Annotated in this window: 37 protein-coding genes and 1 pseudogene; 27 read left to right on the top strand and 11 right to left on the bottom strand. The window is 33.7% G+C overall.

From position 1 onward, the window contains the following. Positions 1 to 475 precede the first annotated feature (475 nt). The 19 genes and pseudogenes from BXU01_RS20055 to BXU01_RS19965 all read left to right on the top strand — a co-directional run bounded on the left by BXU01_RS20055 (position 476) and on the right by BXU01_RS19965 (position 12,777). Positions 476 to 799 carry a hypothetical protein gene (locus BXU01_RS20055; protein ID WP_123774126.1) on the top strand — a complete coding sequence of 108 codons (324 nt, stop codon included), beginning with the start codon at positions 476 to 478 and terminating at the stop codon, positions 797 to 799. A gap of 296 nt (positions 800 to 1,095) precedes the next feature. Next, positions 1,096 to 1,495 (top strand): annotated as a pseudogene (locus BXU01_RS20050) (helix-turn-helix transcriptional regulator). 79 nt (positions 1,496 to 1,574) lie between these two features. Continuing rightward, positions 1,575 to 2,132, top strand: a complete 558-nt coding sequence (locus tag BXU01_RS20045; protein WP_165689813.1) for a tetratricopeptide repeat protein — start codon at positions 1,575 to 1,577, stop codon at positions 2,130 to 2,132. Between the two features lie 90 nt (positions 2,133 to 2,222). Next, entirely contained in the window at positions 2,223 to 2,672 is a 450-nt protein-coding gene (locus BXU01_RS20040) for a hypothetical protein (RefSeq protein ID WP_083694945.1), read from the top strand. Between the two features lie 53 nt (positions 2,673 to 2,725). Then, positions 2,726 to 3,211, top strand: a complete 486-nt coding sequence (locus BXU01_RS20035; protein WP_083694944.1) for a hypothetical protein — start codon at positions 2,726 to 2,728, stop codon at positions 3,209 to 3,211. 169 nt (positions 3,212 to 3,380) lie between these two features. Continuing rightward, positions 3,381 to 3,746 (top strand): hypothetical protein, encoded by a 366-nt coding sequence (locus BXU01_RS20030; RefSeq protein ID WP_083694943.1) that lies wholly within the window; start codon positions 3,381 to 3,383, stop codon positions 3,744 to 3,746. Positions 3,747 to 3,926: 180 nt separating this feature from the next. Then, entirely contained in the window at positions 3,927 to 4,322 is a 396-nt protein-coding gene (locus BXU01_RS20025; RefSeq protein ID WP_083694942.1) for a VOC family protein, read from the top strand. 173 nt (positions 4,323 to 4,495) lie between these two features. Beyond that, on the top strand, positions 4,496 to 5,116 hold the full coding sequence (locus BXU01_RS20020) for a hypothetical protein (protein ID WP_083694941.1): 621 nt from the start codon (positions 4,496 to 4,498) through the stop codon (positions 5,114 to 5,116). A 54-nt stretch (positions 5,117 to 5,170) separates the two neighbouring features. Beyond that, complete coding sequence (locus BXU01_RS20015; RefSeq protein WP_083694940.1) at positions 5,171 to 5,881, top strand: hypothetical protein; 711 nt, start codon at positions 5,171 to 5,173, stop codon at positions 5,879 to 5,881. A 73-nt stretch (positions 5,882 to 5,954) separates the two neighbouring features. Next, positions 5,955 to 6,443, top strand: a complete 489-nt coding sequence (locus BXU01_RS20010; protein WP_083694939.1) for a DinB family protein — start codon at positions 5,955 to 5,957, stop codon at positions 6,441 to 6,443. A 247-nt stretch (positions 6,444 to 6,690) separates the two neighbouring features. After that, positions 6,691 to 7,878, top strand: coding sequence for a hypothetical protein (locus BXU01_RS20005; protein ID WP_083694938.1), 1,188 nt, complete (start codon positions 6,691 to 6,693; stop codon positions 7,876 to 7,878). A gap of 105 nt (positions 7,879 to 7,983) precedes the next feature. After that, positions 7,984 to 8,712: a M949_RS01915 family surface polysaccharide biosynthesis protein gene (locus BXU01_RS20000; RefSeq protein ID WP_083694937.1), complete on the top strand. Its 729-nt coding sequence runs from the start codon at positions 7,984 to 7,986 to the stop codon at positions 8,710 to 8,712. A 181-nt stretch (positions 8,713 to 8,893) separates the two neighbouring features. Further along, positions 8,894 to 9,220, top strand: a complete 327-nt coding sequence (locus tag BXU01_RS19995; RefSeq protein WP_083694936.1) for a helix-turn-helix transcriptional regulator — start codon at positions 8,894 to 8,896, stop codon at positions 9,218 to 9,220. Further along, complete coding sequence (locus BXU01_RS19990) at positions 9,210 to 9,722, top strand: SRPBCC domain-containing protein (RefSeq protein ID WP_083694935.1); 513 nt, start codon at positions 9,210 to 9,212, stop codon at positions 9,720 to 9,722. The genes BXU01_RS19995 and BXU01_RS19990 overlap by 11 nt, the downstream gene beginning before the upstream one ends. Before the next feature lie 32 nt (positions 9,723 to 9,754). Continuing rightward, positions 9,755 to 10,255 carry an SRPBCC domain-containing protein gene (locus BXU01_RS19985; protein ID WP_083694934.1) on the top strand — a complete coding sequence of 167 codons (501 nt, stop codon included), beginning with the start codon at positions 9,755 to 9,757 and terminating at the stop codon, positions 10,253 to 10,255. A gap of 135 nt (positions 10,256 to 10,390) precedes the next feature. Further along, positions 10,391 to 11,263, top strand: a complete 873-nt coding sequence (locus BXU01_RS19980) for an alpha/beta hydrolase (protein ID WP_083694933.1) — start codon at positions 10,391 to 10,393, stop codon at positions 11,261 to 11,263. Positions 11,264 to 11,295: 32 nt separating this feature from the next. Continuing rightward, on the top strand, positions 11,296 to 11,982 hold the full coding sequence (locus BXU01_RS19975) for a GNAT family N-acetyltransferase (protein WP_083694932.1): 687 nt from the start codon (positions 11,296 to 11,298) through the stop codon (positions 11,980 to 11,982). A gap of 32 nt (positions 11,983 to 12,014) precedes the next feature. After that, positions 12,015 to 12,380 (top strand): hypothetical protein, encoded by a 366-nt coding sequence (locus BXU01_RS19970; protein ID WP_083694931.1) that lies wholly within the window; start codon positions 12,015 to 12,017, stop codon positions 12,378 to 12,380. A 28-nt stretch (positions 12,381 to 12,408) separates the two neighbouring features. Next, positions 12,409 to 12,777 (top strand): nuclear transport factor 2 family protein, encoded by a 369-nt coding sequence (locus tag BXU01_RS19965; protein WP_083694930.1) that lies wholly within the window; start codon positions 12,409 to 12,411, stop codon positions 12,775 to 12,777. A 36-nt stretch (positions 12,778 to 12,813) separates the two neighbouring features. Here BXU01_RS19965 and BXU01_RS19960 read toward each other — a convergent pair whose 3' ends face one another. Together BXU01_RS19960 and BXU01_RS19955 are read right to left on the bottom strand one after the other, a co-directional pair. Beyond that, positions 12,814 to 14,349: a YifB family Mg chelatase-like AAA ATPase gene (locus BXU01_RS19960; RefSeq protein WP_083694929.1), complete on the bottom strand. Its 1,536-nt coding sequence runs from the start codon at positions 14,347 to 14,349 to the stop codon at positions 12,814 to 12,816. Between the two features lie 78 nt (positions 14,350 to 14,427). Further along, positions 14,428 to 15,402 carry a Gfo/Idh/MocA family protein gene (locus BXU01_RS19955; RefSeq protein ID WP_083694928.1) on the bottom strand — a complete coding sequence of 325 codons (975 nt, stop codon included), beginning with the start codon at positions 15,400 to 15,402 and terminating at the stop codon, positions 14,428 to 14,430. Between the two features lie 129 nt (positions 15,403 to 15,531). Between BXU01_RS19955 and BXU01_RS19950 the strand changes: the two genes are divergently transcribed. The 3 genes from BXU01_RS19950 (at position 15,532) to BXU01_RS19940 (ending at position 21,531) form a co-directional block, all read left to right on the top strand. Then, entirely contained in the window at positions 15,532 to 18,531 is a 3,000-nt protein-coding gene (locus BXU01_RS19950; RefSeq protein WP_083694927.1) for an amidohydrolase family protein, read from the top strand. Positions 18,532 to 18,568: 37 nt separating this feature from the next. Continuing rightward, positions 18,569 to 19,876 (top strand): amidohydrolase family protein, encoded by a 1,308-nt coding sequence (locus tag BXU01_RS19945; protein ID WP_083694926.1) that lies wholly within the window; start codon positions 18,569 to 18,571, stop codon positions 19,874 to 19,876. A 338-nt stretch (positions 19,877 to 20,214) separates the two neighbouring features. Further along, on the top strand, positions 20,215 to 21,531 hold the full coding sequence (locus BXU01_RS19940) for an ammonium transporter (protein WP_083694925.1): 1,317 nt from the start codon (positions 20,215 to 20,217) through the stop codon (positions 21,529 to 21,531). Between the two features lie 397 nt (positions 21,532 to 21,928). On the opposite strand, the gene BXU01_RS19930 is transcribed toward BXU01_RS19940, so the two are convergent. From BXU01_RS19930 to BXU01_RS19920, 3 genes are all read right to left on the bottom strand, one after another. Continuing rightward, the gene (locus tag BXU01_RS19930) at positions 21,929 to 24,028 is read right to left on the bottom strand and encodes a thioredoxin family protein (RefSeq protein WP_083694924.1); all 2,100 of its coding nucleotides are present in this window, start codon (positions 24,026 to 24,028) and stop codon (positions 21,929 to 21,931) included. Further along, the gene (gene tilS, locus BXU01_RS19925; protein ID WP_083694923.1) at positions 24,028 to 25,338 is read right to left on the bottom strand and encodes a tRNA lysidine(34) synthetase TilS; all 1,311 of its coding nucleotides are present in this window, start codon (positions 25,336 to 25,338) and stop codon (positions 24,028 to 24,030) included. The genes BXU01_RS19930 and tilS overlap by 1 nt, the downstream gene beginning before the upstream one ends. A 269-nt stretch (positions 25,339 to 25,607) precedes the next feature. Beyond that, complete coding sequence (locus BXU01_RS19920; RefSeq protein WP_083694922.1) at positions 25,608 to 26,894, bottom strand: anthranilate synthase component I family protein; 1,287 nt, start codon at positions 26,892 to 26,894, stop codon at positions 25,608 to 25,610. Positions 26,895 to 27,077: 183 nt separating this feature from the next. On the opposite strand from BXU01_RS19920, the gene BXU01_RS19915 reads away from it, so the two are divergent. Both BXU01_RS19915 and BXU01_RS19910 read left to right on the top strand, forming a co-directional pair. Beyond that, positions 27,078 to 28,286 carry a VWA domain-containing protein gene (locus tag BXU01_RS19915; protein ID WP_083694921.1) on the top strand — a complete coding sequence of 403 codons (1,209 nt, stop codon included), beginning with the start codon at positions 27,078 to 27,080 and terminating at the stop codon, positions 28,284 to 28,286. 247 nt (positions 28,287 to 28,533) lie between these two features. Beyond that, the gene (locus BXU01_RS19910; RefSeq protein ID WP_083694920.1) at positions 28,534 to 28,908 is read left to right on the top strand and encodes a DoxX family membrane protein; all 375 of its coding nucleotides are present in this window, start codon (positions 28,534 to 28,536) and stop codon (positions 28,906 to 28,908) included. Positions 28,909 to 28,999: 91 nt separating this feature from the next. Here BXU01_RS19910 and BXU01_RS19905 read toward each other — a convergent pair whose 3' ends face one another. From BXU01_RS19905 to BXU01_RS19890, 3 genes are all read right to left on the bottom strand, one after another. Further along, positions 29,000 to 29,542, bottom strand: a complete 543-nt coding sequence (locus tag BXU01_RS19905; protein ID WP_083694919.1) for a lipocalin family protein — start codon at positions 29,540 to 29,542, stop codon at positions 29,000 to 29,002. A 785-nt stretch (positions 29,543 to 30,327) separates the two neighbouring features. Beyond that, entirely contained in the window at positions 30,328 to 31,731 is a 1,404-nt protein-coding gene (gene lpdA / locus BXU01_RS19900; protein WP_083694918.1) for a dihydrolipoyl dehydrogenase, read from the bottom strand. A 533-nt stretch (positions 31,732 to 32,264) separates the two neighbouring features. Continuing rightward, positions 32,265 to 32,720 carry an Lrp/AsnC family transcriptional regulator gene (locus tag BXU01_RS19890; protein ID WP_083694916.1) on the bottom strand — a complete coding sequence of 152 codons (456 nt, stop codon included), beginning with the start codon at positions 32,718 to 32,720 and terminating at the stop codon, positions 32,265 to 32,267. Positions 32,721 to 33,142: 422 nt separating this feature from the next. On the opposite strand from BXU01_RS19890, the gene BXU01_RS19885 reads away from it, so the two are divergent. Next, complete coding sequence (locus BXU01_RS19885; protein ID WP_083694915.1) at positions 33,143 to 34,366, top strand: aminotransferase class I/II-fold pyridoxal phosphate-dependent enzyme; 1,224 nt, start codon at positions 33,143 to 33,145, stop codon at positions 34,364 to 34,366. Between the two features lie 225 nt (positions 34,367 to 34,591). On the opposite strand, the gene BXU01_RS19880 is transcribed toward BXU01_RS19885, so the two are convergent. After that, positions 34,592 to 36,526, bottom strand: coding sequence for an amino acid permease (locus BXU01_RS19880; protein WP_083694914.1), 1,935 nt, complete (start codon positions 36,524 to 36,526; stop codon positions 34,592 to 34,594). Between the two features lie 388 nt (positions 36,527 to 36,914). After that, entirely contained in the window at positions 36,915 to 39,821 is a 2,907-nt protein-coding gene (locus BXU01_RS19875) for an FAD-binding and (Fe-S)-binding domain-containing protein (RefSeq protein WP_083694913.1), read from the bottom strand. Between the two features lie 199 nt (positions 39,822 to 40,020). Here BXU01_RS19875 and BXU01_RS19870 point away from each other — a divergent pair, with 199 nt between their 5' ends. Next, positions 40,021 to 40,830 (top strand): mechanosensitive ion channel family protein, encoded by an 810-nt coding sequence (locus tag BXU01_RS19870; protein WP_083694912.1) that lies wholly within the window; start codon positions 40,021 to 40,023, stop codon positions 40,828 to 40,830. Between the two features lie 341 nt (positions 40,831 to 41,171). Here the strand turns inward: BXU01_RS19870 and BXU01_RS19865 are convergent, their stop codons facing one another. Further along, positions 41,172 to 41,393 (bottom strand): hypothetical protein, encoded by a 222-nt coding sequence (locus BXU01_RS19865; RefSeq protein ID WP_083694911.1) that lies wholly within the window; start codon positions 41,391 to 41,393, stop codon positions 41,172 to 41,174. Positions 41,394 to 41,997: 604 nt separating this feature from the next. Here BXU01_RS19865 and BXU01_RS19860 point away from each other — a divergent pair. After that, positions 41,998 to 42,231, top strand: a complete 234-nt coding sequence (locus tag BXU01_RS19860; protein WP_083694910.1) for a hypothetical protein — start codon at positions 41,998 to 42,000, stop codon at positions 42,229 to 42,231. Positions 42,232 to 42,465: the final 234 nt, after the last annotated feature.

Genomic DNA, 42,465 nt, shown 5'->3' with positions numbered 1-42,465 from the left:
ATATATTTACAAAAATAAAAATAAAAATATAAAAATTGTAATTATTTTCTTATTTTATTTTTTTATTGTTAATTAAACATGATTCTATCTTTTCGTTATCATAAATCCTATCATTTTGTTAGGTAATTTTTTAATTAATAAAAATCCTATATTAAATACTAAATATTAACTAATTTTCTTACTTAATATTTTAAATCTAGATAATTATGAAAGTAGCAGTTATTTATCCTGAAGTAATGGAGGTCGCAAGATATAAATCCAAAAGAAAAGAATTTCCACCATTTTGAGCTTTATATATTGCCGCTGCATTGGAAGAAAAGCAATATCAGGTAGACATTATAAAACTTACCTCAGATAATCTAATTATGACTTCTCTGATTATGATGCACTAGCTTTTAGTATATCGTCTTCTGCTACATTCAATATGTTTATTGAATGTAGGTTTAAAAGTAAAATAAATAAAAAAACGCTAATAATGGTTGGGGGAATACACACAAATTTATTTCCTGAACAAACTTTGCTAGATTTAAAACCTCATGTTATAGGAATTGGAGAAGGTGAGATTACTATTACTGAAATACTTAAAGAAATTCACACCAAAAACTTTGATAAAATAGAAGGTGTATGTTTTATAAAAGACGGAAAACCGTTTAGAACCTCACCAAGGAAACTAAATAAAAACATTGATGGGTTTCCTTTGCCTGCCAGGCACTTGATACCAAAGGAAGATTTTATCATGAATAATAGAATGTTTAACACAGATATATTGATGACACACATAATGCCAGGTAGAGGATGACCTTTTCCTTGCAGGTTCTGTGCTTCCTCTCAAACTCAAGTTCAATATAGAAGTGGTCAAAATATAAGACATGAATTAATTCATTTAATAGAAAATTACAATATCGAAGGCTTTTCTGTAGTTGGAAATGATTTTATTTTGAATAAAGGAAATGTTCAAGACATATGCGACTCGATAAATGATTTAGAATAGATCTTTTTGTTCATTCAAAAAAAACAATAAACAAGTACCTCACCAAAAAACTATGTTTTTTACCAACATCAATTTTGTAAAAGAATTTTAAATACCTTTGAAGTATGAGTACAGCAACAAAACCAAAACACATTGGCAGAAATATTAGCCGAATCAGAGAGCTTAAAGGTATGAAGCAGGACGCCCTTGCTTATGCAATGGGATTAAGCCAGCAAACAATTTCAAGTATTGAAACAAGCGAATTCATAGACAAAGAAAAGCTTGAGAAAATTGCTGAAATACTTGGAGTTACTGTAGAAGCGATTGAAAATTTTTCAGAAGAAGCCGTTTTTAATTTCTTTAATAACTTTTACGACAATAGTTCTAGCGCTCAAGGAAGTGGTAATAACAATGTTAATTGGTACATTCAATCCATTAGATAAAGTTGTGGAACTTTACGAACGTTTGGTTCAGGCTGAAAAAGAAAAAAACGAATATTTAGAAAAATTATTAAAAGATAAATAATTCCTTCGAAATATAAATTTACAAAAGCACAAATTTTCGATTTTGTGCTTTTTTTATGAACGAAAACACTAAACAAAAAATGAAACAAACTTTATTCTTAATTATCTCAATAATTGGATTAAACAGTTGTGCTCAGAAACAAGAAAGTTCAGGTGAAAACCAAAAATTGCAAAATGAAATTGCAAAAATGAATGATAGCGAATTACTAGCTTTTTCAAATAAACTTTATGATTCTGGCTCTGAAAGCACAAAAGCTATAATTACGTTGCAAGAATGTGTAAAAAGAAATATTGACAAAGGAAACAGTTTATACAGACTTGGAGTAAGTTATATTGAAAATGGAGAAACTGAAATCGGAATAAAAAAACTTGAAGAATCTATCAAAATAAATCCAAAATATTTTAAAGCATATTTTAATATTGGAGCAGTATGTTACGACACACAACAATTTGAAAAGTCAGTTGCATTTTATAAAAAATCTTTAGAAATCGAGCCGCAAAATGATGCAAGCTATTACGGAATCGCTTTATCAGAATATGCTTTGAATGAAAGGAAAAGTAGTAAAGAAAATTGCGAAATGGCTTTAAAATTAAATCCCAATAACGAAAATGCTAAGTTACTTCTGCAAAAGTATTAAAGTAGAGGTTATTTTTGTCTCACTAAATCAAACTCAACAAACTCAAATAAAAAAACTATTTTAGCTCAGCAAACCTAACCCCAGAAAACCATGAAAATTACGATTTCCCTATCGCTATTATTTCTGTTACTTACTACCAATATATTCAGCCAAACACTTGCTGATTTAAAACTAAAACCTAAAGAAATTCCAAAAGGCTACACACCTATCGACGGTCAGATTTGTGTAACTCCTCAGGCTTGCAATTTTTATACTGATATTGAGACTTACAGCAACATTGTGGGAATCGTAAAAAGTAAAGCAATCCAGAGTTTTAAAAATAAAACAGATCGTGGATCTATCATGTATTTTGAATTTGAACACACCTTTAAAGGCGATCGGTTTCTGCAAGGATTACTTTGGGGAAAAGACGGTCAGCCCACAGATGAACATCCGGAAGAATATCTGGCAAAAGGAAAATTCCTGATCATCTGGAGTTTTCGTCCGGACAGCGTAATAAAAGAAAAATCAGAAGCTAAAATAGAAGCAATTTTAAAATAAGTAAATACTACACAGCAAATGGAACAAATTGCTACCAAACCAAATCTTAGAAAATGAATTTTGAATTGATTGATATACGAAAAGTAGACTCTACAGGAAATTTCAAACTAAATGAAGATTATATTCTTTCTTATGATCATTCTGATGGTTGGAGCGAACGATTGTTAAGTTTAGGAATCTATATTGATTTAATTTTTGAATGCAAAATTGTGATAAGTTTTCGCAGAAAAAATTTTGAAAATTTTGAAAAACAATTTGAATGCGAAATACCTTCTGAGATTAAAAATATAATTTCGGAAATAATAAATCTAGATCCTTTAACTTTAAAAAAACATTATGCCGATACCTTTATGGAAGATATGAATAGGCAACATTATGCTATCAATCATTCCGGAAAATCACATAATATTGGAATTGGAACTTTGCTAAAAAGACCTCAACCTGAAAATCCGTCCGAAGAATTGTTTATCACATTAATTGACCTTTTTGAAAAATGGAGGGAAGTAATTTATCAGGATTGTTTAAAAAATATTATATAAAATTAATCAATTTTAAATTTTTTAATACATATTTCTTAACAGTTATAATGAAACTGAATTTGTCTACGAATTCTACTCACTTCTTACCAACAAAAACCGTTTTTCAAATCTACCTTAATTACAGCTTCATTTTTAATTCGTAATTTCGCCAAAGCAAAAAAACATCAAAATGAAAATACAAATAAGAATTCTAATTTACTCCATTCTATTTTTTCTATACCTTTCTACGACTTCACTTTTATTGTCGTTAGGAGAATTATTAAAAACAGATCCGTACGTTACTTTAGGCTGTGGTTTTGCAGTTTTAAACCTAATCTATACTTTCTTTGCCCTAAAATGGACTTCTATATTAAATATAATTTTTTCTATTGCAATTGCAGCATTATCGTTATTCTTAGCAGTGCAATTTGCTAATCTACATTTGCTGGCAAAATATGATCCTTATTTGGTTAAAACAGCAATATTTACAAATGCTATTTTATCAATAATATTTTGGGAAATTGTGTATCAGGTAAAAATCAGAAAGGCAAAATAAAACATTCCTGGTGTTAGATGAATGTTGTGCATCTATTAAATAAAACATTGTCATATATGTCTATGAATCTGTAAAGAAGAACAGCAGCGTTTCTTTTCTATATTTTATTTTTAAAAAATTCCTAAATTTAGTATCCGATTATATAATCCGGATTGAATTCTAATTTTTAAAATAAATCTAATGGAAACGAAAAAAATATGGGCAAATCTGGGTGTCGAAAACTTAGAACGCACAACGAAATTCTATACCGAATTAGGCTTTAAACAAAACGGTCACAATACGTCTAACGAACTAACGAGTTTTCTTTTTGGCGATGACAATTTTATAATTCATTTTTTTATAAAAGAAAGATTTAAATGGGCTGTCAACGATGAAATGGCAGATTTAAAACTTGGAAATGAAATTATATTTTCACTTTCGGCAGATAGTAAAGATCAGGTAGATCAATGGCAGAAAATCGTTAAAAAAGCCGGCGGAACTATTTTTGCAGAACCACAAGAGTATGGAAAAGGATATTTCTTTGGATTTTGTGATCCTGATGGTCATAAATTTAATTTTTTATACTGGCCAAAATAAAAAACTTTCCCTTTTAAATCCTAAAAAACTGATTCTGAGAACATAAGTTTTGGTTCATCAAAAAAATAAAAAACTCCTTAATATTTATAAGTATTTATTTATATTTTTAGCATAAGATTTTACAATAATCACAATCTTTAACGCTAAAAACCACTAAAAATAAATTGATAAAAATGGAGAATTTTAAAGAAATTAGTTTAGACGATGCAATTCAATTAATCAACGAAAACAACTCTGTACTTAAGGATGATCTTATTGATGAATTAAACGGATTTTACGAAGTAGCAGGTAAAATTGTTTTGTATCCAAGAGAAACTAATTTAGAAAACTTAACCGTAGGAAACGATATTGTCCTTGTAAACGGCGATCTTAATGTTACGAATATAATTGAAGATTGCTACCAAGTAGATTCGTCTATGCTTATTGTTTTAGGAAATGTAAATTGCAAGAGCTTAATTACGCTGTCGAGCATGTATCTTATGGGCGACTTAAACGCTGCAAATGTAATCTTAGGAGATTCTCTTTGTGACCATGTTTTAAATGTAGGCGGAAATATCGTAACGAAAACAATATTAGATTATGGTCATTGCATTATAGCATACAAAAAAATTACGGTTACAGACGTTTTCTCTTTTAACTCAATTGAAGATGAAAATGGAGCAATCGAACAAAATATGGAATCTGAAGAATTAGTAGATGAAATTACAGAAATAGATGATGATGAGAAAATGAAAGATTTAGGCAAAACAATTGATTATATAAAAAGCGGCGGCGAGATATTTAAAGTAGCCTAAACAAATCAACAACCGCTTTTTGAAAAATCATAAAGTTTAAAAAATAAAAATCTGATGAAAAAATGTTTCCTGGTTGCTTTATTATTTTGTTTTCAGTTTTCGTTTTCACAAAATACCAATCATTTAAAGTCGGTTTTAAAACAGCTTAAGATAAAGGAAAGCGAAATAAATCAGGAACTTTTTACTCAGAAAGTATTACCATATGATAAAGGCAAAAGCGTTTTTGTGATTGCCAAATACGCATCAGAAGTATCTGTAGATTATTTTGTGGCAGATGCTTATATACTCGTAGTTGATAATTTGACCGGAAAAATAATCAACAAATTTATTGAGCCAAATGCCTGGACATCTGATGCTGTAATGTTAAGCAGTATAACGATCGATACAGGATTATATATTTTAAATAAAACAACAAGAGCTTTTGGAGTTCGGGTAGATTATACCGGCAGTAGCCGACCTAATCCGTACAGCGAAAGTGACTTATCGTTGTATATTACAGATAAAAATTCGCTAAAGCCAGTGCTTAAAAATTATCAAATTTCGCAATCTAATGGCGAATGGGATACGAATTGCGCCGGAGAATTTGAAGACAACAATTCGACTATTGATATCGATAAGGTGATGACTAACAATTTTTATAATATTATTGTTAAAACTAAAACGGTCAATACTAAAAATATCCCCACAAACGATGATTGTATCGCTAAGGAAACTATTAAAAGAAAAACTTCAAAATTAATTTTTAATGGAAAAGAGTATAAATAAATATGATGCTCTTGAAAAGTTCTATTATTTTGAAGATGACTATTGTGTTTTAAATCAATAATTGCCACAAAACATGACTAAAATTTACAGACAAGGTGCCATTGGATCTTTACTTGACGAATACGAAAAAGCTATTTTAGATTTAAGTCAAATAATTTCAGACATTAACGACAAAGAACTCACCACAATCGTTGATACTGTTACTCAGGATTCCGGTTGTGAATCGGTTCAGTCAATATTGGCACATATTGTATGTTCCGGATATGCTTATGCGTTATATATTAAGCAATTATCTGGGGATCAAAGCGATTTTCTTGATGATGTTTTTAGAACTACAATCTCTGATTATCAAAAGGATCTGGCTGATTTTTTTATTTTTACAGAGGACACTTTTAAAAATATCACAGACAATCAACTCGAAGAATCTGACAATACTAAAAAAATAGTGACTTCGTGGGGACAAGTTTATGATATTGAACAAATAATAGAACATGCTATTGTACATGTTTTACGCCACAGAAGACAAATTGAAAAATTTAAAATAATATTACGCGAAAAATAATATTTAAGCAAAAACTAACTCACTGCTTGGGCAAAGTTTCTTGTAAAAACTAAATTTCTAATCTAGCCCCGATAGAGCCGTTATCCTCGTAATCCCGATAGTTATCGGGGTGAAGAGATATAGGCGAAAGCGGGAAAAGTGGTCTTTATAAAAACGAAAAATTCTGCTTCTAAAATTTCAAAACTTACTTTACCTGAATTCATCTAAAACAGATATATTTACAGCTTGAAAATCAACTGGTCTTAGAATGAAAAAAATTACTTTACTATTTTCTATATTATTTTTGACACTTGGGTCATGTGGTGTAAAAACAACTCAGTCGCTATTAAGTGACGGAAATTATGATGGCGCAATCGATCGTGCTGTTGAAGCATTGAGAACAAAAAAAGACTCTAAAGGAAAACAAGATTATGTGTATTTACTCGAAGAAGCTTTTGCAAAAGCAAAAGACAGGGATTTACGCAATCTTGATTTGATGATAAAAGAGGCAAATCCTGCCAATTCAGAACGTATATACAACACGTATTTGCAACTAAATAACCGTCAGGAAAAAATCAGGCCTTTATTGCCTTTGCCATTATTGAAACAAGGAAAAAATGCGTCTTTTGCGTTTGATAATTATTCTGATCAGATTGTAAGCAGCAAAAATGTACTCTCGAAATATTTATATGAAAATGCTTCGTCTCTTTTAAAATCGAATAATAAATTGGATTTTAGAAAAGCATATGATGATTTTTTCTATCTGGAAAGCATTAATCCAAATTATAAAAACACAAAAAAACTGATGGATGATGCGCAGTTTAAAGGAACTGATTTTGTAGACGTTTACGCCAAAAACCGAACTAATATGGTGATTCCAAAACAGCTTCAGGATGATTTACTCGATTTTAAAACTTATGGATTAAATGATAAATGGACGGTTTATCATAGTGTAAGACAAAAAAGCGTAACGTACGATTACAGCTTAATCATCAATTTTAGACAAATTAATATTTCGCCTGAACAAATTAAAGAGAAAGAATTCATTAAAGAAAGACAGGTTAAAGATGGCGTAAAAACACTTTTAGACAATCGCGGAAGACCTGTGAAAGATAGTTTGGGCAAGGAAATAAAAGTAGATAATTACAGAACACTTCGTGCCAATATTTACGAATTCAGACAATATAAATCATGTCAGGTTACGGCACAAGTAGATTATGTAGACGTAAAAACGAATCAATTGCTACAATCGTTTCCGGTAACGAGCGAATTTATTTTCGAGAATATTTATTCGACTTACAAAGGCGACAGAAATGCCTGCGAAGATAATTATATGACCTATTTTAATAAACGTGCGGTGCCTTTCCCTAACAATGAACAAATGGTTTTTGATACTGGCGAAGACCTGAAAGCACGGCTTAAAGATATTATTGTCAGGAATAAATTCAGGGGATAAACTCACACTTATTCATATCATAAATGTTTTCCAAAAGCGATATTAGTAAACTGTTATTTAAAAAAAATTAGTTTTATAGATTTTACAAAACCATTAAAAAAAACGATGCTAAATAAAAAACATTTCAAAAATATTGCAATACTTTCTTTACTTGCTATGCTGTTTACAGGTTGCAAACCAGATGCAAAAGAGTCAGTAAAAACAAAAGAAAACTCAGCATTAAGCAATACTGAACATATGATTTTAGAAGTAAATAAAATTGATTCTACACAACTTCCTGCTTCTGTAAAATATGAAGGTTTTATTAAAAATGCAGTTCGATGGAAAGATAAATCAGGAGATAATATTGTAATTACAACTGAAACCGGCATTTATACCAGTAAAAAATTCAAACATGAAGCTGAGGACAGCAGCGATGCTGAATTATTTGCTTATCATTATATAATCTCAGATAATGAAGCAAAACAAACCTGGAAAGTGTATGATTTCATTTCTGATTGTCCTGTTGATATTGTGGCATCATTTGTTAAAAATACTTTTAAAGTTACCGACTTAGATAATAACGGAATTGCTGAAGTCTGGTTGATGTATAAAACCGTTTGTCATGGCGATGTAAGCCCTTCTAATATGAAAATTATTATGTATGAGGGAAGTAATAAATATGCCATTCGCGGAGAAAACAAAGTTCAGGTTGGAAGTGATGAAAACGATAAAAAATCATTTTTGGGCGGAGAATTTAAAATGGATGAAAACTTTACAAAAGCTCCAAAAGTGTTTAAAGATTATGCCCAAAAATTATGGAATGATAATATAATTGAAAACTGGGAGAACTAAAAATTATCTATTAATACAGAATGGTCTAACCATTAAAATTTTTATATCTATACACAAAGACGTACAATAAAATGTACGTCTTTTTTTTTGTCAAGCTAAAAAAAATCAAAAAAAACATTAAGAAACCAAAAGGTTGCGTATATTTGCAACTGATTGATTGCTAATTAAGATTTAAATCAAAATGAAACGAGATATATTTCAAGCTATTGCTGACCCAACCCGTAGAGCAATTTTAGTGTTAGTTGCTACAAATGCATTGACACCAAATACTATTGCAGAACAATTTAATACCACAAGACAAGCAGTTTCTAAACATATCAAAATTCTAAACGAATGTGAATTGTTAGAGGAAAAAAAAATAGGACGAGAAATTTATTACCAACTGAAAATTGACAAAATGAAAGAAATTGACAAATGGTTAACCCAATTTAAAGAAATTTGGGAGGACCGTTTCAGTCAGCTCGATCAAGTATTAATGAATCTAAAATCTAAAGAAAATGAAATCTAATCTTTTAATGAATTTTACTGTAGACAAAGAAAACAGCACGGTACACATAAAACGGGAGTTCAACGCATCGCTTGCTAATGTTTGGTCAGCCTGGACAGAACCTGAAATATTAGACCAATGGTGGGCTCCGGCTCCATTTAAGTCTAAAACAAAAAGCATGGAATTTAAGGAAGGCGGACGAAGATTGTATGCAATGGTTGGGCCTGAAAATCAGGAAAAATGGAGCTTTTTTGAGTATAGTTCAATTTCTCCAAAAACAAATTTTAAATATTCCTCAACTTTTTGCGATGCCGAAGCAAATCCGGACCCAAATTTTGGAAGTTCGTACTGGGATGTAACTTTCTCTGAAAAGGGAGATTTAACCATTGTTGATATTGCAATTAAAAGAAATAGTCTGGCTGAGTTAGAAAAAATAATAGAAATGGGATTCAAAGAAGGATTCACAATTGCCATGGATGGTTTGGATAAAATCTTTGAAACACAAAATCAAAACCGCTTTTAGTCAAATATTTATGAATTTTAAATCTTAAAAAAATGAAATCTGATTTATTAATGAATTTTACTGTAGACAAAGAAACTAGCACTGTAAATGTAAAACGTGAGTTTAATGGATCGCTTTCGAATGTGTGGTCAGCATGGACAGAAGCCGAAATACTTGACCAATGGTGGGCTCCTGCCCCATGGAAAGCCAAAACAAAGAGAATGGAATTTAAAGAAGGCGGTCAGAGACTCTACGCCATGCTTGGTCCGGAAGGCGAAGAACATTGGGCTTTGGCAGATTTTACGTCTATAACCCCAAAAACTAATTTTAAATATTTAGATGCATTTTGCGATAGCGAAGGTAATCTAAACAAAGATTTTCCTCGCTCTGACTGGGATGTAAGTTTTTCAGAACAAGGAGAAACTACTATTGTAGATATTGCCATCAAACATGAAAATCTTTCTGACCTGGAAAAAATAATCGAAATGGGCTTCAAGGAAGGATTCACAATTGCGATGCAAGGTCTGGATAAAATTTTTGCTTCGAGAACATAATATTTTCTATGTTTTATTTATACAATCCCGTTCGTCTTGTGGCAAATGGGATTTTTTTTCAACTTTTAATTCGTATTTTCGTTATTCAAAAAACTACTTTTTTAAAAACTCAAAGTATTTAATTAATACCCAATAATGAATAAATTTAAGACTCTTACAATCCTGTTTTTTACTTCAGCTTTAATTTTTAGCCAAACCAATAAATCGAAAACAACAGAAACAAGCAAACCTTTTGTTTTAGGTGTTATAGACGAAATACAATCGAAGGAACTGGGAGAAAAAAGAATTCTGAATATTTATCTTCCAGAAGGTTATAAGCCAGAAGATGCGACAAAATATCCCGTGATTTATGTATTGGATGGTTCAGCAGACGAAGACTTTATTCACATTGCAGGATTAGTACAATTTAATAGTTTTGAATGGATCAATCAGGTTCCTAAATCTATTGTTGTAGGAATCGCTACGGTTGACAGAAGAAGAGATTTTACGTTTCCTACAACTATAGAAAAAGATCAAAAACGTTTTGCTACTGCAGGACATTCGGATAAATTTATTGCTTTTATCGAAAAAGAAGTACAGCCTTTTATTAATAAAAAGTACAAAACAAATGATTCAAAAACTATTATTGGGCAATCATTAGGCGGATTACTTGAAACCGAAATTTTATTAAAAAAACCAACTCTTTTTAATAAATACGTTATTGTAAGCCCTAGCATTTGGTGGAATAATGGTTCTATACTAAATCAGGAAAGTATTATTTTTCAGGAGAATTTTAATCAGCAAACTGATATTTATATTGCGGTGGGCAAAGAAGGTCTTACCCCAACAGAGATCCCGAGAGTCATGGAAGTCGATGCTAATTTACTTGCCGAAAAAATTAAAGCAACAAAAAGCAAAAACATAAAAGTATACTTTGACTATTTTCCTAAAGAAAATCATGCTACGATTTTACATCCGGCAGCTTCAAATTCTTTTAAATTCTTTTATCCGATACAAGAAAAAGAATAAAAGGTTTATGATAATTGATAAAAATTACACGAATGAAAAATACAGAAGAATACAAATTAGATAATCCGGTATGGAATTCCTTATCAGAAACTCATGCTGCATTTGCCATCGATTATAACGGAACTCAGTTTTATAATCCTGATTATTGTCCGTTTGGTGGTTTTGTTAAAGCTGAAAGCACTTTAGACGCCATAAATCAATATTCGGTATTAGCAGAAAGCTTTTTTATTGTGGGAGAAAAACCTGAAATAGCTGATTATCTAAAGATTGCAAAAGAATTAGTCTGTCTTCAAATGATTATTTACAATAAAATACAGCAACCAATAACTGCAGAAATCATTAAACTTACTGAGAAAAATAATGATGAATTAGTTCATTTGGTCAATTTGGTACAGCCGGGATATTTTAAAAACAAAACTCCGTCGCTTGGTAATTACTTTGGGATTTTTAAGGAAAATAAATTAGTTGCAATTACGGGCGAACGCATGAAAATGAATGACTTTACAGAGGTCAGTGCTATCATAACGCATCCGGATCATACAGGAAAAGGATATGCCAAACAATTGATTACGCATGCAGTTAATAAAATTTTTGATGAGAACAAAATTCCCTATTTGCATGTAGTCGAAAGTAATATTGGCGCAATTGCTCTTTATGAAAAACTAGGTTTTGTGACGAGAAGAAAAATTAGTTTTTGGAATATTTCTAAAAATCATTAATTTTACCCTACAACTCTAATAACCAAATTATTATGAAAAAAGTTTTTTTAATCCTTATCTGTTTAATTGGATGCTTGGTAAATGCACAAACTTCTAAAGAACTTATTGGAAAATGGCAATTAGTAAAATGGGAAAAAAAGGGTAAGGAAAAAGACATTAAAGATTATTTTAAAACAGATCAGGTTTTTCAGGTTTTTAGAGAGAATGGAGATTTTGAAAGTCTTGTTGGAGATGAATCACACAAAGCCAAATGGAAATTATCTCAAGATAATTCTGAACTTACTATTATCGCCGTGTTATTGCCAATAAAATTTACAATAGATTATTTTGATACCACAAAACGTATTATTACAACGCCCCAAATGGGAACTCTTGAATATAAAAAAGTGAGTGAATAAAGTCTTCAAATCTTAATTTTTTATGAATATGACTGCAAATAAACAAACTGTAAACGAATACATGGAAGCTTTTAGAGTAAGTGATCATGAAAGAATCCTTGCTTGCCTTACTGATGATATTATTTGGGAAATGCCGGGAATCTATCAACATGTTGGCAAAGAAGAATTTGATAAGGAAATTGAGAATGACAATTTTGTTGGAAGCCCAACAATTCAAATTATAAAACTTGTTGAAGAAAACGATGTTGTCATTGCTGAAGGTGCAGTTCAGGGAAATATGAAAAACGGAAATATATTAAATGCTGTTTTTTGTGATGTTTTTGAAATGGAAAATGGAAAAATAAAAAAGCTAACTTCTTATTTAATGTCGAAAAATGCAAGCTTAAAATTCGAATAATTTCTAGCCACAAACTTCGCAATCCCAGTCTCGGGATTAGCCAAGCCAGCCATCCCGGTCGAGACTTCTGTATTGAATTGCTTCGGCAATATGTTGTGAGATCACCAATGGTGCATCATCTAAATCAGCTATTGTGCGGGCTACTTTCAGGATTCTGTCATAGGCACGGGCAGAAAGATTTAATCGTTCCATAGCCGTTTTTAATAATTCTTTTGATTGATCGTCAAGTGCACAATACTCCCTGATTAATTTACTGCTCATTTGGGCATTATAATGTATGTTTTCCATTTCTTCAAATCGCTTGGTCTGAATTTCCCGCGCGGCTGTAACTCTCTTCCTAATTTCAACACTGCTTTCGGCTTTTCGATCATCAGATAATTTTTCGAAAGGAACCGGTGTAACTTCAATATGAATGTCGATCCTGTCTAATAAAGGTCCCGATATTTTACTTAAATAACGCTGCATTTCATGTGGTGAAGAAGTATTTGGCATACTTGGATCGTTAAAAAAACCACTTGGACTTGGGTTCATACTCGCCACCAACATAAACGATGATGGATAAGTTACCGTAAATTTAGCACGCGAAATAGTTACTTCACGATCTTCAAGTGGCTGACGCATAACTTCCAGAACATCACGTTTAAATTCCGGTAATTCGTCCAGAAACAAAACCCCATTGTGAGCCATCGAAATTTCTCCGGGTTGCGGGTAACTTCCTCCTCCAACAAGTGCAACATTAGAAATAGTATGATGCGGACTACGAAATGGCCGCTGATTCATTAAACCAACTTCTTTTAATTTTCCGGCAACACTGTGAATTTTAGTCGTTTCTAATGCTTCTCGTAAAGTCATTGGCGGTAAAATACTGGGTACACGTTTGGCAAGCATCGTTTTTCCTGCTCCGGGCGGGCCAATTAATATAATATTATGCCCTCCGGCAGCAGCAATTTCCATGCATCGTTTTATACTTTCCTGTCCGCGAACATCAGAAAAATCGAATTCAGGAAAATCTAAAGTTTTATAAAATTCGGCTCTTGTATCAATAACAGTGGGTTCAAGAGTTCCTTTACCGGCAAAAAAATTAATTACATCTTGCACATTTTCTACTCCATATACATGTAACCCGTCAACAATAGCCGCTTCTTTTACGTTTTGAATGGGGAGAAAAAACCCTTTATATCCTTCTTCCTTCGCTTTTATGGCGATAGGTAATGCGCCGCGAATAGGTTGTAAACTTCCGTCAAGAGAAAGCTCTCCCATAATGACATAATTTTCAATTTCAGGAGCTTTTATCTGATCTGAAGCTACTAAAATTCCCATTGCTAAAGGTAAATCATACGCAGAACCTTCCTTTCTTAAGTCGGCTGGTGCCATATTGATCGTTATTTTTTTGCCGGGTAAACTGTAACCATTATTTTTAAGCGCAGCAGCAATTCGGTAACTGCTTTCTTTTATTGCATTATCAGGCAATCCAACTAAGTGATAACCAATTCCTTTATCCATATGAACTTCAACAGTAATTGTAGTAGCCTCAACTCCAAAAACTGCGCTTCCGTAAACTTTTACTAACATAAAATCTCTTCATTAAATATTTTTAAATCTAATGAAAATAATCTTAAATTATAATATTTTTACTACAAAATATATTTTTTAAAATTCTAACCCAATTTGGGTTTTAATTTGGTTTGTTATTTTACTCAAGTCCAAACTGTTTTGGTGCGACCAAAGCTGACTTTCGATTTGGTTATTTCTGATACAATTATGACATTCAATTGCTTCATGAATATATCCTGTTCCCAGGTTTGGCAAAATAAAATTTTCTTCTTTATGATTTTTAGAAACAGAATATCCATCAGCAATATACCACGGAGAATTAAGCTGAATATGTCCTTGTGTTCCGCTTATTGTTGCTTTCATATCAGATTCTGAAATTATTGAAGCGTGCAAAACTGCCTGAGCATTTTCATATTGCAAGATTATCGAAGTTTGAAGATCAATTCCGTTTTTATGATCAATAGATTTTGCTATAATTTCTTTTGGAATCCCAAGCATTATATAGGAGAGAAATAAGGGATAAACGCCAATATCAAACAAAGCGCCTCCGCCTAGATTTTTATCAAAAAGTCTTCCGCCTTGTTTTTCATCAGCATAAAAAGCAAAATCGGCTTTTATATATTTTACGTCGCCAATAATTCCCTGATTTATTTTAGCTAAAACTTCCTGAACAGACGGAATAAAACGTGTCCAGAATGCTTCCATAAAAAATTTATTATTCTTTTTTGAAGCTTCAACCATTAGAACAGCATCTTTATAAGATAAAGCCAATGGTTTTTCGCATAAAACATGTTTACCGTTTTCTAAAGCCTTTATAGATAATTCGGCATGCGAATCATGTGGCGTTGCAATATAAATAATATCAACCTGATCGTCCTTAAAAAGCGCATCATAAGAATCGTAGGCTTTGGTACAATTGTACTTTTTTGCAAACGCAATTGCTTTATCATGGTCTCTGGATGCAACTGCAAATAAATGGGCATCGTCTAACAGCAGTAAATCTGCAGCAAATTGATTTGCAATGTTTCCCAAGCCAATAATTCCCCATTTTATACTCTTGTTATTTTTCATACTATTCGATAAGTGCTACTTATCAACGATTTAATTAAAATATTATCTAAATAAAGAAAAAACATTCTACTAAATAAATTTTAGATAACATATATTTCATATTTTTAGCAACAAAATTGCAAATTAACTATGAAAAAAGCCCTACTCCTACTCTTTTTGAGTGTTTTTTTAACAAAAACCTACGCTCAGGAATACTTCCCTATTAATGAAAGTGTGCAGAACAAAAACAAGAATTACACTGTTTTTACCAATGCCACGATTTATGTTACACCAACTCAAAAAATCGAAAAAGGAACTTTACTCATTCAGGATGGTAAAGTTGTTGCAGTTGGAAATAATATTACAATTCCTAAAAACAGTATCGCTATTGATCTTGAGGGAAAAACAATTTATCCTTCATTTATTGATATTTATACCAGTTTTGGAGTCGAAAAACCAAAAGCTAATGTAACCAGAGGACGCGATCGTAACCCATTATACGATACGAAAAGAGTTGGTTATTACTGGAACGAAAGTGTTCGTCCGGAAGTAAATACGTATGAAACGTTTAAATATGACCAGCCAAAAGCCGAAGAATTATTAAAAGCCGGTTTTGGTGTTGTTGGAACTCATATTCCTGACGGAATTGCTCAGGGAACCGGAGTTTTAGTTGCATTGAATAATGCAGAAGGCAGCAAACAAATTATTTCGAATAAAATCACCAACCACTTTGCTTTTTCAAGAAGTGCCTTGACAAATCAGGCTTATCCAAGCTCATTAATGGGTATGATGGCTTTATTGCGTCAGATGTATTTAGACCTGGATTGGTATAAAAAAGGAAATTCTGATACTAAAGATTTATCGTTAGAAGCATTGGCAAGCAACGAAAAGCTAGTTCAGATTTTTGCTTCAGAAGATAAATTAAATAGTTTGAGAGCGGCTAAAATCGCTAAAGAATTTGGTTTAAGTTATGTTCTAAAAGGAAGTGGAAATGAGTTTGAAAGAATAGACGAAATCAAAAATACAAACGCAAAATATATTATTCCGATAAGTTTTCCGGAGGCTTATGATGTTTCAAACCCCTATTTATCAAATCAAATAGAATTGACAGATATGCGTTTCTGGAATCAGGCACCTTCAAACTTAAAAGTTTTATCTGATAATGGTGTTGTTTTTGCGCTGACAACTGACAAATTAAAAAAGACCGAAGATTTTAAACCTAATTTATTAAAAGCCATTAAATATGGTTTTGATAAAACAAAAGCTTTAGAAGCATTAACAACAATTCCGGCTGCTATTTTAGGAAAAAGCAATGAAGTTGGAAGTTTAAAAACCGGAAGTTATGCGAATTTTGTCATTACTTCAGGCGAAATTTTTGACGAGAAAACGGTTTTATATGAAAACTGGGTTCAGGGAACGAAATATGTAGTAAATGATATTAACGGAAAAGATATTCGCGGAAATTACGACTTAACAGTTGGAAAAGATACGTATAAATGGAAAATCGACGGAACTGCTGATGCGCCAAAATCTGAAATAACTACAGCTGATGCAAAAAAATTAAAAACAACTTTTGCTGTTTCTAAAAATTGGATTTCCCTTTTAATCAAACCTGCAGATACGATTAAATCAAACTATACCCGTTTAACAGGTTTTATAGAAAAACCGGAAAGTTTATCAGGAAAAGCAGTGTTATCAAATGGTGATGAATTAACCTGGACTGCTTTAAGAACAAGTGCATTTGTTGCTGTAAAAGATACTGCCAAAGTAGAAAAACCAAATCCTATAATTCCAACAACTTATCCTAACGTTGCTTTTGGTGATTCAAAAAAACTAACGGCTCAAACTTTATTGTTTAAAAATGCTACGGTTTGGACAAACGAAAAAGAAGGCGTTTTAACAGAAACGGATGTTTTAATTAAAAACGGAAAAATTGCTGCCGTTGGTAAAAATCTTTCAGATGCATCTGCTACAGTAATTGATGCAAAAGGAAAACATATTACAAGCGGAATCATTGATGAACACTCGCATATTGCTATTTCTAAAGGCGTAAACGAAATGGGTCATAACTCGACTGCCGAAGTTACGATTCAGGATGTAGTAAACTCTGAAGATATTAATATTTACAGGGATCTTGCCGGAGGTGTAACAATTTCTCAGTTATTGCACGGATCTGCAAACCCTATTGGTGGGCGTTCTGCAATTGTAAAATGGAAATGGGGATCTTCTCCGGATGAAATGTTATACAAAAACCAACCTAAGTTCATCAAATTTGCTTTAGGAGAAAATGTAAAACAAGCGAATTGGGGAATTGATAATCCAACTCGTTTTCCTCAAACCAGAATGGGTGTTGAACAGGTTTTTACGGATTATTTTCAACGTGCAAAAGAATATGACGAAAACTGGAAAAAATTCAACGCAGGTTCTAAAAAAGGAAAAGCGCCAAGAGTTGATTTAGAATTGCAGACTATTGCAGAAATCATAAATAAAGAACGTTTTATTACGTGTCACTCTTATGTAGAATCTGAGATTTTAATGTTAATGAATGTTACCGAGAAATTCAATTTTAGAGTAAATACTTTCACTCACATTCTTGAAGGTTACAAAGTAGCCGATAAAATGAAAGAACACGGAGTTGGAGCTTCTACTTTCTCTGATTGGTGGGCTTATAAATTTGAAGTAAATGATGCAATTCCGTTCAACGGACCAATTATGCATAACGAAGGATTGGTTGTAGCTTATAACTCTGATGATGCAGAGATGTCCAGAAGATTGAATCAGGAAGCTGCAAAAGCAGTAAAATACGGAAATATTTCTGAAGAAGATGCCTGGAAATTTGTAACCCTGAATCCTGCCAAATTATTACACATAGATGATAAAGTAGGAAGTCTTAAAGTAGGTAAAGATGCTGATGTTGTGTTATGGAGCGATAATCCATTATCTATTTATGCTAAAGCCGAGAAAACAATTATTGAAGGTGTTGTTTATTTTGATATCGAAAAAGACGCTGAAAAACAATTGGCCATTACTAAAGAAAGAAGCTTGCTGATTGGGCAAATGTTACAAGAAAAAAATAAAGGAGCAGGCACACAACAACCTACAAGAAAAGAGAAAAAAGAATATCACTGCGATACTTTAGAAGAATTATAGAGCTTTAGAAAATTCAGAAAGATAAAAAAAACATAATATGATACATAAAAACATATATATAATGCTGCTCGCAGTTTGTGCTTCTGTACAAATAAAAGCGCAGCAAATACCGGCACCAAAAGAAACTAAATCTGTTTTGATTTTAAATGCAACTGCACATTTAGGTAACGGAACCGTTATTCAAAATAGTGCGATTGGTTTTAAGGACGGAAAAATTACTATAGTAGCCGATGCTACAACAATCAGACTTGCTGCCAATGCATTTGATACTACCATTAATGCCAGCGGAAAACATGTTTATCCGGGATTTATTGTTCCTAATGCAACATTAGGTCTGGTAGAAATTGATGCAGTAAAATCATCTGATGATGAGGAAGAAATTGGAAGTTTTAATCCCAATGTAAGAAGTATTATTGCTTATAACTCAGAATCTAAAGTAGTAGAAACTGTTCGCCCAAATGGTGTTTTAATCGCTCAGATTACGCCTCGTGGAGGCAGAATTTCAGGAACATCTTCAGTAGTACAATTAGATGCCTGGAGCTGGAAAGATGCTATTATAAAAGAGAATGACGGAATTCATCTTAACTTTCCATCGAACTTTAAAAGATCTGGATCATGGTTTGAACCCGGAATAATCGAAGCAAACAAAGATTACCCTAAACAAGTGGAAGAAATAGCTGCATTTTTAATTAATTCTAAAGCTTACAATCAAACTCCTTCAAAAGAACGAAATGTGGTTTTAGAAGCGACAAAAGGACTTTTTGACGGATCGCAAACGCTGTACATTCATGCAGATGAAGAGAAACAAATTGTAGACGCTATACAATTAGCCGTAGACAACCAGATTAAAAAAATTGTTATTGTTGGAGGTTTCGAAGCTTATAAATCAGCCGATGTCTTGCAAAAATATAATGTTGGTGTTTTATTAAGACGTGTTCATGATATGCCAACTAGTGATGACCAAGATGTAAATCTTCCGTATAAAATCGCTAAAATACTTACTGATAAAGGTATTGTAGTTGGTCTTGAAAATAGCGGGGATCACGAACGTATGAGCGTAAGAAATCTTCCGTTTCTGGCAGGAACCTGCGCTGCGTTTGGCTTAGACAAAGAAATAGCATTACAGCTTATTACTTCTAATACGGCAAAATTATTAGGCATTGATGCTACTTGCGGTACATTAGAAACCGGTAAAGATGCAACGTTATTTATATCTGAAGGTGATGCACTTGACATGAGAACAAATAAATTAACGACTGCTTTTATTCAGGGACGATCAATTAACTTAGAAACTTTTCAAACTAAATTGAGCGATAAATTCAAAGCAAAATTCAACCAGAAATAGATCAACGTATCTTCTTAAAAAAGGCATCATTTGAAAATTCATTTGATGCCTTTTTTATTTGGAATCAAAACGATTTTGATCAATTCTTTAAATATTTAAGCATAATTAATCTTAAAATTGAAATTATTATGACTGTATTTTGTTAACAAAGCCACTAAAAACCTACTTTTTAAAAATTTTGATTAATAAATTGTAAATTTTAAGTTGATTTTAACAAATACAAGCAAAATATAGGGGGTTAAATTTAAAAATTAACAAAAATTAAGTATTGAACTCTATTTTTTATAGGGGTGTCGATTCATTTTATACTTTTATAAAAAATTTAAAACTAAATAACTATGCGAAAAATTATTTTAAGTGTGATTCTTATCACTATTTTGGTACTAACCTTTATATCAAACTTTATCCTGACTGACAGCCCAATTCCGGCAGAAGCAGTAAAGTTTGACACAGGAGATACAGCCTGGATGATTGTAGCAACTGCATTTGTATTGCTTATGACACCAGGATTAGGATTTTTCTACGGAGGAATGGTAGGTAAGAAAAACGTTATCAGTACTATGTTACAAAGTTTCATGGCAATGGTAATTGTTACTATCTTATGGGTTGTGGTTGCATTTGGATTAGCTTTTGGTCCTACAATAGGAGGAATTATAGGAAATCCATCTACTAATTTATTCTTTGAAGGTGTTGGTACTAACACTGCATGGAGTCTTGCCCCAACTATTCCGTTTATGTTATTCGCGTTGTTTCAAGCAAAATTTGCCATCATTACACCTGCATTAATCACTGGTGCATTTGCAGAGCGTGTACGTTTCTGGGCTTATTTATTATTTATGGTTTTATTTATTTTAGTTATATATGCACCTTTAGCTCACATGACATGGCATCCTGATGGAGTCTTCTTTAAAATGGGAGTTTTAGATTTTGCAGGAGGAACAGTAGTACATATGAGTGCTGGTTGGGCTGCATTAGCCGGAGCAATCTTCTTAGGAAAAAGAAAAATCCAGAAAGTTAATCCTGCCAGAATTACTTATGTATTATTAGGTACAGGATTATTATGGTTTGGATGGTTTGGTTTCAATGCAGGTTCTGCACTTGGAGCAAACGGCTTGGCTGTTCAGGCTTTAGGAACTACAACTGTTGCTGCTGCCGCTGCTGCTATGGCCTGGGTTTTCCTTGATAAAATTATCGGACACAAATTATCTGCACTAGGCGCTTGTATCGGAGCTGTTGTTGGTCTTGTTGCTATTACTCCAGCTGCAGGTTTCGTAAGTATCCCTCACGCTATTTTTATTGGGGCTTTCTCTGCAATTGTTAGTAACCTTGTAGTTAGCAAATTCCCTAAAGGAAAAATTGATGATGCCTTAGACGTTTTTGCTTGTCACGGTGTTGGTGGTATGGTAGGTATGTTATTAACAGGGGTTTTTGCTTCTAAAGCTATCAATCCTGCTGTTGGAGACAATCAAGGTTTAATCTTTGGAACCCCAACTTTATTCATCAATCAATTAACTGCCTTAGTTATCGTTTCAATCTTCGCTTTTGTAGGTTCTTATGTTTTATTCTTTGTAGTAAATAAAATTACACCTCTAAGAGTTACTGAAGAAAAAGAAGAATTAGGATTAGACATTTCTCAACACGGAGAATTTTTATAAGAAATAAACCAAAACCAAAATAAACCAAAATTAAGAAAGCACTCTAAGTTAGACTTAGAGTGCTTTTGCTTTGAAGTAATTTCAATCGTATATAATTTAGTTTTTGAGGAAAGAAGGAAGAGAGAATAGAAGAAAGAACAAAGAGTAAAGAACAAAGAGTAAAGAACAAAGAACAAAGAGTAAAGAGTAAAGAACAAAGAGTAAAGAACAAAGAGGAGAAAATAGATTGTAAAAAATAACTAAATAAAAAAGCACTCTGAGTCTATTACTTAGAGTGCTTTTTCGTTTGAATTAATCTTCAACCTTGCTATTATATTTTTTAAGAAGCTTCGCGATAGAATATAAATGTAGATTTTAGACTTCTATTCTCTTTGCTCTTTGTTCTTTACTCTTTCATCTATTTAAAATTCCCAATTCCTTCTTTCAGCCAATGCAAATATTCATCTGCATTTACATAACTAATTGTTGGTTTTGTATGGTTTAAATTCTTGCCTTCTAAATCTGTTATAATGTATAATGGCTGTGTATTCGTTTTATATTTTGAGATCATAAAATCTGTCCATTTATCACCAACAGTAATAATTTTATCGCCCGATTTAGTTACAAATTGCTCTTCTTTTGGCAATTCGCGTTTATCATCTACGTAAAGCGAAATCAACACAACATCGTTTTTCAGGATTGGTAAAATCGTTGGCTCAGACCAAACGTTGTTTTCCATTTTTCTGCAATTCACACAAGCATAACCAGTAAAATCAAGCATAATTGGTTTGTTGATTGATTTTGCATACGCTAAACCATCTTCATAATCATGAAAAACCATAATACCGTGCGGTCCTAATTCAGCACCGTCAGGCAATCCTTTTATAGATTCAGCACTTCCTGCTGAATTTGCAGAACCTCCTACTCCAAACGGACTTTCGCTATATTGTGGCGGCGGCGGGAAAGCGCTTATTAATTTTAACGGTGCTCCCCAAAGTCCTGGAATTAAATAAACTGTAAACACAAGTGTAAGCAATCCTAAATACAATCTGCCAACAGAAATATGTTGTAACGGACTATCGTGTGGCAAAGTAATTTTCCCGAATAAATACAAAGTCAAAGCTGCAAAAATGGCAATCCAAATCGCAATAAAAACTTCTCTTTCTAATAAATGTAACTGAAGAACTAAATCGGCATTTGATAAAAATTTAAAAGCTAAAGCCAATTCTAAAAATCCTAAAACAACTTTTACCGTATTCAACCATCCTCCAGATTTTGGTAAAGAATTCAACCAACCCGGAAACATCGCAAACAACATAAATGGCAAAGCCAAAGCCAAAGAAAATCCTAACATCCCTATAATTGGTGCAATTCCTCCGTTTGAAGCCGCTTCTACCAATAAAGTCCCTACAATTGGTCCTGTACAAGAAAAGGATACAATTGCCAGAGCCAAAGCCATGAATAATATTCCGATTATTCCGCCTCGATCTGCTTGTTGATCTACTTTATTTCCCCATGAATTTGGCAGCATAATTTCAAAAGCTCCCAAAAATGAAGTAGCAAAAATAATTAAGATTATAAAGAAGATTAAATTAAACCATACATCTGTAGACAAAGCATTTAATGCATCTGCACCAAATATTTTAGTTACAATTAATCCTAAAACTACATATATTGCGATAATTGAAAGTCCGTAAAAAATAGCATTTCTAATTCCTTTTGCCCTGCTTTTACTTTGTTTGGTAAAGAAACTTACCGTCATTGGGATCATCGGGAAAACACATGGCGTTAACAATGCTGCAAATCCTGAGATAAAAGCAATAAAAAAGATCGACCATAAACTTCTTGCCGGAGCCGGACCAGACATATCTTCTTTCGCAGAAGAATCAGTAACAACATCTTTTGCAGTTTCAACCTTAGCTGTTTCAATTGTTGGTTTTACAGTATCAACTGCTAAACCAATAACTTTAGTTTCATCTTTCTTTACTTCTGTTACACTTGCAACGGCATCCATTTTAAAAGTGGAAGGAACCGCAATTGAAAACTTCTTATTCGAGTTGATACAAACTTCTTTACAAACCTGAAAATCAAACTCAACATCTACCGTTTTTAAGTTCGGATTTATAATTGTAATTTCCTGCTCGATATGTGCTTTACCTTCAAAGAAAGTTTCATTGACACCAAAAACATCATTAAAAGCTGTTCTGGTTTTTCCTTCTTTGGCTTTTCCAACTAAATTATAATTTCCTTTTTGATTCTTAAAGGCAATTTCCAGCGCAAGAGGTCCTCCATCCGGAGTAAATTGCGAGTACATATGCCAGTCTTTTTCAATTGTTCCGTCAAAAATTAAAACGGCGTTATTCCCAGATTTCTTTTCAATTTTTGAAGTCCATTTTACCGGTTCCAGGATTTGTGCATTTCCGTTTGCAAAAGCAAACAAGAAAAACAGAAAAAGCACAATGGTTTTATTCCAGATACTTTTTGACATTATCGTTTGATCGTATTGATTAGAGTTCATTATAGTAATTCTATTTTAAGTATTTTATTTGTGGTATTTTCAATTCTAAAACGTTCATCTTGTCTGATTCCAACAATCCAGACAATCTGATTATCAGAACACAAAAGCCATGTTTTTTCTTTTTCAATCAGGGATAATTTTTCATCCTTAAAAAGCTTACTCACTTTTTTTGACTTTCCATTCATCCCAAAAGGGTGAAAAACATCCCCTTCATTCCATTTACGTAAAACAAGAGGAAACTGGATTTTTTCAGCGTCCACAAAGATAGCTTTATTTGAATCTATTGTAATGTCGTCTACTTGACAAAGCTTCAATTTTAAGGGAAAATTAACTTCTTTATCGTTTGCCGTAATTTCAAATTCTTCCTTTTCTGATATTTCAGAAATTGGACTTAATATTAATGTATCTCTGTTTTTCAGTAAGCGAAACTCAGCTGAAAGTACTTGTTTCCCAGATTGTCCATCGACCAAATCATAAATATCGTTCCATGCCAAAAAGCCAAATTCATTCACCCATTGGTACAAATACGATTTATAATTGGGTAATTTTTTAAGCTGATTCAAATCAAAATGAATATCATCGCCTTCTTCTTTTGCCACTTGCTGATAAATCATAATCGAGGCATCTTCAACCATTTCCTGCGATTCCTGCAAATACGATTGTGTTTTCTGGAAAGCATTCAAAAAATTAGGATTGATTTCTTTCAGCATTGGAACCAAATCATGGCGAATCTTATTTCGAAGATATTTATTAGATGCATTACTACTGTCTTCTCGCCATTCTATATTATTTTCCTGAGCATATTTCAGGATTTCATCTCTTGAAAAAGGCAAAAGTGGACGAATAATTCGATCGTTTTGTTCCGGAATCCCCGTTAATCCTTCTAATCCTGTTCCGCGGGTTAAGTTGATAATAAAAGTTTCCAGATTATCATCGGCGTGATGTGCGGTTAGAATATAATCGAAATTCTCTTGTTCTAAAAGTTCATAAAACCAGCTGTAACGCAATTCACGTGCTGCAACTTGTGTTGACAATTTATAATCTTTGGCAAAAGCCTCCGTATCAAATTGTGTTGTAAAAACAACAATATTATTTTGATCGCAATAGTCCTGAATGAAACTCTGATCTCCAAAACTTTCTAATCCGCGAAGCTGGAAATTGCAATGTAAAACAGCAATTTCATATGGCAATTGCTTAAGTAAATGCAATAAAACCATACTATCCAATCCTCCGCTAATAGCCAGAAATAGTTTTTTATTTTCCAAAAATGGAAATCTCGATATGATGTGATTTTGAAATTTTGAAAACATTCGATAAAAGTAAAAAATTAAATTCGATCTATTTTTAAATGAATTGTTAAGCGTGATATTTTTTGGCACGAATTATTTTTTCACGCAGATTTAGCAGATCTATTTTTCTGCCACAGATTAAAAAGATTTACACAGATTCTTTAATCATTTTTTGCCACGAATTATACAAATTAGCGCGAATTAATTTTAATAAAATCTGCTTAAATCTTTTTAAATCTGCGTGAAACAAAATCACTTTAATCCTTTAATCTGTGGCTGGCTTTTAAAACTTATTGCAAAACTTCGTGCATTGCTTTCGCTTTCAACAAACATTCTTCGTATTCGTTTTCAGGGATTGATTGTGCTGTAATGGCACTTCCTACTGAAAACGAAACGTATTTATTTTCCTGATTATATAAAATACTTCTAATTACTACATTAAAATCAAAGTCGCCATCCGGTGTAAAATAACCAATTGATCCGCTATACAAACCGCGTTTGGTTTCTTCCAGATTTTCAATAATATTCATAACCGAAATCTTTGGTGCACCAGTCATGCTTCCCATTGGGAAAGTGGTTCGTAAAACATCGATTGGCGAATATTGCGGATCTATTTTTGAAGTTATAGTAGAAATCATTTGGTGAACCTGCAAAAACGAATAAATTTTACAAAGCTCTACAACCTCAACAGAACCTTTTTGTGCTGTATGCGACAAATCATTCCGAACCAAATCTGTAATCATGATATTTTCGGCACGTTCTTTTGAATCGGATTCTAAAAATTGTCTTGATTTTTCATCTTCAATTGGGTCTAAAAATCGTTTTGAAGTTCCTTTTATAGGTTGAGAAATCAAAGTCTCTCCTACTCTTTTAAGATATCTTTCCGGCGAAGCTGAAAGCAAAAATTGCTTGTGATTTTTAAAGAAAACTGAAAACGGTGCCTGTGAAATTTTATTTAGTTTCTGAAATTTCTCAAGTGGATTTATAATTGCATTTTCTGCATAAAACTCCATACAAAAATTCGCTTCATACATATCACCTTTATGAATATGATCGAGCATTTTCGTTACTTTTTCTATATATAAATCTTTTGAAATTCTTTGCTCAATTTTTAAAGATGGAGCACTTTCGACTTTCGACTTTTGACTTTCGACTATCTCATTAAAATCATCTTCAACCTCATCATCACACAATAATAAATACTGCATTTCGAGCTCATTTCCTTTTAATGAAATTATTTTTTTTGGTTGAAAGAAAAATAAATCCGGAAAATTTAAACCATCAAAATTAGAAGATTTTAATTGCTCTGTATCATTTTTTAAATCATATGAAAGATAGCCAAAAAGCCAGTCTTTAGTGGTTTGCTGATATTGTTTCAGATCATCAAAAGCATTGTGAAAATCGGTTTTTAGCGAAGTAAAAGCATCCACAGCCAACACACAATCAAAACTGGAATATTCTTGCGGATACGAATTGCTATCCAAAAAAATAATCTCGCGAAATTGCTGCGACCAGCTTAAAAGTTGTTGTTTAAAGTGCTCTGGATTTGAAATATGTTTATGAATGGAAACTCTCAAAAAAGTAATTTTTAGATTTCAAAATTACGACAAAAAAAATCCTTCAATAAATTAATACTCAAAAATTATTGGCACACTTTTTAGTACACGGAATTATGAGTTATTGCAAAAACATCTTTTTAACACAAAATCATAATTAATAAAACCAAAAACATCTTTTATCAATTAAATTTTAAAACCTTTATGAAAACAATTGCAAAATTAGGCTTAATCGCCGTGGTAATGACCACATTCTTATTTTCCTGCAAAAAAGCAGATTCGACATCTGCTGAAGCAGCCTCAGAAACTTCAATTACAGCTACAGAAGATCGTGCTGAAACAGCATCTTCAGGAGACAGTTACTCTGAAACCGAAACACAACAGCAAACACAAGCTGGGCAAATTACCGCAGGCGAATGGAATGATTTAAGCAATTGGGCATTTTGGGAATCATTGAATGCAAATTCTGAATTTGCAGAAATGAGCAATTACTGGAAATATCGCCTGAACGACAGGGTTTCTGTAAATGTAAAATATGATTCGGAAAACTTAACAGATGTACCGGTTTCATTAATCAACTCTCAAAATGAAATCGTTTGGTCGTCCAGAACAAATAATAAAGGTAATGCCGAATTTTGGCCTCATTTAAAGAATGAAAACCAATCTGATCAGCAAAACTTCAAAATTAAAATTGGGAATGAGATATTCAAAAACATTCAAACTTATACTGATAAAAAAGTCAACAGATTAGTTTTGCAAAATTATAATGCAAAAAATACCGAAAAGAAAATTGATATTGCCTTTATGGTTGATGCAACAGGATCTATGGGAGATGAATTAGAATATTTAAAAGAAGAATTGACAGATGTTATTTCTAAAGTAAAAAATAAAAACCAAGGCGTTGCAGTAAATATGGGTGCGGTTTTTTACAGGGATAAAGGCGAAGATTATGTTACAAAAATATCTGACTTTTCAAATGATATTGATGAAACAGTCGATTTTATAAAAGACCAATCTGCTGAAGATGGAGGAGATTTCCCGGAAGCAGTTGAAACAGCTTTAGACAAATCAATCAATGATTTAGAATGGTCTGAAGACGCTACTTCAAGAATATTATTTTTAATATTAGATGCTCCGCCGCACTATGATGATGAAATTATCTCAGAAATTCATGATTTAATAGCAACTGCAAGTAAAAAAGGAATCAGAATAATCCCCATAACTGCCAGCGGAATAGATAAAGAAACTGAATTTTTAATGCGTTATATGGCAATTGCAACCAATGGAACTTATGTTTTTATAACTAATGACAGTGGTATTGGCAACGATCATCTTGTGGCATCAGTAGGAAATTATCAGGTTGAACATTTAAATAAATTAATGGTCAGACTGATAAATGAGAGTATAAAATAAGTTTGCTTAATACGATATTCAGCAATAGAAAAAAACAAGAAAAGTGTTAATAAAACAACAATTTCATAAGGAAAAAATCGTTATATTTGATATAGCATTAAATTAAACTCAATATACAGTTGTATTGCTTACGGAATTCTTAATAAAATAACATTAAAAACATATTTTCACTTTATTAGAGAATTCAGATTTAAAATGTTTATCAGCAAATAAATTTATATTTTTTAACCTTATTAAATCTAGTATTATGAAAATTGCTACCATTATTGTCCGTGTTTTAATTGGTCTATTGTTGCTTTTTGCTTCTATAAGTTATTTTTTTCATCTAATGCCGGAACCGGAAACAACAGGGAATTTTAAAGCTTTTAATGTTGGTTTAATAGCCTCAACCTATTTAATGCCTTTAGCAAAATCAATAGAATTGCTTTGCGGAATTGCATTTGTAACGGGACGTTATGTAACATTGGCAAATATTTTGATATTGCCAATTACGGTAAACATTTTGTTTATCAATTATTTTCTGGCTCCTCAAGGTTTACCAATTGCAGCATTGCTGTTTCTGGCTAACTTATTTTTGATTTACAGATATTGGGATAATTATAAAAGTGTTTTCACCAGATAATCTATTTCATTTTATAAATAATAACAAACCCGATAAGTTTAAGACCTATCGGGTTTCTTATTTAATAAAAATCAACGTTTAACAATCTTTATTAATTTGCTTTGTTGTGTTCTGTCCAAACCAAATCTGAAACATTATAACCAATTTCCTGTGCTTTTATAAGATAATTGGCTTTTATACTTTCAGTAATGGTAGTTTCTCTGGAAAGTATCCACATGTATTTTAAGTTTTCACCTGCAACAAGAGCATATTTGTAATTATCATCAATTGCAATTACATTATATCCGGCATAAAAAGGACCAAAAAATGAGACCTTAAGCATACCAACATCATCTTTTTTGACGAATTTGGCTTTTCCTATGCTCTCTTCCCATTTGTCTTTTTTGACATTGTAGCCCTTATTATCTACCTTAATCGTTCCGTTATCGTTTAGAGAATATTCGGCTGTGACGTTGTTGAGACCTTTTTCGTATTTAAAATCCAGTCTGGCAATTTCGTACCATTTTCCTAAATATTTTGATTTGTCAAAATTAGTAACTGCTTTAGCTTTTTCCGGAATTGTTGCTCCACAGGAATAAAGTGCAAGAGCTACTCCTGCTCCAATCAAAACGGGAGCTATATATCTATTTTTCATAATATTATCTTTTAGACTTGTAAAGATAATTTGAGAAATGCAGATTAAATTTACAAAATTTTTATTTGATTTTATATTTTCTAACTATTAAAATCTTTATTGAATTGCCTTTAAGCTAAATTGTATTAGATATAAAAAGCTCCAGAGGAGCTAAATATTTATAGCAAAGCATTGCCGCAAAGATTCCAAGCTCCAGCGGAGCGACATATTTATAATCGATATATATGTCGCTCCGCTGGAGCTTTAGGTCGACGACAATAAATTACGCTATACATATTTAGCTCCTCTGGAGCTTTTTTAGATTTTAATAATCTATCTAATGAATAAAATATTTTATCTACTATAAATATGTAGTCTCTACGAGACAAACAATATGGTGAATGCTATTTTTTCTACCAATATATAATCTCTACGAGATATAAAAACGATAAGGCTAAACCTAATCTTGTCATTTCGGCGAAGGAGAAATCTTCGCAAGAAGCTCGGCAAAGATTGAGCTTAGGTTGCGCATTTATTTACTGAGACTTTTCCTTCGTCGAAATTGACAAATTAGTCGAAAATATTGTTATGAAAATGATTGTCCTAGCCCCGATAGAAGTGGAAATCCTTTTGTGTCCGCCGCGGTGGACAGAAAAGATTGGAACGTCCCGTCCCGAAGCTTCGGGATCGGGAGCGGGATTAGCTCCTAAAAAAGAGAGGTTTTTATCATAGAAATAGGGAAACAAAAAAAACGCCAATCCTGAAATCTCAAGATTGGCGGTTTTTAAAAATATACTTAACGTAAATTATACGTGTAACGCTCTATTATCTGTAGCGGCTAATGCTGCTTCTTTTACTGCTTCAGCAAAAGTTGGGTGCGCATGGCTCATTCTTGAAATATCTTCAGCAGATGCTTTAAATTCCATTGCTGTAACTGCTTCTGCAATTAAATCAGCTGTACGTGCACCAATCATGTGAACTCCTAAAACCTCATCTGTTTTTGCATCAGCGATGATTTTTACGAATCCGTCAAGATCTCCACTTGCTCTTGCACGACCTAAAGCTTTGAAAGGGAAGCTTCCTACTTTATATTCAGTTCCAAAGGCTTTTACTTGCTCTTCGGTTTGTCCAACTGCAGCAACTTCTGGCCAAGTGTAAACTACACCAGGAATTAAGTTATAATCGATATGTGGTTTTTGACCTGCTAAGATTTCAGCAACCATTGTTCCTTCTTCTTCTGCTTTGTGAGCCAACATTGCTCCACGAACAACATCACCAATTGCATAGATATTTGGAACATTTGTTTGTAAATGATCGTTTACTTCTACTTGCCCTCTGTCTGAGATTTTAACTCCTGCTTTGTCAGCGTTTAACCCGTCTGTGTAAGGACGACGACCAACAGAAACCAATGAATAATCTCCTTCAAGAGTGATCGTTTCTCCTTTTGCATTTTCAGCCTGAACAACAACTGCATCGCCGTTTCTTTCTACTGATTTTACTTTGTGAGAAACGTAGAATTTCATTCCTTGTTTTTTCAATACTTTAGTCAATTCTTTAGACAATGAACTATCCATTCCTGGAATAATTCTGTCCATGAATTCAACTACAGAAACCTGCGCTCCTAAACGTAGGTAAACTTGTCCAAGCTCAATCCCGATAACTCCACCACCAATAATTACCAAGTGTTTTGGAACTTCTTTTAAAGCCAAAGCTTCAGTAGAAGTGATGATTCTTTCTTTATCAATTTTGATGAAAGGCAAAGAAGATGGTTTTGAACCTGTAGCGATTACAGCATATTTAGTTTCGATAGTTTCCGATGTTCCGTCAGCTTTTGCAACTGCAATATGTGTTGCGTCTACGAAAGAACCTAAACCATTAAAAACAGTAATTTTATTTTTATCCATTAAGTAGTTGATTCCACCTACGGTTTGATCTACAACTGCTTGTTTACGGGCAATCATTTTCTCTAAATTGATTTTTACATCTCCGGAAACTTCGATTCCGTGATCTGCAAAATGAGCAATTTCGGCATAATGATGAGAAGAAGATAATAATGCTTTTGAAGGAATACAACCTACGTTAAGGCAGGTTCCGCCAAGAGAGTTATACTTTTCTACAATTGCTGTTTTGAAACCTAATTGTGCGCAACGAATTGCTGATACATATCCGCCAGGACCTGAACCTATAATGACTACGTCAAATGAACTCATAGTTTGTCTATTTATTTTTAGCGATACAAAATTAAGGAATAAAGTTTTGTTTAAAGTTTAAATCTCAATGTTTTTTGTGTGAAATTTAGGTGAAGGGGTTTGCCACGAAAACACAAAGGCACAAAGCTTTTTTAATTGCGAATTTAACTGCAAGGTTTGCTTTTTTAATCTCGGAAAGCCACATTTTTTTTGAATGTTTGCTACGTTTATTTTAATCTCGCAAAGACGCAGAGTCGCAAAGTTTTTTGATTTGAAGATTATGAAAGAAGGTTTCCGTAAAGTTTACACACAATTTTTTCCTCTGAGAAACGAAGTATCTCCACAAGAAGCTCCACACAGAATGTTGCCAATCTTTATAGATTTAATTACGGAAATCCTTCGTTCCTCAAAATAACAAAAATGACGAAAAAACTTTGCGACTCTGCGACTTTGCGAGATTATTTTAAAATCCAGAAACTCATCGTGTGTTAGACGCACTGCTGTGCGTCTCTACGGAAAACCTTTGTGTCTTTGTCGCTCTGAGCCTTTGAACCTTAAAAAATCACTGTTGAATTCTTTACTTCACTAATCATAAACATGCTTTGTGTACTCCCAATATGTTGCAGCGAAGTAAGTTTTGTAACTAGAAATTCTCTGTATTCTTCCATGTCTTTTACCAGAACTTTAAGGATATAATCGTAATCTCCGCTCACGTGATGACATTCTAAGACTTCGTTGAGTTTAATGACTTCGCTTTCGAATTTGGTCAGGAATTCTTTGGTGTGCTGAATAAGTTTTAAATGACAGAAAACGACAAATCCTTTATCGATTTTGATTTTATCGACTAATGCTACGTAGTTTTTGATTATGCCTTCGCGCTCTAACTTTTTGATGCGTTCGTAAACTGCGGTTACAGAGAGATTGAGTTTTAAAGACAATTCTTTAGTTGTCTTTTTACTGTCGGTTTGAAGCAAAACTAATAGTTTTTTATCGGTGGCGTCTAGAGTCATTTTAGTTTTTGGTTTGTGGTTGTTGGTTTATTAAAATGAAAGAAAATCTATTTATTTAGGTTTTATAAATCAAATTTAGATAAATAAACTTTTATAAATCACTTTAATAGTTTTAAAATCTAATTAAACATTATACTGTTGATTAATTTTCTTAATAAGCGTTATTTTGATTTGAATTTCTTTTGAAAACGAATTTCATAGCCCTGATAGAAGTGGAAAGCCCGGAGTAAAAAGGGCAAAAGTTTCTTGTTCTAAAAAGCGACCAACGGAAGCTCTTTTTTGAACATTAGAAACTTTGCATTTTTTATGAGGACTTGAAGCGAATAGCAGGAAATAGCTTCTAAAAAAAATAATTCAGGTTTAAAGATTCAGGTTGTTGGAACTTGAAACCTGAAACTTGAAACAAAACAAAAAATAACTATATGAAAAACTTTAACCCAGCAGACAAAATTCAGGATTTACAGTACTTTGGAGAATTTGGAGGAGTAAATCCTTCGATTTCTGATTCATCAACTTATACGTTCCTATCGGCCAAAACGATGTTCGATACTTTTGAAGGAAATATGGAAGGCTGTTATTTGTACTCGCGCCATTCTTCGCCCAGTAATTTGTATCTGGATCAGGCCCTTGCAGCGATGGAAGGAACAGAAACTGCAAATGTTTCGGCATCAGGAATGGGAGCGATTACGCCTACTCTCTTACAATTGTGTGGCGCAGGTGACCACATTGTTTCAAGCAGAACAATTTATGGTGGAACTTATGCTTTCTTGAAAAACTTCACGCCAAGATTTGGGATCGAAACAAGCTTTGTAGACATTACAAAACTAGATGTTGTTGAAGCTGCCATAACACCAAACACGAAAGTTTTATATTGTGAAACAGTAAGTAATCCGTTATTGGAGGTTGCTGATATTGCCGGTTTGGCTAAAATTGCTAAAAAGTATAAGTTAAAATTGGTGGTTGATAATACGTTCTCGCCATTATCAGTTTCTCCGGCAAAATTAGGCGCTGATATCGTGATTCATAGTTTAACAAAATACATTAACGGAAGCAGCGATACGGTTGGCGGCGTGACTTGTGCCTCGAAAGAATTTATCAATGCTTTGAAAAATGTAAACTCGGGAGCAAGTATGCTTTTAGGACCAACAATGGACAGTTTGCGTTCTGCTTCGGTAATGAAAAATCTACGTACACTACATATCCGAATCAAGCAACACAGTCATAATGCGCATGTTTTGGCGGATAAATTCGAGAAAGACGGTCTTAAAACGGTTTATCCCGGATTAAAAAGCCATCCAAGTCACGAATTGTATAAAACGATGATTAATCCGGAATATGGTTTTGGCGGAATGATGACAATCGATGTTGGAACTTTGGCTAAAGCCAATGAATTAATGGAGTTGATGCAAGAAAGAAATTTAGGATATCTGGCAGTTAGTTTAGGATTTTATAAAACATTGTTTAGTGCACCGGGAACTTCGACTTCGAGCGAGATTCCGTTAGAAGAACAACACGAAATGGGATTGACAGATGGTTTAATCAGATTCTCAATTGGATTGGATAATGATATCGAACGTACTTACCAAATGATGAAAGCCTGCATGGTAGAATTGGGGATTCTTCAGGCTATGGCTCACGAGGTTTAACTGGGGTTTAGATATCATTTGTTTTCGCCACGAATTCACGAATTTTATAACAATTAATTCGTGAATTCGTGGCGATTTTTTACTTGAATAATAGGCACAATTTGTCATTTCGATCCAGAAGCTTCGGGAGAGAAATCACAAAACAAAAAAAGCCGTTTTGAAGATTATTTCAAAACGGCTTTTTCATTTATAATTAATAATTCACAATTAATAATTATAAATTATCTACGCTTCTGAAGGAAAATTCAGTTTACTGTTTTTTCTACTATACGTAAAGTAAATAAACAATCCAATTAACAACCAGATTGTGAAGTAAATCCAGTTCCAAACGCTAAGTTCAGCCATCATGTAAAGGCAGCAGATTAATCCTAAAAGCGGAATTAAAGACAGGTTTTTTCTGAATGCCCAAACCGCCAATCCAACTAAAACGAATAAAAATATCCACATTGGGATTTTGTGTTTGAATAAACTGAAACCTGATTCGTATTTTAATGAATCATTGATTGGCAAACCTTTTACAACCTCAGCATATTTTGCATCGTCGTCTTGATATTGGCTCAATAAATGTTCTAAATCGGCAGTTTCAGCAGTTTTATTATGTACATCAATGCTTTCTAAATAATTGAAAACTTTAGCAGATTGTTCTTTGTCTAAAGAGGTAATTATAGTTGTTGCATCATTTGTTTGTGCATCATTGTTAATGAAAGCCATTGTAGCTTTATTGTTGAAAGCAAAAGCATAATACAAGCCTGCAATCATTAAAACTGGTAATATAAATTTTGAATTGATATAAGGTGTTTTAAATTTTCCTCTTGGAATTTCAGGTTTGTTTTGTAAAACCAAAACTCCTGCACAAACCAATACAAAGGCAAATAAAGTACCAATACTGCATAAATCCGTCACCATAGTCAGATTTAGAAACAAGGCAGGAACTGCCACCACAAAACCGGTTACGATTGTTGCGAATGATGGTGTTTTGAATTTTGGGTGAACGGTAGAAAATTTCTTTGGCAAGAGACCATCACGGCTCATACTCATCCAGATACGAGGCTGTCCCATCTGGAAAACCAAAAGAACACTTGCCATTGCAATTACAGCACTTACGGCAATAATTCCCGACATCCATTTAAGGTTTAATTTATCGAATACAAACGCCAGAGGATCTCCCACATTTAATTCGTTATAACGCACCATTCCGGTTAAAACCAAGGCAATGGCAATATATAAAATAGTACAAATGATAATCGCCCACATCATACCTCGTGGTAAATCACGTTGCGGATTTTTACATTCTTCAGCAGTTGTAGAGATTGCATCAAAACCAATATAGGCAAAGAAAACAGCCGAAACTCCTTTTAAAACTCCGCTAACTCCATTTGGTGCAAACGGATCCCAATTGGCAGTATCCACATAAAACACACCAACGGCAATTACTAAAAGTACAATACAAAGTTTTACAATAACCATTAAGTTACTCGCATTACGGGACTCTTTCATTCCTCTGTAAACTAATGCGGTAATTAAAACAATGATAAACAATGCCGGCAAATCTGCTACGAAATGGAAAGATCCAATTGTTGGCGCTGTTGTCCAGGCAGTATAAGCAACTTGCAAAGAAGCACTTAAATTTTCGAATGATTTTCCGCCCTGCATTAAAGCTGTGGCATCTTTAAATCCGTTTGAAGCGGTTAGATAATCCATCTGGATCCATTGCGGGAGATGAATTCCGCCGCTCTGGAGCAGTCCTGTAAAGTAATCACTCCACGATATGGCGACCGTTATATTCCCAACAGCATATTCCATGATTAAAGCCCAACCAATTATCCAGGCGATTAATTCTCCAAAAGCTACGTATGAATAAGTATAGGCACTTCCTGAAACCGGAACCATTGAGGCAAATTCGGCATAAGCAAAAGCAGCAAAACTACAGGCTAATGCAGTAAATAAAAATAAGAAAATTACAGCCGGACCACCATCTGCACTGGCTTTCCCGATGGTACTAAAAATTCCTGCTCCTACAATAGCAGCAATCCCGAAGGCCGTTAAATCTTTGGTCGTTAAATGTTTTCCTAATGCATTATGACCATCTGCTTCGTTTTTTGCAACTTGCTTCAGAATATCTTGTACCGTTTTTTTTCGGAATAAACCTGATAATGCCATATATGAGTTTGCTTTATAAATTAATATTTTTCGGTCTTTATGGTTTTATTTTGCAAATAATGCAAAAATTATCCTGATTTCAAATATATAAAACGATTTTGTTTTATGTGAATATTTTTTGGCCACGGATTTTACAGATTTAACTGGTTTGCGCGGATTTATTTTTTGTGCCACGAAGACTCTGAGACACAAAGTTTTTTTCGCCACGAATTTCTCGAATTTTCCCGAATTATTTTTTCACGCAGATTTAAAATGATTTAAGCTGATGCGCACAGATTAATTTTAATAAAAATCTAAATTAAATCTGTGAAATCTGCACGAAACAAAAAAAAATCCGCGTTCATCCGCGTTTTCACGAAGTGAATCCGTGTCATCCGCGTGCCATCTCTCAAAGCAAACAATTCTTTAAAATACTTACCGGATGTTGCGCTTCTCTACTCGTTCCGTCATAAATTTGATGGCGGCAGCTGGTTCCTGCAGCGGCGATTTCTACGTTTTGAGCCGTTGCACGCACTTTTGGGAATAACGTATCTTCGCCCATTTGCATGCTTACCTGATAATGCTCTTTTTCGTAGCCAAAAGATCCTGCCATTCCGCAACAACCAGAGTTGTAAATCGTAACCGTATTATTGGTTGGTAAATTTAGCATTGCGAAAGTCGCTTCAACAGAACTCAATGATTTTTGATGACAATGTCCGTGTATCTTGATTTCTTTCTTTTCTTCAGAGAATGAATCCGGTTTTATTTTTCCGTCGATGATTTCCTTTTTAAAGAATTCTTCAATCGTGAAGGCACTTTGAGCTACTTTTTCAGCCGCTTCTTTATCATCTGCAAGACGCAAATATTCGTCTCTAAAAGTCAAAATTGCCGATGGTTCGATCCCTATTAATGGCGCTTTCGCAGAAATTAGATCTTTGAAAATATTTACATTGATATTCGCAATTTTCTTCGCTTCTTCCAGAAATCCTTTCGATAAATAGGTTCTACCGCTTTCTTCGTGATTTACGATTAAAACTTCGTAACCTAATTTGGTCAATAATTCGAAAGCATCGATGCCGATATTTACATCGTAATAATTCGTGAATTCGTCATTGAACAAATATACTTGTCCGTTTGGGAAATCGTTTTGTTGTGGTTTATGATTTTCATACCACTTTTTGAATGTGCGTTTTGCCAAAAGCGGAACTTGTCTTTCGGGTGCAATTCCCATACTTTTTTTCACCAGCGACTGATTCGAAATAAAATTCGTAATCGCAGGAAACAAACTTCCCATTTTATTCAGTTTTGCGTTGTGGGCAAAAATCTTATTTCGGGTCGAGAAGCCGTTTGCTTTTTGGTATTGGTATAAAAATTCTGCTTTAAGCGTTGCAACATCTACATTACTCGGACATTCGCTGGCGCAGGCTTTACAGCTCACACACAATTCAAAAACTTCGTAAAGTTCTTTCTGGTCAAATTTATTTTCTTTCTCAGAATAGGTCAAATATTCACGTAACGCATTTGCTCTCGCACGCGTTGTTTCCTTTTCATTTTTGGTTGCACGATAACTCGGGCACATTGCGCCTCCTGCCGATGGTAATTTTCTGCAATCTCCGGATCCATTGCATTTTTCGGCGGCACGCAAAATTCCTAAACTGTCTGAGAAATCCTGAAACGTTTTAATATCCGGTTCTACTCTTCCTGAAATAACACGATGGTTTTCGTCCATTTTTAAAGCATTAACAATCTTACCGATATTCAAAACAGAATTCGGGTCAAATGCCAATTTGATTCTTTTCAGCAATTCATAATTTGTTTCGCCAATCATAAACGGAATAAATTCTCCGCGCACAATTCCGTCGCCGTGTTCACCGCTTAACGAACCTCTGTATTTTTTTACCAAAATTGCCACATCGGTTGCAATGGTCCTGAATAATTTTAAATCAGATGTTTTCTTCAAATTCAAAACCGGACGCAAATGCAGTTCTCCCGCTCCGGCATGTGCATAATAAATCGCTCCTTGCCCGTGACGCAGCATCATGGCTGAAAACTCTGCAATATAAGCTGGTAAATCGCTCAATTCTACCGCAGTGTCTTCTATAGAATCGGCAGCTTTGTCGTCGCCAACGATACTTCCTAAAAGTCCGAGACCGGCTTTTCTAAGTTCATTTACTTTCTCGATATCCGCTCCGTAAATTTTTACAAGTGCATAACCAAAGTTGTTTTTCTCTAAATCAGCCACCAAAGCATTTGCTTGGTTTTCGGCATCTTCGGGATCATTCGAAGCGACTTCAAACATCATAATCGCTTTGGGTTCTCCTACCAAAAAGAATCTGTTTTTAATGTGTTCTCGGCTCGTTTTCGTACAATCCAAAATCGTATCATCGATCATTTCGCAAGTATACAAATGATGTTTCATTGCTATTACCACAGATTCCAGCGATTCCTGAATGCTATGATAATGCGCCACGACCATAATATTATTCGCTGGCGGTAAATCGTCCACTTTCAAAGTGATTTCGGTAGTAAAAACCAGCGTTCCTTCGCTTCCGCAAAGTAATTTCCCCACGTTAATAGTAGGTTCTGTTCCGCCAAACAAATCCGATTTTAATAAAATATCAACCGCATAACCTGTATTTCGTCTGTGAATTTCAGGTTTAGGAAACTCTTTTATGATTTCGTCCTGCGTTGCTTTTACTGAGAGTTCGTCGTAAAGACTTTTGTATATTTTATTTTCTAAAGAATTGCCTTTGGTTTTCTCGATAAATTCTGCCGAAGTCAGTTCGTTAAAAACCACTTGAGAACCGTCGCTTAAAATTCCTTTTATTTCTACAATTTTATCGCGCGTAACACCATAACGGATTGAAGTTGTTCCGGAGGAATTATTCCCCACCATTCCCCCAATCATACAACGATTTGTTGTCGATGTATTAGGTCCAAAAAATACGCCGTTAGGTTTCAGGAATAAATTGAGTTCATCGCGAATTACGCCGGGCTGGACCGTAACCGTTTTTTTTATAGGATCGAAATTCAGGATTTTGGTAAAGTTTTTCGAAACATCGACCACAATTCCGTCACCAACTGTTTGTCCGGCAAGTGAAGTTCCCGCCGTTCTTGGTGTTATCGAAATATGATGCTGCGCCGCAAACCTGATTATTTTACTAATATCTTCGATCGTTTTAGGCACGGCAACCGCTTTGGGTTTTATCCGGTATACAGAAGCATCTGTCGAATAAAGCGTTTTATGAAGATCGTCGTATAAAAGTGTGCCTTCGAGCGTGCCGGCGAATTGCTCTAACTGAGATTGGGTCAACATGTAAATGGTGCGTTTTAAAAAAATATTCCCTCAAAACTGAGACAACAAATATAAATATATACCATCGCAAAATGATACAAATTGGCAATTTATGTAACTGCTTAACTCATATTTTATAAAATTAAAGCCTAATTCTGTAAAACGCGCCAATTGCAAAATCCCTACTTTTAAAAATATACATTTTACGCCTTTTAAAATTATGGAAAATTTTCTGCAAGACGTCTTTAAACACGTAGAAACTTATTATTACAGCATTGTCGATCTTACACCAAAATTTATTCTTGCCGTTGCCGTTATTCTCGTCTCCTGGTTTATTGCAACACGAGTAGGGATTTTTGCCGGAAACCGACTCAAAGTTAGAATGCACGACAGGCTTCTGGCTACTTTTATTGCGCGACTCATAAAATCTGTCCTTATTATTATTGGCGTTTTGATCATGTTCAAAATTATAGGTCTTGACGGAATCGCACAAAGTATGCTTGCCGGTGCCGGAATCTCGGCTTTTGTAATTGGTTTTGCGCTTAAGGATATTGGCGAAAATTTTCTTGCCGGAATTCTGCTCGCTTTCAAACGACCGTTTTCTATTGGTGATATTATCGAAAGTAATGGCGTAAAAGGCGAAGTCATCAACCTCAACCTGCGTGATACCGAAGTCAAAAGCGATTCGAAAATCATTTATATCCCAAACGCACTTTTAATAAAAAATACGCTGATCAATTATAACAGCGCCGGATTTCTGCTCCAGACTTTTACAGTAGGACTCGAATTTGGATCTGACTATAGCCGTGCCATCGCACTCGTAAAAGAAGTTCTGGAACGTAACGACGATGTAACCGACAAAGAACATAACGATTCGGCCATAATTACAGATGTTACCGCCGGAGTCGCCCAACTCAACATTCGCTATTGGGTTCAAACCGGCACCACAACCAACAAGGCCGAAAACCGCTCTAAAATTATCTCTGAAGTGCTAAATACCTTAAAAGAAAATGAATTTGTCCTGAAATAAGTTTTAAAAAAGGGACAAAGGTTCAAAGTGGCAGAGGGACAGAGGTTTCTCTTCTACATAATTGTTATCCTGAGCGATCCCGAGGCTTTGGGAGAAGGATAAGGAGCTATTTCCTGCTGTCCTTCCAAACGAAGTTCACTGAACTCCGAAATAAAATAAAATTAAGTGAAGTAATCTTTTGTGCCTCCCGATAGCTATCGGGACCGGCACAAAAGGATTTTCCCTCCCATCAGGGCTAGGGCTGTACGTTTCATAAGAAGTTTTGATATAAAATTAATTCACAAGAAATAGTTACGCAGCAATGCCCACATTCAATATTTACAATCCCTATTTACAGCAATTTAATTTGATTTGTTGACAGTGTAAATTCCGCCCACAAGTAAAATGACGCCCAGTCCTAAATAAAGGTATCCCTGTTGTTTACCGGATTCGTTTGACGCATTAATTTTTAGTCCTAATAAATTGATTTCTTTCGTATTATCAGCTATTTTGTTGACACCTATATATCCCACACCGAGACTAATAACGATTAGAATTATTCCTATTATTTTTGATGGATTCATGTTTTTTGAATTTAATTGTTTCTCTAATTTAAGAAAAATATTTTTCAATCAGATTATAATATTCATTTTATCCTAATTGATTAGCGAAATAGTGCGTAGTAAATCTATATTTTCTTCTGGTGCCCGATTGCATCGAGTAACCGCTCTGCGAAGTCTCCAGACTTCATAGCGACAACGATTGCAAATACAGTTATTTAATATTGGAACGAGTACGAAGTCGGGAGACTTCGCACAGCAAAATTTTACGTTTCGAGAAGACTTCGGAGAGCTGGGTTACAAGTGTGATTTCTCCCTTTGGTCGAAATGACAAACTGCCTAAAGTCTGGCTAAGTTTATCTTTTCTCAAAATAACGCTTTATATTTACCACGCAGAGATATTTACTGTGTTTGTAGCTCGTTTATTAAGCAATAATAAATATATTATTTTTCTTACTTTTTAGTTGTTGTTTTTACTATATTTACAACTCTTAAACTACAACATTAAGAACGAAATAACATTTGCCCTTGTATTAATGTGCGCGGTATCGGAAACGACCGCAAGCGCTGTTGTAGGTGCTAGAACCACTAATTTACAAGGGTTTTTTACCTCTAAAACTACAACATTATGAGTACAAACACCCTTTCAAAAGAAGCCCAAACAAGGCTTACAGATTTTTTCAACAACACAATTGAGCCAGAAAGTATGGCAAAAGCACTAAGACAAGTAAATTATATTCTCGCTTTAGGAGTTATTCGAGAAGATGAAACACTTCAACAAGAAATTATCAAATTAGAAAACAGCTTTTATTGGCTCAATGAATTAGCCGAGATTTTAAATCCTTATTTGGATGTGGAGTAAGGTTTTGATAATATTATAATAAATGAAAAACCCTCGATTTTAAAAAATCGAGGGTTTTAAGTTTATATGTATTCATACGGTAGCGCGAGCGTCTCGCTCGTGAACACAAAGCTGTCTCGTCCTGAAAAAAGTTTACATATTTACACTTAATCCTAAAATAGATTTACAACTATATTTTAGTCCTGCTATTTGTTTACAATAGTAGGACTTTTCACATAATAATTCTTCCATAAT

This window comes from [Flexibacter] sp. ATCC 35103 (assembly GCF_001975985.1).
In the GTDB taxonomy this organism is placed as follows: domain Bacteria; phylum Bacteroidota; class Bacteroidia; order Flavobacteriales; family Flavobacteriaceae; genus Flavobacterium.
Note: the sequence above shows the minus strand (reverse complement) of the source record. Positions and strands in the feature narration are given on the sequence as shown.

Excerpts from the sequence above, each read along its gene's own strand:
- BXU01_RS20055 (WP_123774126.1), top strand. The coding sequence starts at position 476 with ATGGTTGGGGGAATACACACAAATTTATTTCCTGAACAAACTTTGCTA.
- BXU01_RS20045 (WP_165689813.1), top strand. The coding sequence starts at position 1,575 with ATGAAACAAACTTTATTCTTAATTATCTCAATAATTGGATTAAACAGT.
- BXU01_RS20040 (WP_083694945.1), top strand. The coding sequence starts at position 2,223 with ATGAAAATTACGATTTCCCTATCGCTATTATTTCTGTTACTTACTACC.
- BXU01_RS20035 (WP_083694944.1), top strand. The coding sequence starts at position 2,726 with ATGAATTTTGAATTGATTGATATACGAAAAGTAGACTCTACAGGAAAT.
- BXU01_RS20030 (WP_083694943.1), top strand. The coding sequence starts at position 3,381 with ATGAAAATACAAATAAGAATTCTAATTTACTCCATTCTATTTTTTCTA.
- BXU01_RS20025 (WP_083694942.1), top strand. The coding sequence starts at position 3,927 with ATGGAAACGAAAAAAATATGGGCAAATCTGGGTGTCGAAAACTTAGAA.
- BXU01_RS20020 (WP_083694941.1), top strand. The coding sequence starts at position 4,496 with ATGGAGAATTTTAAAGAAATTAGTTTAGACGATGCAATTCAATTAATC.
- BXU01_RS20015 (WP_083694940.1), top strand. The coding sequence starts at position 5,171 with ATGAAAAAATGTTTCCTGGTTGCTTTATTATTTTGTTTTCAGTTTTCG.
- BXU01_RS20010 (WP_083694939.1), top strand. The coding sequence starts at position 5,955 with ATGACTAAAATTTACAGACAAGGTGCCATTGGATCTTTACTTGACGAA.
- BXU01_RS20005 (WP_083694938.1), top strand. The coding sequence starts at position 6,691 with ATGAAAAAAATTACTTTACTATTTTCTATATTATTTTTGACACTTGGG.
- BXU01_RS20000 (WP_083694937.1), top strand. The coding sequence starts at position 7,984 with ATGCTAAATAAAAAACATTTCAAAAATATTGCAATACTTTCTTTACTT.
- BXU01_RS19995 (WP_083694936.1), top strand. The coding sequence starts at position 8,894 with ATGAAACGAGATATATTTCAAGCTATTGCTGACCCAACCCGTAGAGCA.
- BXU01_RS19990 (WP_083694935.1), top strand. The coding sequence starts at position 9,210 with ATGAAATCTAATCTTTTAATGAATTTTACTGTAGACAAAGAAAACAGC.
- BXU01_RS19985 (WP_083694934.1), top strand. The coding sequence starts at position 9,755 with ATGAAATCTGATTTATTAATGAATTTTACTGTAGACAAAGAAACTAGC.
- BXU01_RS19980 (WP_083694933.1), top strand. The coding sequence starts at position 10,391 with ATGAATAAATTTAAGACTCTTACAATCCTGTTTTTTACTTCAGCTTTA.
- BXU01_RS19975 (WP_083694932.1), top strand. The coding sequence starts at position 11,296 with ATGAAAAATACAGAAGAATACAAATTAGATAATCCGGTATGGAATTCC.
- BXU01_RS19970 (WP_083694931.1), top strand. The coding sequence starts at position 12,015 with ATGAAAAAAGTTTTTTTAATCCTTATCTGTTTAATTGGATGCTTGGTA.
- BXU01_RS19965 (WP_083694930.1), top strand. The coding sequence starts at position 12,409 with ATGACTGCAAATAAACAAACTGTAAACGAATACATGGAAGCTTTTAGA.
- BXU01_RS19960 (WP_083694929.1), bottom strand. The coding sequence starts at position 14,349 with ATGTTAGTAAAAGTTTACGGAAGCGCAGTTTTTGGAGTTGAGGCTACT.
- BXU01_RS19955 (WP_083694928.1), bottom strand. The coding sequence starts at position 15,402 with ATGAAAAATAACAAGAGTATAAAATGGGGAATTATTGGCTTGGGAAAC.
- BXU01_RS19950 (WP_083694927.1), top strand. The coding sequence starts at position 15,532 with ATGAAAAAAGCCCTACTCCTACTCTTTTTGAGTGTTTTTTTAACAAAA.
- BXU01_RS19945 (WP_083694926.1), top strand. The coding sequence starts at position 18,569 with ATGATACATAAAAACATATATATAATGCTGCTCGCAGTTTGTGCTTCT.
- BXU01_RS19940 (WP_083694925.1), top strand. The coding sequence starts at position 20,215 with ATGCGAAAAATTATTTTAAGTGTGATTCTTATCACTATTTTGGTACTA.
- BXU01_RS19930 (WP_083694924.1), bottom strand. The coding sequence starts at position 24,028 with ATGAACTCTAATCAATACGATCAAACGATAATGTCAAAAAGTATCTGG.
- tilS (WP_083694923.1), bottom strand. The coding sequence starts at position 25,338 with ATGTTTTCAAAATTTCAAAATCACATCATATCGAGATTTCCATTTTTG.
- BXU01_RS19915 (WP_083694921.1), top strand. The coding sequence starts at position 27,078 with ATGAAAACAATTGCAAAATTAGGCTTAATCGCCGTGGTAATGACCACA.
- BXU01_RS19910 (WP_083694920.1), top strand. The coding sequence starts at position 28,534 with ATGAAAATTGCTACCATTATTGTCCGTGTTTTAATTGGTCTATTGTTG.
- BXU01_RS19905 (WP_083694919.1), bottom strand. The coding sequence starts at position 29,542 with ATGAAAAATAGATATATAGCTCCCGTTTTGATTGGAGCAGGAGTAGCT.
- lpdA (WP_083694918.1), bottom strand. The coding sequence starts at position 31,731 with ATGAGTTCATTTGACGTAGTCATTATAGGTTCAGGTCCTGGCGGATAT.
- BXU01_RS19890 (WP_083694916.1), bottom strand. The coding sequence starts at position 32,720 with ATGACTCTAGACGCCACCGATAAAAAACTATTAGTTTTGCTTCAAACC.
- BXU01_RS19885 (WP_083694915.1), top strand. The coding sequence starts at position 33,143 with ATGAAAAACTTTAACCCAGCAGACAAAATTCAGGATTTACAGTACTTT.
- BXU01_RS19880 (WP_083694914.1), bottom strand. The coding sequence starts at position 36,526 with ATGGCATTATCAGGTTTATTCCGAAAAAAAACGGTACAAGATATTCTG.
- BXU01_RS19875 (WP_083694913.1), bottom strand. The coding sequence starts at position 39,821 with ATGTTGACCCAATCTCAGTTAGAGCAATTCGCCGGCACGCTCGAAGGC.
- BXU01_RS19870 (WP_083694912.1), top strand. The coding sequence starts at position 40,021 with ATGGAAAATTTTCTGCAAGACGTCTTTAAACACGTAGAAACTTATTAT.
- BXU01_RS19865 (WP_083694911.1), bottom strand. The coding sequence starts at position 41,393 with ATGAATCCATCAAAAATAATAGGAATAATTCTAATCGTTATTAGTCTC.
- BXU01_RS19860 (WP_083694910.1), top strand. The coding sequence starts at position 41,998 with ATGAGTACAAACACCCTTTCAAAAGAAGCCCAAACAAGGCTTACAGAT.